At 49.7% G+C, this 57,671-nt stretch carries 52 protein-coding genes (1 of these 52 running past the window's edge); 21 read left to right on the top strand and 31 right to left on the bottom strand.

Going from position 1 to position 57,671, the window contains the following annotated elements:
• The 5 genes from parC to cdd all read right to left on the bottom strand — a co-directional run.
• Positions 1-428 carry the 5' end (the start) of a DNA topoisomerase IV subunit A gene (gene parC / locus J7438_RS06010; protein ID WP_209275822.1) on the bottom strand. It extends 1,828 nt beyond the left edge of the window, so 428 of the gene's 2,256 nt are visible here — the first part of the coding sequence; its start codon is at positions 426-428; its stop codon lies beyond the left edge, outside the window.
• A 114-nt stretch (positions 429-542) separates the two neighbouring features.
• Positions 543-2,003, bottom strand: a complete 1,461-nt coding sequence (locus J7438_RS06005; protein ID WP_209275821.1) for a di-heme oxidoreductase family protein — start codon at positions 2,001-2,003, stop codon at positions 543-545.
• A gap of 287 nt (positions 2,004-2,290) precedes the next feature.
• The gene (locus J7438_RS06000; protein ID WP_209275820.1) at positions 2,291-3,583 is read right to left on the bottom strand and encodes an FAD-dependent monooxygenase; all 1,293 of its coding nucleotides are present in this window, start codon (positions 3,581-3,583) and stop codon (positions 2,291-2,293) included.
• Between the two features lie 191 nt (positions 3,584-3,774).
• Positions 3,775-4,038 (bottom strand): hypothetical protein, encoded by a 264-nt coding sequence (locus J7438_RS05995; protein WP_209275819.1) that lies wholly within the window; start codon positions 4,036-4,038, stop codon positions 3,775-3,777.
• A gap of 35 nt (positions 4,039-4,073) precedes the next feature.
• On the bottom strand, positions 4,074-4,982 hold the full coding sequence (cdd, locus tag J7438_RS05990; protein ID WP_209275818.1) for a cytidine deaminase: 909 nt from the start codon (positions 4,980-4,982) through the stop codon (positions 4,074-4,076).
• A gap of 176 nt (positions 4,983-5,158) precedes the next feature.
• Here cdd and J7438_RS05985 point away from each other — a divergent pair, with 176 nt between their 5' ends.
• Both J7438_RS05985 and murI read left to right on the top strand, forming a co-directional pair.
• Positions 5,159-6,142, top strand: a complete 984-nt coding sequence (locus J7438_RS05985; protein ID WP_209275817.1) for an ankyrin repeat domain-containing protein — start codon at positions 5,159-5,161, stop codon at positions 6,140-6,142.
• Between the two features lie 273 nt (positions 6,143-6,415).
• On the top strand, positions 6,416-7,318 hold the full coding sequence (gene murI, locus J7438_RS05980) for a glutamate racemase (protein ID WP_209275816.1): 903 nt from the start codon (positions 6,416-6,418) through the stop codon (positions 7,316-7,318).
• Here murI and J7438_RS05975 read toward each other — a convergent pair.
• A complete protein-coding gene (locus tag J7438_RS05975) occupies positions 7,294-8,415 on the bottom strand; it encodes a TRAP transporter substrate-binding protein (RefSeq protein WP_209275815.1) in 1,122 nt (373 codons plus the stop codon). The genes murI and J7438_RS05975 overlap by 25 nt on opposite strands.
• Positions 8,416-8,658: 243 nt before the next feature.
• Between J7438_RS05975 and J7438_RS05970 the strand changes: the two genes are divergently transcribed.
• Positions 8,659-9,657, top strand: a complete 999-nt coding sequence (locus J7438_RS05970; RefSeq protein WP_209275814.1) for an ankyrin repeat domain-containing protein — start codon at positions 8,659-8,661, stop codon at positions 9,655-9,657.
• Between the two features lie 72 nt (positions 9,658-9,729).
• Here J7438_RS05970 and J7438_RS05965 read toward each other — a convergent pair whose 3' ends face one another.
• Complete coding sequence (locus J7438_RS05965) at positions 9,730-12,126, bottom strand: WD40 repeat domain-containing protein (protein WP_209275813.1); 2,397 nt, start codon at positions 12,124-12,126, stop codon at positions 9,730-9,732.
• A 223-nt stretch (positions 12,127-12,349) separates the two neighbouring features.
• Positions 12,350-14,527, bottom strand: a complete 2,178-nt coding sequence (gene uvrD, locus J7438_RS05960) for a DNA helicase II (RefSeq protein ID WP_209275812.1) — start codon at positions 14,525-14,527, stop codon at positions 12,350-12,352.
• Between the two features lie 227 nt (positions 14,528-14,754).
• Between uvrD and J7438_RS05955 the strand changes: the two genes are divergently transcribed.
• On the top strand, positions 14,755-14,931 hold the full coding sequence (locus tag J7438_RS05955; protein WP_209200422.1) for a hypothetical protein: 177 nt from the start codon (positions 14,755-14,757) through the stop codon (positions 14,929-14,931).
• Between the two features lie 70 nt (positions 14,932-15,001).
• On the opposite strand, the gene J7438_RS05950 is transcribed toward J7438_RS05955, so the two are convergent.
• Positions 15,002-15,652, bottom strand: a complete 651-nt coding sequence (locus J7438_RS05950; protein ID WP_209275811.1) for a hypothetical protein — start codon at positions 15,650-15,652, stop codon at positions 15,002-15,004.
• 181 nt (positions 15,653-15,833) lie between these two features.
• Here J7438_RS05950 and znuA point away from each other — a divergent pair, with 181 nt between their 5' ends.
• The gene (znuA, locus tag J7438_RS05945) at positions 15,834-16,775 is read left to right on the top strand and encodes a zinc ABC transporter substrate-binding protein ZnuA (protein WP_209275810.1); all 942 of its coding nucleotides are present in this window, start codon (positions 15,834-15,836) and stop codon (positions 16,773-16,775) included.
• Here znuA and J7438_RS05940 read toward each other — a convergent pair.
• Together J7438_RS05940 and purU are read right to left on the bottom strand one after the other, a co-directional pair.
• Positions 16,768-17,052, bottom strand: coding sequence for a Lar family restriction alleviation protein (locus J7438_RS05940; protein WP_163372288.1), 285 nt, complete (start codon positions 17,050-17,052; stop codon positions 16,768-16,770). The genes znuA and J7438_RS05940 overlap by 8 nt on opposite strands.
• A gap of 110 nt (positions 17,053-17,162) precedes the next feature.
• Complete coding sequence (purU, locus tag J7438_RS05935) at positions 17,163-18,017, bottom strand: formyltetrahydrofolate deformylase (RefSeq protein WP_209275809.1); 855 nt, start codon at positions 18,015-18,017, stop codon at positions 17,163-17,165.
• Between the two features lie 160 nt (positions 18,018-18,177).
• On the opposite strand from purU, the gene def reads away from it, so the two are divergent.
• Positions 18,178-18,789, top strand: a complete 612-nt coding sequence (gene def / locus J7438_RS05930) for a peptide deformylase (RefSeq protein WP_209275808.1) — start codon at positions 18,178-18,180, stop codon at positions 18,787-18,789.
• Positions 18,790-18,854: 65 nt separating this feature from the next.
• On the opposite strand, the gene J7438_RS05925 is transcribed toward def, so the two are convergent.
• The 7 genes from J7438_RS05925 to J7438_RS05895 all read right to left on the bottom strand — a co-directional run bounded on the left by J7438_RS05925 (position 18,855) and on the right by J7438_RS05895 (position 23,954).
• Complete coding sequence (locus J7438_RS05925) at positions 18,855-19,199, bottom strand: hypothetical protein (protein WP_209200428.1); 345 nt, start codon at positions 19,197-19,199, stop codon at positions 18,855-18,857.
• Positions 19,200-19,253: 54 nt separating this feature from the next.
• Positions 19,254-19,835 (bottom strand): hypothetical protein, encoded by a 582-nt coding sequence (locus J7438_RS05920; protein WP_209275807.1) that lies wholly within the window; start codon positions 19,833-19,835, stop codon positions 19,254-19,256.
• Positions 19,810-20,424 (bottom strand): NUDIX domain-containing protein, encoded by a 615-nt coding sequence (locus tag J7438_RS05915; protein WP_209275806.1) that lies wholly within the window; start codon positions 20,422-20,424, stop codon positions 19,810-19,812. The genes J7438_RS05920 and J7438_RS05915 overlap by 26 nt, the downstream gene beginning before the upstream one ends.
• Positions 20,421-20,996 carry an adenylyltransferase/cytidyltransferase family protein gene (locus J7438_RS05910; protein WP_209275805.1) on the bottom strand — a complete coding sequence of 192 codons (576 nt, stop codon included), beginning with the start codon at positions 20,994-20,996 and terminating at the stop codon, positions 20,421-20,423. The genes J7438_RS05915 and J7438_RS05910 overlap by 4 nt, the downstream gene beginning before the upstream one ends.
• A gap of 365 nt (positions 20,997-21,361) precedes the next feature.
• Entirely contained in the window at positions 21,362-22,237 is an 876-nt protein-coding gene (locus tag J7438_RS05905) for an endonuclease/exonuclease/phosphatase family protein (protein WP_209275804.1), read from the bottom strand.
• A 151-nt stretch (positions 22,238-22,388) separates the two neighbouring features.
• Positions 22,389-23,174 (bottom strand): thiol:disulfide interchange protein DsbA/DsbL, encoded by a 786-nt coding sequence (locus J7438_RS05900; protein ID WP_209200433.1) that lies wholly within the window; start codon positions 23,172-23,174, stop codon positions 22,389-22,391.
• Positions 23,175-23,348: 174 nt separating this feature from the next.
• Positions 23,349-23,954 carry a c-type cytochrome gene (locus J7438_RS05895; RefSeq protein ID WP_209200434.1) on the bottom strand — a complete coding sequence of 202 codons (606 nt, stop codon included), beginning with the start codon at positions 23,952-23,954 and terminating at the stop codon, positions 23,349-23,351.
• A gap of 349 nt (positions 23,955-24,303) precedes the next feature.
• Between J7438_RS05895 and yihA the strand changes: the two genes are divergently transcribed.
• Positions 24,304-24,963, top strand: coding sequence for a ribosome biogenesis GTP-binding protein YihA/YsxC (gene yihA / locus J7438_RS05890; RefSeq protein WP_209275803.1), 660 nt, complete (start codon positions 24,304-24,306; stop codon positions 24,961-24,963).
• A 22-nt stretch (positions 24,964-24,985) separates the two neighbouring features.
• Here the strand turns inward: yihA and radC are convergent, their stop codons facing one another.
• The gene (radC, locus tag J7438_RS05885; RefSeq protein WP_286196434.1) at positions 24,986-25,633 is read right to left on the bottom strand and encodes a RadC family protein; all 648 of its coding nucleotides are present in this window, start codon (positions 25,631-25,633) and stop codon (positions 24,986-24,988) included.
• 154 nt (positions 25,634-25,787) lie between these two features.
• Here radC and coaBC point away from each other — a divergent pair, with 154 nt between their 5' ends.
• From coaBC to slmA, 4 genes are all read left to right on the top strand, one after another.
• Entirely contained in the window at positions 25,788-27,038 is a 1,251-nt protein-coding gene (gene coaBC, locus J7438_RS05880; protein ID WP_209200436.1) for a bifunctional phosphopantothenoylcysteine decarboxylase/phosphopantothenate--cysteine ligase CoaBC, read from the top strand.
• Between the two features lie 38 nt (positions 27,039-27,076).
• Entirely contained in the window at positions 27,077-27,532 is a 456-nt protein-coding gene (dut, locus tag J7438_RS05875) for a dUTP diphosphatase (protein WP_209200437.1), read from the top strand.
• 96 nt (positions 27,533-27,628) lie between these two features.
• A complete protein-coding gene (gene argB / locus J7438_RS05870; protein ID WP_209200438.1) occupies positions 27,629-28,531 on the top strand; it encodes an acetylglutamate kinase in 903 nt (300 codons plus the stop codon).
• A gap of 8 nt (positions 28,532-28,539) precedes the next feature.
• Entirely contained in the window at positions 28,540-29,130 is a 591-nt protein-coding gene (gene slmA, locus J7438_RS05865; protein WP_209200439.1) for a nucleoid occlusion factor SlmA, read from the top strand.
• A 29-nt stretch (positions 29,131-29,159) separates the two neighbouring features.
• Here the strand turns inward: slmA and J7438_RS05860 are convergent, their stop codons facing one another.
• From J7438_RS05860 to pyrE, 5 genes are all read right to left on the bottom strand, one after another.
• Positions 29,160-29,792, bottom strand: a complete 633-nt coding sequence (locus tag J7438_RS05860; protein ID WP_209200440.1) for a nucleotidyltransferase family protein — start codon at positions 29,790-29,792, stop codon at positions 29,160-29,162.
• Complete coding sequence (locus J7438_RS05855; protein WP_209275802.1) at positions 29,779-30,780, bottom strand: XdhC family protein; 1,002 nt, start codon at positions 30,778-30,780, stop codon at positions 29,779-29,781. The genes J7438_RS05860 and J7438_RS05855 overlap by 14 nt, the downstream gene beginning before the upstream one ends.
• Before the next feature lie 79 nt (positions 30,781-30,859).
• Complete coding sequence (locus J7438_RS05850; RefSeq protein WP_209275801.1) at positions 30,860-33,115, bottom strand: xanthine dehydrogenase family protein molybdopterin-binding subunit; 2,256 nt, start codon at positions 33,113-33,115, stop codon at positions 30,860-30,862.
• Positions 33,112-33,651: a (2Fe-2S)-binding protein gene (locus J7438_RS05845; protein ID WP_163372303.1), complete on the bottom strand. Its 540-nt coding sequence runs from the start codon at positions 33,649-33,651 to the stop codon at positions 33,112-33,114. The genes J7438_RS05850 and J7438_RS05845 overlap by 4 nt, the downstream gene beginning before the upstream one ends.
• Positions 33,652-33,832: 181 nt before the next feature.
• Positions 33,833-34,492, bottom strand: a complete 660-nt coding sequence (gene pyrE / locus J7438_RS05840) for an orotate phosphoribosyltransferase (RefSeq protein ID WP_209275800.1) — start codon at positions 34,490-34,492, stop codon at positions 33,833-33,835.
• A gap of 563 nt (positions 34,493-35,055) precedes the next feature.
• On the opposite strand from pyrE, the gene J7438_RS05835 reads away from it, so the two are divergent.
• A complete protein-coding gene (locus J7438_RS05835; RefSeq protein WP_209200444.1) occupies positions 35,056-35,829 on the top strand; it encodes an exodeoxyribonuclease III in 774 nt (257 codons plus the stop codon).
• Between the two features lie 469 nt (positions 35,830-36,298).
• Positions 36,299-37,525: a hypothetical protein gene (locus J7438_RS05830; protein ID WP_209275799.1), complete on the top strand. Its 1,227-nt coding sequence runs from the start codon at positions 36,299-36,301 to the stop codon at positions 37,523-37,525.
• Between the two features lie 102 nt (positions 37,526-37,627).
• On the opposite strand, the gene J7438_RS05825 is transcribed toward J7438_RS05830, so the two are convergent.
• Together J7438_RS05825 and rph are read right to left on the bottom strand one after the other, a co-directional pair.
• Positions 37,628-38,215, bottom strand: a complete 588-nt coding sequence (locus tag J7438_RS05825; protein ID WP_209200446.1) for an AAA family ATPase — start codon at positions 38,213-38,215, stop codon at positions 37,628-37,630.
• An 86-nt stretch (positions 38,216-38,301) separates the two neighbouring features.
• Positions 38,302-39,018, bottom strand: coding sequence for a ribonuclease PH (rph, locus tag J7438_RS05820; protein WP_209275798.1), 717 nt, complete (start codon positions 39,016-39,018; stop codon positions 38,302-38,304).
• Positions 39,019-39,280: 262 nt separating this feature from the next.
• Between rph and J7438_RS05815 the strand changes: the two genes are divergently transcribed.
• The 3 genes from J7438_RS05815 (at position 39,281) to J7438_RS05805 (ending at position 42,576) form a co-directional block, all read left to right on the top strand.
• Positions 39,281-40,150 (top strand): YicC/YloC family endoribonuclease, encoded by an 870-nt coding sequence (locus J7438_RS05815; protein ID WP_209275899.1) that lies wholly within the window; start codon positions 39,281-39,283, stop codon positions 40,148-40,150.
• Positions 40,151-40,255: 105 nt separating this feature from the next.
• The gene (gmk, locus tag J7438_RS05810; protein ID WP_209200448.1) at positions 40,256-40,870 is read left to right on the top strand and encodes a guanylate kinase; all 615 of its coding nucleotides are present in this window, start codon (positions 40,256-40,258) and stop codon (positions 40,868-40,870) included.
• A 146-nt stretch (positions 40,871-41,016) separates the two neighbouring features.
• Positions 41,017-42,576, top strand: a complete 1,560-nt coding sequence (locus J7438_RS05805; protein ID WP_209275797.1) for a hypothetical protein — start codon at positions 41,017-41,019, stop codon at positions 42,574-42,576.
• 143 nt (positions 42,577-42,719) lie between these two features.
• Here the strand turns inward: J7438_RS05805 and J7438_RS05800 are convergent, their stop codons facing one another.
• Positions 42,720-44,537, bottom strand: coding sequence for an aminopeptidase P family protein (locus J7438_RS05800; protein ID WP_209275796.1), 1,818 nt, complete (start codon positions 44,535-44,537; stop codon positions 42,720-42,722).
• A gap of 222 nt (positions 44,538-44,759) precedes the next feature.
• Between J7438_RS05800 and rpoZ the strand changes: the two genes are divergently transcribed.
• From rpoZ to J7438_RS05785, 3 genes are all read left to right on the top strand, one after another.
• On the top strand, positions 44,760-45,011 hold the full coding sequence (gene rpoZ, locus J7438_RS05795; protein ID WP_209200451.1) for a DNA-directed RNA polymerase subunit omega: 252 nt from the start codon (positions 44,760-44,762) through the stop codon (positions 45,009-45,011).
• 85 nt (positions 45,012-45,096) lie between these two features.
• Positions 45,097-47,229: a bifunctional GTP diphosphokinase/guanosine-3',5'-bis pyrophosphate 3'-pyrophosphohydrolase gene (spoT, locus tag J7438_RS05790; protein ID WP_209275795.1), complete on the top strand. Its 2,133-nt coding sequence runs from the start codon at positions 45,097-45,099 to the stop codon at positions 47,227-47,229.
• 175 nt (positions 47,230-47,404) lie between these two features.
• Positions 47,405-47,791: a RidA family protein gene (locus tag J7438_RS05785; RefSeq protein ID WP_209200453.1), complete on the top strand. Its 387-nt coding sequence runs from the start codon at positions 47,405-47,407 to the stop codon at positions 47,789-47,791.
• 680 nt (positions 47,792-48,471) lie between these two features.
• Here the strand turns inward: J7438_RS05785 and J7438_RS05780 are convergent.
• Positions 48,472-49,329: an SDR family oxidoreductase gene (locus J7438_RS05780; RefSeq protein ID WP_209200454.1), complete on the bottom strand. Its 858-nt coding sequence runs from the start codon at positions 49,327-49,329 to the stop codon at positions 48,472-48,474.
• A 195-nt stretch (positions 49,330-49,524) separates the two neighbouring features.
• Between J7438_RS05780 and J7438_RS05775 the strand changes: the two genes are divergently transcribed.
• Positions 49,525-50,433, top strand: coding sequence for a hydrogen peroxide-inducible genes activator (locus J7438_RS05775; RefSeq protein ID WP_209275794.1), 909 nt, complete (start codon positions 49,525-49,527; stop codon positions 50,431-50,433).
• 17 nt (positions 50,434-50,450) lie between these two features.
• Positions 50,451-52,535 carry an ATP-dependent DNA helicase RecG gene (gene recG / locus J7438_RS05770; protein ID WP_209275793.1) on the top strand — a complete coding sequence of 695 codons (2,085 nt, stop codon included), beginning with the start codon at positions 50,451-50,453 and terminating at the stop codon, positions 52,533-52,535.
• A 42-nt stretch (positions 52,536-52,577) separates the two neighbouring features.
• Here the strand turns inward: recG and J7438_RS05765 are convergent, their stop codons facing one another.
• The 3 genes from J7438_RS05765 to J7438_RS05755 form a co-directional block, all read right to left on the bottom strand.
• On the bottom strand, positions 52,578-54,530 hold the full coding sequence (locus J7438_RS05765) for a hypothetical protein (protein ID WP_209275792.1): 1,953 nt from the start codon (positions 54,528-54,530) through the stop codon (positions 52,578-52,580).
• A 269-nt stretch (positions 54,531-54,799) separates the two neighbouring features.
• Positions 54,800-55,225 (bottom strand): Mpo1 family 2-hydroxy fatty acid dioxygenase, encoded by a 426-nt coding sequence (locus J7438_RS05760; RefSeq protein ID WP_209200458.1) that lies wholly within the window; start codon positions 55,223-55,225, stop codon positions 54,800-54,802.
• Positions 55,226-55,392: 167 nt separating this feature from the next.
• Positions 55,393-56,952, bottom strand: coding sequence for a SulP family inorganic anion transporter (locus J7438_RS05755; RefSeq protein WP_286196432.1), 1,560 nt, complete (start codon positions 56,950-56,952; stop codon positions 55,393-55,395).
• Positions 56,953-57,671 lie beyond the last annotated feature (719 nt).

Raw genomic sequence — 57,671 nt, 5'->3', positions numbered from 1 at the left:
AGCTCCCCCAGTAATGAGTCAGCATATTTAGCGAGACGGGACTCGGTATAACGCATGGCGGCAAAGGATTTGGGGTCATCAGGCGAGCCCCAGTTGCCCTGTCCATCCACCAGTGGGTAGCGATAGGAAAAAGGTTGTGCCATCAACACCATGGCTTCGTAGCAGGCGCTGTCTCCGTGTGGATGAAACTTACCGAGCACATCACCCACGGTACGGGCAGACTTTTTGAACTTGGCGGTATTTTTCAAGCCAAGCTCGCTCATTGCATAGACAATGCGTCTCTGGACAGGTTTGAGGCCATCCCCTATATGAGGCAGGGCACGATCCAGGATGACGTACATGGAGTAATTCAGGTACGCGTTCTCGGTATACGCTCTCAGGGACTGACGCTCAACTCCATCGTCGCCAATAATGATCTGCTCCGCCATGCTTAAACCTGTGTCAGGACTCTGATAATAAATCCATCATGATAACAAGTATCTTTCTTGTTCTAAAAGTTATGGTGTTATCACAATAAGATTTTTTAACCACATTGGCAGAAATCAAAGAGATTCGATAAAAGCCACCAGGGCCTTGCGCTCACGGATATTCATCTTTAACACATTGCCCCGGGATTGTTTTGCTTCACCGCCATGCCAGAGGATAGCTTCCATTAAGCTTCTGGCGCGACCATCATGCAGGAAGCCGGTTCTTCGATCCAAAAGCTGGGTATGGCCAATACCCCAGAGCGCCGGTGTGCGCCATTCTCTCCCGGTGGCCAGAAACTCCGGACGCCCATCAGCAAGCCCCTCCCCCATATCATGCAGAAGAAAATCACTGTAAGGCCAGATCAGCTGATTAGCCTGTTCCTCCTCAATAACGGTCATGGCGGTTTCCGATTGAACATCCATGGAAGCCGTTCGGAAACTGGGTTGATGACAGCCCGCGCAACCCGCTTCATTAAATAATTTCTTGCCCTTTAGCACCTCTGGCTTTTTGGCATTGGTGCGAACAGGAACCCCCACATTACGGCTGTAAAATACCACTTTATCCAGAACAAAGTCAGACACATCTGGTGCCGCACCGCTGGGAGCCGCCAGGCAATCCTTTTGCCACTCAGTACAGGATTCATCCGGGAACAGGCTGGTGGTCAGCCCCATATCCCCGTTGAATGCCGCAGCCGACTGCTGTCGCAGAGTTGGAACCCCTGCTTTCCAACCGAACCGGCCAATGGATGTTCTCTGCTTCTGGATATCCCAGACCCGGTTGGCCCGGCCTGAAATACCGTCACCATCCTGATCTTCAGGGTCTTCATTAGCCAGCAGACTCTTCTCGGAAATGGCTTCCAGCAGACCGATGCCAATCATTGACGGCGTAATCCGCATGGATATCATGGTGTTTTCAGCCATGGGACCATAGCCAAGGTTTTCCATGGTGAATATCGGTTTTCGAAGCTCAACCTGATGACCATCCGCAAAGGCTACCTTGAAATATTCAAAGGTAACCCTGACCCTCCCTTCAGGCTTTACACCCTCAAGGGCATTAACCTGCAGCTGTCCACCGTAGGTAGGCTCAGGAATCACGCCTGATTTTTTCAAGCGTCTCTTCTGCTCATCAGTGATGGCGGGAATGCTGAGCCGAACCAGAACCGATGCATCGGTAACCTCTCCATCTTCTGGTGCATGCCCTCTTCGATCATGAATATGGCAACCGCTGCAGCTGGCGGTATGAAACAGAGGCCCTAACCCATCCGAAGCCAGATCATCCCCGGATTCCGGTTGCCAGTCCTGGCGGAACAGCGCATTGCCTTTATGAAAGTTTAAACGGTTAAATACCGGCATATTGGCTGAAGGCTTGGCAATGGTATTAAACCCGGAAACCCAAACAGAAGCAGCGCCACCAGGCATGTTTTCACCCGTCTGGAACTGTTCATAAGCAGGCCGATTCTTAGAGTCTTCGGAAAAATCACAGCCAGCCAGCAAAAACAGCAGACTTAAGACGATGAAAAAGGGGGTATTAGCCATGATCATCCTTGAAATCAATCCTTCATAACAATTGCTGCCACCGCAGTAGGGCAGTCTATTCTCGGACAGCCTCCCAGGAGGCAGTCGCACAATGAGCGTGCTTTAGATAGAAGCTTTCTTCCTGTGTTATTTTTGTTTTTCAGTCATGCTGGTAATCGGCAAAACCTGATAATGATCAATAAACCAGTCAGGGCAATTTACCGATTGGGACAGGTAAACGAGTCATCTGTTCTGAGGTCAAGGCGCTGAACACACCGCAAACCATAACAACAAGACCAATGTTGGATTTATAGTTTTTTTCCAGTGGCCAGCCTGGGCTGTTTGCCAGAAAGTCCCATGGCGTACTTCATCACCTGGTTGATCGCGGGTGACAGCTTGCCAGCCAGAGTCAGGCCGAGATTTCGCAGAAGCTGCAGCGGTTTACTCTGATTACTGAAGGTATGGTAAAAAGCATCCATGGTATTCATCATCAAGGCATTATCGCTTCGCCTTGCCTGTTCATAACGGGCAAGAACCTCCGTGCTTCCGGGGTTTTCACCGGCCCTCAAGGCATCCACCAGAATTTCAATCAGCCAGGCGGCATCCTGCAAACCCAGGTTTACCCCCTGTCCTGCCAAGGGGTTTATCGTGTGAGCGGCATCGCCGGCAAGCACGACCCCCTGGCGAAAATATTCAGTAACATGGCGGCGGGCAATAGGAAAAGCACCACGCTCATGGAGCTGAATAACATCAGGCAGTTCAGCAGGAAATGTGGTTGCCAGCGCTTCAATGAAGGCCTCTTTGGACAGTGCCAGCAGTTCCCGAACTTTCTCCGGATGGTTATACCAGACAATCGATCCGTAACTTCTGCCGTTAATATCCGGCAGTGGCAAAAAGGCCTCCGGGCCTGTCGGGGTAAAGGCCTGCCAGGTAATGTCCTGACAACCACCGGCAATTTCCACTGTTGCCACCAGGCATCGCTGCTCATAGTCCCGTTGGTTCATGGCCAGCCCGGCAGCCTGGCGAACCCGTGAGTTAGCACCGTCTGCCCCCACTAAAAGATCACCGGAAAAGCGACGACCATCGGACAACTCAATCACCGGGGGCGTCGAAGAGGTATGAATGGTTTGAATACTGACCGGGCAGAAAAAAGAGACGGATGGGTAGGATTTGATGGCTTCTAACAGACCTGACTGAGTCACCCGGTTTTCAACAATAAAACCCAGCTGCGAGTGATTAATCAGCCTGGCGTCAAACATCACCCGGTTGGCTCTTGAATCTATCTCTTTGCCGAAAGGGGAGTGCAGTTTTTCCCAGACCGCCATACGACGATACGGCGTCATACGCATGGACTGCATATGTGGCCATGCGCCCAGTTGGCGAAGAATTTCCTCCGATGCAGTGCTTAGTGCAGATACTCGCAATTCGGGTAGTGCTTCCGCCGGTAATGGCGATGGCTTACATTGGTCAAATACGGCAACCCTTATTCCCTGCTGGCCGAGGCCACAGGCAATCGTGGCACCCACCATACCTCCACCGACAATAAGTACATCGTAGTGTTGCTGGTCATCACTTTGTCCGGAAGCGTCTGTTCTTTTCATAAGCAAGCATTGTATGTAAGCGTCATAAACCCGTGCAGCAGCGCACACCATTTATCTTCCCGATCAGGATCTTTTCACCGGGAATGGAATTAGTCAAATGAAGTGTCCGGGGTCGCCCTTAGAGGGGAAGATGCTATTGGCTGAGAAGGGATTATTGTGAGAGGACGTTAACGGCAGTCTGGTGATGGCCTTCACTCATCGGTCTGGCCATCATTAAACTCTTTGGTATTTCTCTCAGAGATTTTTTTCTTTTTGCGCCGGTTTTTTTTACGGGCTTTACGCATTTCCAGAGATTTATCCCGACCCTTTCTGGAGCCTGAGCGGTCAATGTAAGACTTGTGGTCTGTAGAGGAAGCATTTGCACTGCTTTCATTGTGACCCGTACTGTCGCCATTGCCCTGGCCGTAGTCAAGATGGGGTGAGGATGATGAATCAATTCTGTAACCGGAACTCACAATCTGGCCTCCTTGCTCAATGAGTTCCTATAAGTTTATACAACGAAATAGCGTAATTCTGTTCCTGTGTGACTAATGATTGAATCTGCCATGGCCTTATGAGAGATAGAGGCCTGGTTTTCAACCATAACAGCGTCAATAATCTTACCCGGTGCTTTGGTCAGGCTGGATAGGCGGAGATTAACCAGGGCGGCTTCTACGGCGGTCATTCCCGGATTGAAGGCTACGTTTTCAGCATATCTACCAGAAATGATATCTCCATTATCTATAAGAAGAGCAACACCGGAGTGACAGCCAGAATAAGGCGCATAACTCCGGCGGGCCGCTTCTGTTGCTGCATTGACCAGCTTATCAGCAGGGTCCGGGCTCTCGAAGGAGAGCAGCGATGGGCTCATTAGTCGAGTGCTTTGTTTCAGGTCGCCGGGGCCAAAGGCGTCTGGCAGCAGGGTTGAAATCCTATAGTGCCGCTGTTGATCACTATTGAGCTGACTGACCAGAATATCCACCTGATCGATCCCATTCAGTTCGTTCATAAACTGTCGACAGTGCCCACAGGGGGCTTCATTGACCATCAGACGGCGCAGTCGGGTTTCTCCCTGGTGCCATGCATTGCAGATAGCTGCCTGCTCGGCGTGAATAGCCATTTTCAGAGGCTGCCCGGCTATTTCAAGGTTTGCACCCAGATAGACCGGCCCTTGTCCTTCCGGTCGAAAGCCCTCAACAATCGCCCCTACGGAAAAATTTGAGATCGGGCAGGTGCTCATGGCCGCAGCGAGAGGAAGCAGTGCTTTAAGAAGATGCTCCGATGGCACCTCCATTAAGCCCTGAAGCTCATTCACTTGTTCTGGCTCAAGACAGCCCTGCTGGTGAATCAACTGTTGCAGGATATCCGCAGCATTAGCCGGGAACTGAGCCAGTTGATCCTGAAAAGCTCTGTGATTCATAGCGTTACTCCTGTGACAGGATTCAAGGCTGCTTATGTACTACGGAAAAGAGAGAATTTCCATTGCTCTTTTTCAATGGTTTACAGGGCCAGAAGAGATATGGATTTACCAGTAACAGTAACGGAATCACACTTTAGCTAAAGTTAATCGAGGATTGATTAAAAAAGGATTTGATTATGACCTTCCACACCAATGGACTACATAAACCCGGGAATGTCCCACCAAAAGTCCCTGAACAAGAAGGCGAATTTCCGGAAAAATCCGGCAAAATCGGCAAAGAGGGCAGTTGGAATGGGAGAACAATAAGTGAGACCTCCAGTCAACAGCATGTTCCGAGAGTCGGTGGAGCGGTTCACAGTGATAAAAGTGCCTGGACTATTACCAAAGCAATCTCAGGGATCGCCAGCAGCATCAATAACAGGATGTGCGGTCAGTCCGCCAGAGCGGCAGACATCTCAAAGGTACTGAAGGAAAATAATGTCGAGGATTTTACCAAACATCTTGAGGCGATGAAGGATGAAGTGGTAGAACATAATCAGAGATGTGTGGAAAATAATCGGCAATCAGAACTAAAGTTGTTGCAGGAACCTATACAGCAACTGTCAGTCAACAATAAGCCCCTGCTTTATGCCCTGGCAGAATCCGGCAGTCCTGAGATGGTTGCCGCGCTGTGCACCGCCGATAAAATCGCTCCCAGAAGTTTCTATACGGTCCCGGTATTTCAGGATGCTGCTATGAGCGACTATATCGATGATAATCTCCACAAGGGCGAGTTAAATGAGGCAGGCTGGTGGTGTCATTCAGGCACACCCGTTCATTATGCGTTAAGCTCCGGCAACTATGAGGCGGCAAAAGCCTTTTTGCAACACGGCGGCAGTCTCATTGGTTGCGAAGATATCCTCAGCAAGATACCCCAGGATGTCAGGGATCAATTAGGGGAGGCTATTTTGGCTCAACAGAGCGAGCTTGAGCCAAAACTCTTGAATATGAGACCGGTTATAAACCGTATGGAGGGTGAGCAAAAAGTGGAAAAAATGGGTGATGGTATCCAGAATCCTGAAACGGTCTTCAGTCAAGATAGACTTGACCTCACCACACTCGGAGCAATGGCAGTACAAATTGATAAGGATCTTCAACTGCTAGAGTCTCTGGCTGAATGACAGACGTTAGTTATAGCGTCTTAAGCCCCTTCGGGGGAGGTCTCTCCCCATCCTTCTTGCTTTTCTCCCTCCCTCACCCGCAGAGTTGTCCCGATGCAGGCTGGTTGCAGGGCGGCATGTGACCAAAGATAATGCATTACCTTCAGATTACCGTCTCACAGACTTACTATTAATGGGGAACAACGCTTATTGCGTCATCAATGGCGGTTGGAGAAACTTCATCACTCTGTTGATGGTCAAAAGCTGAATAAACCATTTTTGTGGAAACATCTTGTGAAAACAGCCGTGAATAAAAAGGTAAAGCCGATCGTTATTTTCGATTCCGGTGTCGGCGGCCTCAGTATCTATCAGGAAATAAAGCAGGCTTTACCTTATGCTCCGGTGGTTTACTGTTCCGATACTCAGGGGTTTCCCTACGGCCCAAAGCCCGAGCAGGAAGTGATTGAGCGTACCAGCCTCTGCCTGAATACGTTAGCCGAACAGTTTAATCCCTCGCTCGCCGTTATTGCCTGCAATACCGCCAGTACCATCTCTCTGCCCAGGGTACGCGAAGAGCTGGATTTCCCCGTTGTTGGCGTGGTGCCAGCCATCAAGACGGCCAGTGAGTACTCAAAAAAACGCTGCATCGGGCTTCTGGCGACACCTGGCACGATTGCCCGCAGCTATACCGACCAGCTGATTGATGATTTTGCCGGGGACTGTCAGGTGATTAGAGTGGGTTCCAGCGAATTGGTACAGATGGCTGAACAGCACCTTCGGGGTGAGCTGGTTTCAGAGCACGATCTGCACCGGATTCTTGGCCCTTTTTTTGCCGAAGAACAGGTACCGGATGTGGTAGTTCTTGGCTGTACCCACTTCCCTTTGCTGAGAACAGCGTTGCAGCAGGTATCTGCCGACATTCACTGGATCGACTCAGGCTCTGCTATTGCCCGCAGGGTTGTTAGCCTGCTGGACCCGGCCGGGTTTGATGCAGAGTCAGCACCACACGATCTCTTTATGCATACAGGGCTGGATGATCAGGTCAGTGCTCTGATTCCAGCGTTGGAGAAAATGGGATTTGTTGCCCTGAGAAATTTACCCGTTGGGTCAGAGGCGATGACGCTACCGTCACAGGGTGACGGTGGCGTCCATTGCGGCGAGAACGTTGTCAATTACTCAAAAGAGCGGGCTTCATAAAAAGCGACTTCAGAAATACTGTGGTAAGCCTTGGACTGCTCGCGGAACTCGCTGAACGATTGATAAACCCGTCCAGCTACATCGCTGGTGGCAGCAACTTCCTCAGTAATCTCATCAGCCACCTTTTTCAGTTCAGCAAGTACGTCATCCGGCAGACGTTTCACGGTTACCCCGTGCTCATTCACCAGCTGTTGCAACGCCGCATTATTCCGTGCGGTGTACTCATCAATCATGTCCTGGTTTGCTGCGCGGGCTGCCGTTTTGACAATGGCTTGCAGGTCTTCTGGCAGTTTATTCCATGCATCCAGATTGATGGTGAATTCCATCATGCTGCCTGGCTCATGCCAGCCCGGGTAGTAATAGTAAGAAGCAGCCTTATAGAAACCAAAGGCCAGGTCATTGTATGGGCCGACCCACTCGGTCGCATCAATAGCGCCGGTCTGAAGTGCCGTAAATAGCTCACCACCGGGGATATTTACAGGTACCCCGCCAAGGCGCTGCAGTACTTCACCGCCCATACCCGGGATGCGCATTTTCAGACCTTTCAGGTCATCCAGGCTGTTGATCTCCTTGTTGAACCAGCCCGCCATCTGAACCCCGGTGTTGCCACCGGCCATCGGTTTCACATTAAATGGTTTATACACCTCGTCCCAGAGCGCCTGCCCGCCACCATAGTGAATCCAGCTGCTGATTTCCTGGGCGTTCAAGCCAAAGGGAACGGCAGTAAAAAACTGGGTGGCCGGGTCTTTACCCTTCCAGTAATAAGCACCACTGTGCCCCATATCCGCCGTGCCGCTGGATACGGCATCAAAGACTTCCAGTGGTGGTACCAGTTCACCACCGCCATACACTTTGACAGTCAGTCGGCCATTACTCATTTTATTAACGGACTCGGCAAAGCGCTCAGGTGCGATACCCAGACCCGGGAAATTTTTTGGCCAGGAAGTCACCAGCTTCCACTCAATGGCTTTTTGAGCTTCTGGTGCTACTGATTCGGTATTGGTGGTTTGCTGCGGTTGTTCACCCTGGCCACAGCCTGCCAGTGCTGCCACTGCGGCAGCGACCCCGAAAGAGGACAATAAATTACGACGTTTCATGCAAGGACCCTGTTTGTTCTTAGTCTTATTTATGGGGAACACGACAGAAGCATAGTAATTGGATAGGTGGAAGCTGACAAGCTTCCATTAATAGGGAGGCTTTTAAGCAGGAGCCTCAGGGCCTGTTGAGGTTTTGTTGCGAGCAAGAAAAAAATGGAGGTTTTTCAGGCTCAATTGCTAAGGAACTTGCTTTGCCGTTTATTGTCTTATGACAGTAACTCAGTCACGAATACAGGTACGAACATGTATATTGCCAGGGCTAGTACTAGTGATCATTCGTTTAAATGCAGTATCTGTCATAGGCATGATGGCGGCACCACAAACGAATTTGCTGGCAAGTTGCAAGTCAAAGCATCGTGTCAGTACGGATGCCAGCTTCACCTTGGTTGTATTCCCCAACTGACTGATCAGCAGCTCAAACTGGGCCAACGCAGCTGTTCCGAATGTCAGAAGCTTCCCTTGCTGCCATTGCTTTGCGGATCCGAATCCCTGGAGGAGTACGCCTGTCACTCCGGAAATTGGCAAGCACTGGCACTGATGCTGAAGATTAAAGTCGATCATGGTGTCAGCATACATGTGGATAAACGTCTGTTGTTTATCGCTGTGCAGGAAAGGAAGAGCAAATGCCTGGAGCTTTTGTGCATGACGGGCGCGAATGTCAACGCTGCCTTAATCGATGGATCCACCCCTTTACACATGGCCGCCTTTTATGGTGACACCGACTCCCTTAAGGTGCTGCTCAAGATCCCGGGAGTGAATGTCAGTGCCCTCGAAGAAGATGGTTTCACCCCTTTACACTGGGCTGCCACAAATGGTAACCCCGGTCACACGGATTGCCTGAAATTGCTGATTGCTCACCCCGGGGTGGATATCAATGCCAAGGATGTCTATGGTCTCACTCCTTTACACTGGGCCGCCGCAAAGGGTAACACCGATAGCCTGAAGTTGCTGCTCGACACCCCGCGGATAGATATCCACGTTACCTGTAAACTTGGCCTCACTCCTTTGCACCACGCAGCCAAGTGGGCAAGGGTCGATTGCGTGGAAGCACTGCTCTGTAAAGGAGCGAATGTCAATGCCGCCGCTACTGATCGCCCCGGCACCACACCACTGGACCTCGCCAGGAACAGGAGCAACCCTGCGTGCGCAGAACGCCTGATTGCCAAAGGGGCAAAAACGTCGCTGGAGCTGAAAGCACTGGAGGAAGAGGCAAGAAAGGAGCAGGAATGCCGTCTGATGTGAGGAAGAAAAATCGGACACGGAATAACCAGAAATGTATAACGCCATCTTGCCTTGCAAAGCCTCGCGTGTGAGCTATTCCTGCCCCGGGCTGGCAGGAATCTTCCAGAGTAATGCAGTGCCGCCTTTTAAAAAGCCAGCAAAGGAAAATATACCATCGTTACAGTAGATCAATAAATGATCACCATCAGGGCTAAATTTGGCCAATTTAACGGGATGATCCAGTCTTATCTGCTCTTTTTTTGACCATTTGCCATCATCACCAATACCCCAGAGTTGCACAAGGCCAGGCTGGTGTTTGTCCTTCTTGTTCATTTTGTTGCCATAGGTTAGAAAATGGTTTTCCAATTCATTAAAACTAGCGTCCCTGATGAAGTCGGCATCAGAGTCCGTCACCGCCAGTTTCACCCACTGGCCATTATCGTTGTGCCCCAGGATACAAGCGGTGTCGTCCAGGCTAATGGTATAGGCAAGCCGCCCTGAACGGGAAAACCGAGCATCCATAATACTGTTTCGATGTTGAACCACCAATTGTTCCTGCCATTTGCCCTGGCTGTCGAGAGCCTGAATTTTTACCGTCCGGTCACGACTGCGGGTCAGCACACAGTCCTCCTGAGCGTTGAAGGCAGCATAGTCAATCCCCCCCTGATGATATATCCTCGTTTTCTCAACCAGATCACCTTCCTCGTCATGCCCCCAAATGCAGGCGAAATTTGATTCATTGCCATAGCTCAGAAGAAGATTCTCTGAAGGGCTGAAGATGGCTTTTTGACTGTCACTGTGGATAATGGTCTGACCATTAACCAGCCGATGATCAGTACTGTTGTAGTCCCAGAGTGTAAAGGAGCCAATACCGGAGTTGGCCAATAATTTACGCCCGGAGGCGCTGAATCTGGCCTCTGCACACCTGTGAATTTTAGTTTTTACTACCCAGGGATTGTCGTTAGCGTCACAGTTGGCGTCATAACCTGAAATAATAAATGTATTGTCTGTATCACGGGTCAGCGCAAGGTGCCCAGAGGCGTTGAAGGCAGCTTCGCAAATAGGTTTGGCGCAAGGTTGGTTGTCTTCATTCATGCTCCATTCAGGATGACAGATCTCCCCGATCTGTGACCAATTGCCATCGACATCACAACCCAGAAAGATGGCCTGGCCACCTTCGGTGAAGATCACGGCATGCTGCTCATCATGACTCAGCTGAGCACCGCCAATCTGGCCATTGCACTCAATGACCTTTTGTTCCTCCAGGCAGTGAGTCTCATCACTACAGCCCCAAATGGTCGCTGTTGTACCCTGGTAAGTCAGTAAATAATGGTTCGTGGCCTCGAAAGGCGCTTGATGTGGCATAGTTTGCTGACAGTGACTGATCTCTTTAGCCCGGGTTAGCGGGGTCCACCGACCGTTGCTATCCTCACGCAATACGTTGATTTCGCCGGACTGTGGATCGTAGGACATCATTTTGTCCTGCAAGGGGCTGAAGTCTGCCTTCACCCTCGGATCGTTTTCATTAGTGGTGGTGTGCTCAAGCACCACCGCCTCCTGCCAACGGCCATCGCTGTTCAGGGTACTCATCGTGAGCTTGCCATCATAGCTGATGCTCAGGAGCGTATTTTCCGACTGGTTAAGCTGGTAACGAAAGATTGCATCAGAACTCTTGACCTTCCCTTTTGGCAACCAGTTGCCATCCGCGCCCTGTCGCCAGATGCTCAGACTAAACTCGTTCTCATCATCGCGACCATTGATAATCAGGTTCTTACTCGTTGGGCTGAAGCTGACATCACGAATATAACAACCGACGCCGGTCGCCAGTTGGAGTTCCAGATAATGGGCCTGGCATTGGATAATACGAGCCTTGATTGGGTCAATAGATTTGGTGCCTGAAATGATGTCAGTTGATGATTTGGTGCCTGAGATGATGTCAGTTGATGATTCGGTGCCTGAGATGGTGTCAGTTGATGATTCGGTGTCTGAGGTGTCAGTTGATGATTCGGTATATGAGTCGTCAGTTGATGATTCGGTGTCTGAGTAGTCAGTTGATGATTCGGTATATGAGTCGTCAGTTGATGGCCTTGTCAGGGTATGGCCACTATTTGCTGAAATGGCACCAGCTGGCCCCATAGTATTATCTGTCGGTTCAGGCTCGGTGTAACTATCGTACGGAATATTCTGTTGCTCATCATGTTGTTGCGATGCATCGGCCAAACCAATGCCTGGCGACTGCGGCACCATGGAAACGTTCAGTCCGATAATTTCCAGCTTTCGCTTACCGATAGCGGTGATGAACGTCAATTCGGGTGGTGAATCCAGCCTCAACCGTTCAAGCGATTTGAACTGGTCCGGTCCAGAAATTTCTGAGACCTGTTTGTTATAGGCAGCCACGGATTTATTCAGCGTTTTCAGATCATTAAATAACTGCCGTTCATTGGTTTCTATTCTGCTTGCGGCTGCACTGCCTTGCGCAATTGGTTGCATGATAACTCCGGTCAAATTGACACAGGAATGGAATTTATACTGGCATGGTAGATTAGTATCCCAAGGGTGTTGGAATCATCATCTATTACCTGCCTGATCATTTATTCAGTTCCTGAGCATTAAGATCTGGCAATTTAACAAAAGTTCCTGCTCCAGGGTTTTACGAGGCTGCCTGCGTCGGTGGCGAAAACAGGCAAGAGGCAATGCACCATCAGCAATGCCCTTAGATTGGAGACAGGTTGGCGTAAGCCATCATCAACCATTTAGCGCCTTCAGAATCAAAATTAACCTGCACCCGGGCCTGGTTGCCATCACCTTCGTAATTAATCACGATTCCCTCACCAAACACGTTGTGATGGACGCGTTGGCCCAGTGACAGACCATGGTCAGGTGATGCCGGTGCCATGCGAGTCGCTACCGGTCGGGTAATGGTGCCACCAAGGCGCACTTCCTGAAGCAGTTCACCGGGGATCTCCCGAATAAAACGGGAAGGGCGGTTCATGGTTTCACTGCCGTACAGACGTCGGCTTTCGGCATACGTCAGATACAGGGTTTTCATGGCTCGGGTAATACCCACATAACAAAGCCGACGCTCTTCCTCAAGGTTGCCTTCATCCAACGACATTTTATGGGGGAATAACCCCTCCTCCATACCGGCCAGAAAGACCAGCGGGAACTCCAGCCCCTTGGCAGAGTGGAGCGTCATCATCTGCACACTGTCCTGGAACTGATCGGCCTGACTGGTACCCGCTTCCAGAGCGGCATTGGCCAGGAAGGCATCCAGAGGCGTCATGGTTTCGGTTGCTTCACCCTGCTCGTCATCAAGGAACAGTTCGTCCATATCAAACTGACGACAGGCATTCACCAGTTCTTCCAGGTTTTCCACCCGGGCTTGACCTTTCTCGCCTTTCTCTTTGCTGTGGTGATCAATCAGCCCGCTCATAGTGACCACATGATCGGACAGTTCACCCAGATCCAGTGTTTCTCCCGCATGGCTCAGGGACTCGATCAGTTCCACAAAAGCGGCCATGGATTTACCCGCCTTACCACCAACCGCAGAGGCTGCCACCAGGTTTTTCAGTGCCTGCCAGAGTGAAATACCCTGACTTCGGGCCGCCTCTCTGAGCTTTTCTACGGTTTTCTCACCAATACCCCGGGTGGGAATATTGATCACCCGCTCCAGAGAGGTGTCGTCATCAGGCGAACGGACAAGGCGGAGATAGGCCAGGGCATTTTTGATCTCTGCCCGTTCAAAGAAGCGCTGCCCACCGTAGATTCGATAGGGGATCGCAGCCCTGAGCATCGCCTCTTCAAGAATACGGGACTGCGCATTGGACCGGTAGAGGATGGCAATATCGCTGCGGGCCGTGCCTTTGGTGATGGCATCTTTAATCCGGTCAGTAATAAATCGGGCTTCGTCCATTTCGTTAAAGCCAGCGTACAGGTGCACTGGCTCACCTTTATCACCATCGGTACGAAGCTCTTTTCCCAGACGATCCGGGTTATTGGCAATAACGGCATTGGCGGCCTGCAGAATATTGCCGGTAGAGCGGTAATTCTGTTCCAGTTTGATGGTCTGTGCATTGGGGAAGTCATGGGTGAACTGACGTATATTCTCAATTCTGGCACCGCGCCAGCCGTAAATGGACTGGTCATCATCACCCACCACCATCAGTTTGTCCTGGTCTCCCGCCAGTAATCGCAGCCAGGCATATTGCACGGCGTTGGTATCCTGAAACTCATCCACCAGAATGTATCGGAAACGTTCGCGGTAATGCTGGAGAATATCGGACCGCTTCAGCAGCAGCTCATGTGCCCGCAGCAGCAGCTCCCCAAAGTCCACCACTCCCGCCTGCTCGCAGTACTCATGGTAGCGTCGATAAACATCAACCATGGTGCGTTCGAATGGATCGTAACCGGGATCGATGTAATCGGGGCGAAGCCCTTCATCTTTTTTGCCATTGATATACCACTGGGCCTGACGTGGAGGCCACTTTTGTTCATCCAGCTGCATGGCTTTCATGATCCGCTTGAGCACGCGCAGCTGATCGTCACTGTCCAGAATCTGAAAGTTTTCGGGCAGTCCTGTTTCCTTCCAGTGTGCTCTGAGCAGACGGTGGGAAAGACCATGAAAAGTACCTACCCACATTCCCCTGGGGGCGATGCCCAGCAGTTCCTCAATACGTGAGCGCATCTCTGCCGCGGCCTTGTTGGTGAAGGTTACGGCCATCACAGAATAGGGGGACATGGCTTCAGCCTGCACCAGCCAGGCGATCCGGTGGACAAGCACGCGGGTTTTACCACTGCCGGCACCGGCCAGAACCAGCATAGAGCTGACGGGGGCTGCAACAGCACTGCGCTGTGCATCATTCAGTGAATCAAGTATTGAGGTTACGTCCATAAGAATCTTTCAGTCAGAATTCGATGCCCCCTGATGATGGGGAGAGTATTTTCCAGAACAGTGAGAGTTTAGCGAAACTGCGCCATGAGGTCTTGTAATGGTTGATTTGTGCGATTTATCGCACATTTTTATACGACATGAGTAGTTGTCCTATGATCAGTTATTTAATATTTTGGTAATCGTAATCAGGCATCATTTAATAACAAATACAAGAAGAGGATGCTGTTATGGGAAAAGGAAAAAAAGCCGAGAAAGAGTTCATTCTGGATGAGCACCTGATCCGTCCTGAACTTGAGCAGAAAGGTTCCAAGCGCTCCCTGCAAATCCGCAGAGCCCTTGAAGATCGGGAAGAAGACAAGCGCCTCAGCGCCATCTTTGGTGAAGATTACTGGGAAGGCAATTAACCAATTCAAATAACTACAAGCCTCTGCCTACTCCCGGGTAGAGGTTTGTTTACCCTTCGTTAACGGTCTATTATTTTCCCCGGCCAACGAGATTCCAAAAAGGGCTCTCAAAAAGATATAAAGCCAGCGTCCCGGGAAGCGTATGCTTGGCATCAAGTTTGATGAAACCTTTACTCTCGTCTTCTTCAATAACGAAGAGTTGATAGAGAAGAGTGGCCATTTCTGAACAGATCACATTTTTGGGCGTGAGTTGTGATCTGTTTTGGTACTTCTCCAATCGCCTTCTGGCTGCGTCTCCAAAAGCACACGAGCCAAGCCCTGCGATAGCCGAACGATATCCTTTCCAGTGAGCACTGGAGAATCCAACTCGTTGCTGTGTTGTTCCTTCAAAATCCTTAACACCCGAGTGGCGATGCCCACGAGACCAAAGGTGTGCGATATCGCAGGCCCCTAAAGCAGTGAGAGGGTCACCCTTGAAACGAAAAAACACGGCTTGCCTGTGTTTGTTCAGATTACTTGTGTACACTCCCAGCAACTTGTTCGAGTGAACCAGCAAATTGTTACTGCGACCAACAATCACAGTGTGCTCAAACACGAAGCTGTCATCACCAGAGACAGTTACATAGAATCCGATATCACCTCTTCTAGTAGCCAGGGTGGGGCCATTACAAAGCGAAATCAGGCTCGAATACTTACATGGAAGTTTGGTCCAGTATGGCATGAATATTCCCCGAATCCAGAAAGACTAATTGTATGACAACAGAACTCTTTAAGTTTGAAACTTGCTTATGCCGTTAGCCCTTGGGGCAAAATTAATCGCCTTCAGTGTAGACCACTCATCCTGATACCTATTTAGATTGAAGTGTTATATTATAACGCTTTCCAAAAGAAGCGGTTTTCGTATGCAGTTTGCCCCCATTAAACAGTTGCTGATAACAGTGTTGCTAATGACTGCCAGCTTTTGTGCGAGTGCAGAATCACCAAAAGTTCTGGCCAGCATCAAGCCATTGCAGCTGATTGCCCAGGCGGTGACGGAAGGGGTGACTCATACTGAGGTATTGTTGCCTCCGGGAAGCTCACCTCATAGCCATAGCCTTAAGCCCTCTGATGCCCGCAAGTTAAGAAGTGCGGATGTCATTTTCTGGGTAGGCCCTTCAATGGAGACTTTTCTGCCAAAAATGCTGGCCTCGGCAAAGGGGGTAAAAGCCGTATCCGCGATGGACATGCATGGCATTCGCCTGCGCAGCAGTGAAGAGCATGAGCATCATATTCATGAGCACGGAGAGCACCATGATCATGGTGACTATGACCCTCATATCTGGTTGAGCACCGATAACGCCAGGGTTATTGCCAGAGAGATGGCCCGTGTGTTGATGTCTGTGGACAAGGTTAACCAGTCTCGCTATCAGCATAATCTTGCTCTGTTTCTGAACAGCATGGACCAGACGGACGTGCGCAACGGTCAAAAAGTAGAACAATCAGGCGGGCAGCCATTTTTCGTTTTTCATAATGCCTATGGCTATTTACAAGAGCAGTATGGTTTGGAAGTTGCTGGCTATTTCACCCTGAATCCTGAGCAGCAACCCGGGGCCCGGCACCTGGTAAGCCTGAAAGGACAGTTGAACAAAGCGGGGTCAGCTTGTATTTTCCGGGAACCACAGTTCAAGCCTGCTTATATTGAGCGGCTGACAGAAGGGCTTTCCGTCCGAGTTGGTGTGCTTGACCCATTAGCAGAAAACATTCAATCCGGACCTGAAAGCTATGCGAAGTTTATCAACCAGCTTGTGGATAACATCACCAGTTGCATTCAGGGTACAGCGAAGAAGAGTGATAAACTCAGCTGATCAGGCTGATACCCATCAGGTTGCCAAGCAGCAGACTGATGATGATCGACGCTGGCAGCAGCGCTGCCAGCAATGTTACCCACATTTTCAGATTTGCGTACTCCTGGCGAAGATTCCAGCGTTTTGCCACATATCTTTTATCTTCGTCCATTTCTGTGGATAAACCACAGCCACTGCAGCTGACCTGCCACATTTTTACTCGTTGACTGCCTTTGCCGATGATCAGGTCGGCAAATATGGCTTTACCCCGGCAACAGGGGCAGGACTGTAGTTTCATGACTCTTCCCTGAGCGATATCTGCGTCATGGATTGGTTATACCCGGTGTATTCATAGCTTATGCACAGACTTTCACAGCTTATCCACAGGATGGCGGCAATCGTATAGCACTATCCTAAAATAATGGTCTTGCTGCCATCAACAATAACCCGGTCTTCGATGTGATACCTCAATCCCCGCGCCAGTACACTTTTCTCGACATCCTTTCCTAAACGCACCATATCTTCAGGCAGGTGGTGATGCCCAACCCGGATTACGTCCTGTTCGATGATCGGGCCAGCATCAAGGATTTCCGTCACGTAGTGGCAGGTGGCACCCACCAGCTTAACGCCTCGCTCGTAGGCCTGATGGTAGGGCTTGGCACCCACAAAGGAAGGCAGAAAGCTATGATGGATATTAATGACACGGTCGGCATACTGCTCACACAGTTGCGGTGGCAAAATTTGCATATAACGAGCAAGTACAACTGTATCAACACTGTACTGTTCCAGCAGCGCTGTCATTGTCTCAAAGGCCGATGCTTTATCCCCTTTATCCACAGGTACATGGTGGTAGGGAATACCATGCCACTCTACATAGCTGCGCAAATCTTCATGATTGGAGATGACACAGGGTATTTCCATATTCAGGTCGCCACTTCGCCAGCGGTAAAGCAGGTCAGACAGGCAGTGAGCCTCTTTACTGGCCAGAAGGGCAACACGCTGGGGAATTCCTGAGTCATTGATGCGCCAGTCCAGACTGAGTTTTTCAGCAACAGGGGTGAAATGATGTTTAAATTCATCCAGAGAAAAAGGCAGACTGTCCGCTTTGATTTCGTTGCGCATGTAAAAGCGCCCGGTCACTGGATCAGAGTGATGATTGGCTTCAACAATCCAGCCGCCGTGTCTGGCGATAAAGTCACTGACGGTGGCTACGATGCCTGTAGCGTCCGGGCAGGAAACAAGTAAACGATAAGTTCTGTTCATGGTGCTTAATAAACGTAAATTGAGAAGCAATTATAAGTAGTAGTCGCTATGAAAGCATATTTTGCCGGATGCTGATCAGTGCTTCCGTGGAATTTTCACCGTTCTGCGGGGTCATTAAGTTACACTGATTCATCATAACCAGATGTGGAGTGGTTCTATTATGATGCGTTTGCCTGATAGCCCGGATCTGGTCATCATGGGTGATCCCCTGCTTTTTCAGCAACATCAACAGATTTGTGTTGATGATATATTGACCGATGATTTTCAGCATAATCTCCAGACTCTGCGTAACAGGCAAATTGAGGCAAACGGTATCGGTATTGCTGCGCCTCAGATTGGCTGGGGGGCAAGGGTATTGTGCATAGGAGTGACTGAAGAGACGAAATCACGTTATCCCAGTGTGCCCGATATTCCGCTTTCATTCTGGATCAATCCTCAGATCATAGAAGTCAGTCAGGAAACCTGCTGGACATGGGAGGGGTGTTTGTCCGTTCCGGGTATCAGAGGATGGGTGAACAGACCGGCAAACTTGAAAGTCAGGGGGGTTGATGATCAGGGCAATACCATTGAGGCTGTTCTTAATGGGTTTGCCGCCAGGGTTATGCTGCATGAAATTGATCACCTGAACGGGATCTTGTTTCCGGAACGGGTTGATGAAACGACGCTGATGGTGCCCAACATATCAATGGAAAACCAGAGCCGCTGGCCGGAGAACTGGCCAACCATCAATGCCCGAATGACTCCACCGGGAATGATTTCGGCTGAAAGATAGCCTGCTGACCAGGCATTAAGAATTCATGTGGAAGACATCAGGCCCTGACGACCGCAGATTTTCAATTAAAAGATGCTGTCATCACCGTCTTCCAGAAGCCGCGTAGTATCTGCATTACTTCTGAGGCTTTCACGATATCTGCGGCGATGGAGAAGTTTTGCCTGAACAACATCCGGAAACTCAGTGAACTGGATGATCTGCTTATCAATTAACAGATCAATCACATCCTCAAGTACCCGGATGAAATCGGCATCGGAAGACGCCATGATGCCGGTGCTGATTTCCGGATTATTGTGCAGAAAGAGCATCAGGCTTTCGTCGTCCATCCCGGCCTGTTGCCACTCATTGGACAGTGGTTTCTCTGAAACGGCACACACCTGATTGTTATCATCCCTGAGTACGTAGAGCATGTCCTTTTCTCTCGTTTTTGATTAATTGGTATCAGTTTTCCGGTGCCACTGTACTTATTGAAGCGGCATGGCAGCCACCAGATCAGCAATCAGTTTTCGGCTCACATCGTAGGCCGCTTCACCAGGTCGGCCTTCTCCCAAGCCATCTATGCTCCAAACCAGGTCTCCCGATGATAAATCATTAACTTTCAAGCTAAGAGTTGTGGAAAAGCGATTCTGCTGGTCATATTGCCATTCAAGAATTTCAGCAGATATGGAGTACTTGATGTGTTGACTGATGGCCCACACGCGCGCTTGCTCAACCTGGAAGACCTCGGAAAGGTAATCCGGAACCGAGAAAGTTTTAGGTAAGTGATAAATTGTAGGGTTTTTTATACCTTTCGAGGGCAGTTGGACCAACAACATACGTTCAAGCTGAATAAGATCCTCGGCTGGAACTTTAGCGTGGCTAATAAAAGGTAATACGGTCCAATTATTATCCTTCGTGAGCTTTTCCTGCTTAAGCTCAGGGAACATCTTGCCGTTCGTCTGGCATCCAGCGAGCGTCACCGCGAAAAAGCTGACAATAAAGATAAAGGCATACCGTTGCCGGAGCCAGGTTGGGAAGACGTTATTTTTCATGTTGGCATAACTCATGGTGATGCAGCTTAAGCCATTGCAATGCAATGACCGCTGGAGCATTGGCAATCCTTCCGTCTTCCACCATATCATAAGCTTCCCGGAAGGGAAGAACATGAACCCTGATATCCTCACCTTCATCGGCAACACCAAAAATGCCGCCAGCAGCCGTGGCGTCTACCAGACCACAGAAAAGCCTGAGTTTTTCGTTACTGGCACCGGGGCTGACATAGAAATCCGAGACCGGCATTAATGAGGTAATCTGATAACCGGTTTCTTCCTCTACTTCGCGCAGGGCAACTTCTTCCAGGGTTTCTCCGGGCTCACTGATGCCGGCAACCACTTCCAGCAGCCAGGGGTCATCGTCGCTCAAAAAAGGCCCCATGCGGAATTGCTCCACCAAAACCACCTGGTCATGAACCGGGTCAAATAATACAACGCCCACAGAGGGTGGCCTGACGGTGGCTTCTCGGATCAGGGGACGGCTGATTCCCCCGTTAAAGAGTCGATGCGTAATCGTGTATTTAAAGAGCTTCAGAAAGCCTGAGTAAACCTTTGCCTCTTCCTGAACCTGTACATCGCGGGCATCAAGACCTGAAAGCTTCATGGGTTCCCTGTCTGGTATAAGTTGTTATTGATAATAAAAGCCTGAACAGAAGGTAGCAGCATATTCAACCCCTGCTGAAGATCATCGGCTATTTTTTCGGATTCAAGAATATTGCGGACATCACTGCTGCGGATAGCCACCCGTTCAGTGGCGGTAAAGATCGGCCACGTTTCCTCAATTTCCTGTGCTTTATAAAATCGGTTCCAGGTTTCAGGCCTGGCATTATCCGGCCCCCTGATGAAGGACAGTGTGGCTTTATCCCGGTACTGACTGGTCAAGGCTGCCATCAGGTCATAGGTGTATACCGGCCTGCCGGGATTCTGTGCCAGCAGTTCTGCCTCCAGATCACATATCTCCAGGGGACAGCCAGCCTCTGCTTCATCAATAAAGCATTGCAGCATCTGCAAACGGAGGCCGAATGGCAGAGGGTTTTTGTCAAAAGCATGAAAGGCACTGGGAACCAGCAGGATGCAGTCATGGCAGGTGGCTGCCTGTTGTAACACATCCAGATGCCCAAGTGTTGGTGGGTCAAATGCTGAGCCAAAAACACCCAGCTTGATAGGGCTCATCATTGAGTCTCCGTGTTTGATGGTATCCGCGCTGACAAAAGCGTGGCCTCATTATATCGATTTTACAGGGTCTGCCGAAGGCAGCCAGACCGTGGGTTTATTCCGAAGCGGTTCAAGATTCATTACGTACCCGGTGCGGGCTTATTACTGATAGGCAAATAATGTGTGTCAGGTAAGATGTACTTTCTGGAATGACTCCCTGTCACTGGAACAGTGATGGCTTTTTTTTCGAGGCCCGATATCTCCCTCCTTACTTCCCCCCTTGATATCGGGCCTTTTTTATTTTTTCCTGCCTTGTTGTAGTCAACCAACCTTTCTCATATACCCAGCCAGCAGAGCCAGAGAAGCTTCGGCCATATTTCGATGAATCACACTTTGCTCAATACGGAGTCAGGCACCCGGATTTCCACAGATACCGGCAAATGGTCTGTGATGGGCATATTGATAACGCCAAATCGATTAACAATCAGGGATGGGCTGATCAGAATATGATCCAGAGAACGCGTTGGTTGCCAGCTGGGAAAGGTATTTTGCCCCCAGTGTGCCGCATGAAGGGATGTATTTTTCAGCGGTGAGTCATTGAGTAATTGTTCAGCATGGGTGTTCATATCCCCCATCAGCACCACATGCTGATTGTGCTGCACAACATCACGGATATAGGAGAGCTGGATATTTCGGGTCCTTTTGCTCAGAGCCAGATGCATCATCACCACCGTAAGAGGCTCCTCAGGGTTGCCAAAGCGGGCGACAATGGCACCCCGGCCGGGAATCAGTCCGGGCAGTTTATGGTCTTCCAGCGATAGAGGCTCAAACCGGCTAAGGAAGCCATTGCTGTGTTGTGCCAGCTTGCCAAGGTTGCGGTTGATCTGGTGATACCAGTAAGGGAAGTGTCCTTTCAGAGCCAGATATTCAGTCTGGTTGATAAAGCTGCTGCGAATACTGCCACCGTCAGCTTCCTGCAGGGCAACAAGGTCAAAGTCAGGAAGAACACTGGCAATCCGGTCAAGGGTAGCCTGGCGTTTGGCGTGAGGCAGAATATGCTGCCAGCTGCGGGTCAGATAATGGCGGTATTGCTGAGTATTGATGCCCACCTGAATATTAAAGCTGAGCAGCTTGAGTGTCTTTTTGTTGAGCTGACGGGGGGAGCCGCCCGGTGCCGAGTGATGAATATGCCCGGAACGGTACTGACAACGCTGTCGGTGTAAACGTCGTCGAATGGCACCTGTAAGGGTTCGAATGGGCATAGTGCTTTACCGCCAGAAATGGACAAGGGAAATTGATAGACAAATGTTACAGGCCTTTTATCCGATTTCCTGCAAAGAATGATCGATGATTTACCAAATGAGAGTGGTTAAAAGCCAAAATGTTTGACATTTAACCACTGCTGCAATGTCACTAACCCTTTCGATCTTGTTTAACTTTTCGGATCAGGTAGTCGGCAATCACCGGCATATTAGCCAGTGATCCGGCCAGCCCGGGCTCAACCACATATCGCCCATCGATCACGATGGCGGGTACACCAGAGAGCCTATAGCCTTTCAGTTTGGAGAAGGCTTTTTGCAGCTGATTATTGACACCGAAACCCTTGAACGCTTTATTAAACGCTTCAGGTTCAACACCAAACTCCCGATTCAGGAACTCGGCCATTTGTTCACTGTCCCTGAGCTGATTTCGGCGGTTCTGTATTTCACTGAAGATACCGGCATGAACCTTCTCTTCCAGTCCCATATTGCGCACAGTATAGTAAAGCCGGGCGTGAGTCTGCCAAAGGTTCGGGCCGAAGAAACCGGGCGTTCGAATAAACTCAACATCGGCAGGCAAGGTCTGTTGCCACTGTTCAATCCTGGGTTCAAGTGCGTAACAGTGGGGGCACCCGTACCAGAAAATGGAGACCACCTCCACTTTCTCCGGTTTGGCATCCGTGGTAACCGGATTGGATAAAACCCGATAGTGCTGGCCTGGCTGAAATAGTTGCGGAGTACCGGATTGAGTGATGGCTGACGCTGATGAGGTTTCACTGGCTGCTGAGTGCCTGGTCGTACTGGCCTGAGTTACCGGGGTATTTTGAGTAACGGTCACTTCCTGACTGTGTTGGGCATCATTAATCAGATAACCCGCTGCGACCGTGGCGATTCCCAGGAATACAGCGATACCTAATATACCCTTCGTTTTTTTTATCATACGAAAGTCCTCTGTTTTTCATTGTTATTCAAGGATATGGCGCTTTATAGACGACACATTACGCCAGCGTCTGACGAAAAGGAAGTCTGATCAAGCAGGCAGGTCTGGATGAGAGAAAAATGACAGAAGCCGGTAAAGCTCAGACTTCTGTCAGTTATCAAGGATAAGAAACGATCAACGAAGACCGCTGATGTAGTGAGAAACCGCTTCGATCTCTTTATTGCTCATCTTCTCGGCAATGGTTCTCATGATTTTGGTGTCACCATCGTTGGTTCGATCACCTTCACGAAGGTCACGAAGCTGCTTGGCGGTGTACTCTGCATTCTGGCCCGCCAGTAAGGGGAAGCCCGCCAGGAAGTTACCCTTGCCCGTGGGAGAGTGACAGCTGGAGCAGGCCGGAATGCCTTTTTTGGCATCCCCACCGCGGTAAAGTGCTTGACCCAATGTGACATACTTGGCGTCTGTTGCTCCCTGAGGTGCTGGCTGACTGGCAAAGTAAGCCGCCAGGTCAGCAATATCCTGTGTGGTCAGAGCGCTGACGAAGGGCATCATCTCTGGCACAGAGCGTGCGCCGTCCTTGATTTCAGTGATCTGTTTGATCAGGTAACGCTCCCCCTGACCGGCGAGATTTGGCCAGTTTGGAGCAGGACTGATCCCTGTGGCACCATGGCAGGCAGCGCAGGTCGTCGCTTTGCTCTTGCCTGCTGCTGCATCGCCTTTGGCAAAGGCGAAGCCCGTTATCCCCAAAGAAATTACCAGAGTGAGAATGACTTTTTTCATTACCTGACCCAGTTACGGCGTTTGCCTCAAATGGCTGTTATTATTCATCAGACCTGACAGCTTTTATTATTTAGCGCAACAGACCCACGCAGTGATTCGCATCTGCGTTGTGTCTGCTTCAGCATCAGGTGACATGACGGCATGTACCTTGAACGACGATAGTATAAACTACTCAACCGGCGACCGGTACAGGCAGAGCGATATCGATCCGTTGGAAGTGATACCCGGGAGTCGGACAGGCTCCCGTCGCCCGTTTGCTGATCTCTTTTACGTGATTTATTGAGTGCCGTGCTTATTTATCACCGGCTTATTGGCAATCAGCAAAGATTACTGGAATAGATGAAACCCCATGAGTGATACCAGATCTTCATTAAATTACCGCCAGGCCTCTTTTTACAAGAGTGCGGCCAGGCTGAGCCAGTGTCCGGAGAATGAAGGTCGTGAAGTGGCCTTTGCAGGTCGCTCTAATGCAGGAAAGTCCAGCGCCCTGAATGCGCTGACGGGTTCCAACAAGCTGGCTCGTACCAGTAAGACGCCGGGAAGAACCCAGCTCATCAACTTCTTTGACGTGCAGGATGGTGTCTTTCTGGTGGATCTTCCGGGCTACGGTTATGCAAAAGTGCCTGAAGCCATGAAGCAAGAGTGGCAGCATCACATGACCGATTATCTGGAGCGCCGTGAGGCACTGGTTGGTCTGGTGCTGTTGATGGATATTCGTCATCCGATGAAAGAGTTCGATCAGATGATGCTTAACTGGAGTGTAAGTGCAAACTTACCTATGCACATACTGCTCACCAAGGCGGACAAACTGAAACAGGGTGCCGCCAAACAGGTTCTGAACACCCTCAAAAAGGATCTGTCCCGATTCCCACAGGTGAGCGTGCAGTTATTCTCTTCGCTCAAGAAAACCGGTGTTGATCAGCTCTCTATGAAACTGGATGAGTGGTTTCTCGCGCCTGAGCCCGATGATGTTTATGACGATGACGAGCACCTGGCGTCTGATGATTAGGTTTCATTGCTGGGCATGAAAGCTAAACCAGACCACGTTCCGCCATGGATAGTATCTCTCCCTGACCCACAATCATATGATCCAGCACCCGGATATCCACCAGTTGCAACGCCTCTTTCAAGCGTTGGGTAATGCGAATGTCAGCCTGACTGGGCTCAGGATCGCCCGATGGGTGGTTGTGACAGAGAATCAGTGATGCCGCATTCAACGCCAGCGCCTGCTTCACCACCTCCCTGGGATGAACGGTGGCTGTGTTCAAGGTGCCCTGAAAGAGTGTTTCCAGCGTAATAACACGGTGCCGGGTATCCAGAAAAAGACAGGCAAACTGCTCCCGCTGAAGCCCCTGGAAGTGCAGCTGCAGGTATTCCCGGGTTGACTCCGGGCTGGAGATAACATCGGAGTTGGCTACCTTTTCACGCAGTACCCTTCGACAAAGCTCCAGGGTGGCGCTGAGCTGTGTGGCTTTGGCAGGTCCAAGGCCTTTAATTGACATAAGATTCTGATGGCGGGTGGTCAGCAGTTTTTCCAGGCCACCAAACTGTTCCAGCAGATGGCTGGCCAGTTCCATCACGTTCATACCCTGGCAACCCGTTCTTAACAGCAGTGCCAATAGCTCCGCTTCAGTCAGGGCTGAAGGGCCCATAGCCAGTATCTTTTCTCTTGGCAGCAAATGATAACTCCGGGCTTGTATGGTGGTTATACCGTCAGCTATTCACTGCTATGATGGAGCGGATTTATGGTGAGTAGCCTATGGCGTTTTGTGCGGTTCCTGACTACTCAGACAAAAAATTGCCGGTTTAATTCCCTGAGGAAATTTGCAACCTATGCAACAGCTAAGTAACAAACGCATTGTTCTTGGTGTTACCGGTGGCATTGCTGCTTATAAGAGTGCAGAGCTGATTCGTCTGCTGACCAAACTGGGGGCTGATGTCCGTGTGGTCATGACCAGTGCCGCCTGTGAGTTTATTACCCCGTTAACCCTGCAGGCACTGTCCCACAACCCGGTGCATCTGGATCTGCTCGACACCGGGGCGGAAGCGGCCATGGGGCATATCGAACTGGCCCGCTGGGCGGATGTGGTTCTGATTGCCCCTGCCACGGCTGACTTTATTGCACGACTGGCCGGTGGGCATGCGGATGATCTGTTAACCACCCTGTGCCTGGCCACCAGTGCACCTATCTGTCTGGCACCGGCCATGAACCAGGGGATGTGGCGTGACAGTGTGACCCAGCGAAATTGCGAAGAGCTGCTGGAGCGGAATATCCATTTGTTCGGCCCGGGCGATGGCAGCCAGGCCTGTGGTGATATCGGCCCGGGCAGGATGCTCGACCCTGAGCTGATTGTGGAAAAAACATCGGGGCTGTTCAGCCATGATATTCTCACCGGGGTGAATATCATGATCACCGCTGGCGGTACCCGCGAAGATATTGATCCGGTTCGGTATATTTCCAACCACAGTTCCGGAAAAATGGGCTTTGCCATTGCCGAAGCGGCTGTTGCATCCGGGGCAACGGTTACCCTGATCAGTGGCCCGGTGAATCTGGACACACCGGATCGGGTCAGGCGGGTGGATGTGGTCAGTGCCAGGGATATGCATCAGGCGGTTCATGACCGGATAGCCGGTGTGGATATCTTTATCGGTTGTGCTGCTGTCAGTGACTATCGCCCTGCCGAGGTTGCCAGGGAAAAGATCAAGAAAGACCCTGACAATGGCAGTGAAACCCTGGAGATTAAACTGGTGCGTAACCCCGACATTATTGCTTCGGTCACCGCTTTGGACACACCACCCTTTGTGGTGGGTTTTGCCGCAGAGACGCACAATGTACTGGGCTACGCTGCGGATAAGATGCGCCGCAAGAGGATGAATCTGGTGGTGGCCAATGATGTGGGTGATCGGGAGATTGGCTTCAGCAGTGACAGCAATGAAGTCACTGTCATCGGCGAAGCGCTGGAAGAGCCATTGCCGAGGGCATCGAAAAAAGTGGTGTCCAGCAAGCTGCTGCAAATTGTTGCCCGCCGTTTCAGAAAGTGGAAAAGCCAACAGCCTGTAACTGAGACAGTTGAACAGCCTTGAAAGGCATTTCACGGTAAATACACAGGGAATTAAACGACATGAGAACACTGAAAACCCGTATTCTGGACCCACGGCTGGGCACAGAGTTTCCATTGCCGGAATATGCCACAGAAGGCTCAGCTGGTATTGATCTGCGAGCCTGTCTTGATCAACCGATGACCCTGGAGCCGGGGCAAACCCAGTTGCTGCCTACCGGTATGGCTATCCATATTGAAGACCCGTCCCTGGCGGCGATGATCCTTCCCCGCTCCGGCCTGGGTCATAAGCATGGCATTGTTCTGGGTAACCTTGTTGGACTGATTGACTCTGACTACCAGGGGCAGCTGATGGTCTCCTGCTGGAACCGGGGAAATACCACGTTCACGGTTCAGCCGGGTGAGCGTATTGCCCAGTTAATACTGGTTCCCGTGGTACAGGCCCGACTGGAGATTGTGGAAAACTTTGACGAGAGTGACCGTGGTGCCGGAGGCTTTGGGCACTCCGGAACCCACTGATTACTGCTTTTTAAGAAAGGTATGGCTGAGCCATGCCGCCACCAATAAACCATAACGGACACCATGCTCAATCTGTAAGAGCAATGTGGAGGAGTCATGGATAAGCCTGCTTTATCCTCTCAGGAAATCGCCACGGTTCTGACCGAGGCACTGCCCTATTTGCAACGTTATGCCGGTAAGACCGTTGTCGTTAAATACGGTGGCAATGCCATGGAAAACGACGAACTGAAAAACAGCTTTGCCCAGGGCGTGGTCTTGCTGAAGGCGGTGGGTATTAATCCTGTGGTGGTCCACGGTGGCGGTCCACAGATAGGTGACATGCTGAAACGGCTGAACATCGAAAGCCGGTTTGTCCAGGGCATGCGAGTCACTGACTCCAATACCATGGATGTGGTACAGATGGTATTGGGCGGACTGGTGAACAAGGAGATAGTGACACTTATCAACAACAATGGCGGGCGGGCCGTTGGTGTTACCGGCAAGGATGGTCGGTTTATTCGTGCCAAACGGTTGCTGGTGACCGAGATGACCCCGGAAATAACCGCGCGGGAGATTATTGATATTGGTCAGGTGGGCGAAGTGGAATCCATCGACACCGACATTATCACCATGCTGCAAAACTCCGACTTTATTCCGGTGGTTGCGCCTATCGGGGTGGATGATGCCGGTGCCTCCTACAATATCAACGCCGACCTGGTGGCCGGACGCCTGGCCGAGGAGCTGGTGGCAGAAAAGCTGTTGTTACTGACCAATACTGCAGGCCTGCTGGATAAGGATGGCAACCTGCTGACCGGACTGAACTCAGAGCAGGTCGAAGCATTAATTGCTGACGGAACTATTTATGGCGGTATGCTTCCCAAGATACAATGCGCGCTTAATGCCGTGAAGTGCGGTGTAAAAACAGCGCACATCATTGACGGCCGGGTGCCACATGCCGTTCTGCTTGAGCTGTTAACTGACCGGGGAGTGGGCACCCTGATAACCGGAGATAGTGTTTAGTACTCATAATGGATATGTCTCAGAAAATTTCTCGCAAGCAGCAGATTCTGGAAGCCCTGGCTCATATGCTGGAGACGGCTCCGGGTAACCGGATTACCACCTCGGCCCTGGCCAGAGCGGTGGGTGTTTCCGAAGCGGCCCTGTACCGTCACTTCCCGAGCAAGGCAAAAATGTTTGAAGGGCTGATCGAGTTTATTGAGGAGACGCTGTTTTCCCGAATCTCGTTGATTCTTTCTGACGAGCCTCATGTGAATGCACGATGTGAGAAGATCCTGCTGTTGCTGATTGGCTTCTGTGAGAAAAACCCCGGCTTGACCCGTATCCTGACCGGGGACGCACTGGCTGGCGAGACTGAGCGGTTGCGCCAGCGTGTGACTCAGCTGTTTGACCGTCTGGAGACACAACTGAAGCAGACGTTGCGTGAAGCGGAAATCAAGGAAGGTGTGCGACCCCGCCTGACCGTCAGCGTGACCGCAAATCTGATGCTGGCTGCTGCCGAAGGCCGGATTGCCCAGTATGTTCGCAGTGAATTCAAGCGCAAGCCCACGGAAAACTGGGCGGATCAGTGGCTAATTCTTTCTGCGGCGGCGTTCAGATAAGTTCTGGTTTTCCTGGTGTCTGGCCATGGTCAGGCACCGGATACCTGACCAACTATTTCGTTATGACCGGTATAGTAATCAATATCCTTGATCACGCCTTCGTCAGATGTTTCCAGCAAAATCGGTTGGTGGATCTTAAGAATAGATTTAGCGCCTGCATCACCACTGAGTAATTTCAAATCTGCCTGAAGAGACGCCGGAAATAACACGGGGTGAGCCGGAATGGGATCTTCAGATTGATAGATCGGCCTGATGATTTTATTGAATTCATGTTTTCTAAAACCTGCAATAAGGCGCTGGTAAGTATCAGGTTCGATGTGGGGCATGTCTCCGAGACAGAGAAGGATATTCTGATCGTCAGGAATATGGTCAATGGCGTGCACAATGGATGAACTCATACCTTGTTCAAAATCAGGATTGTCCGTGTAGGAAAGCTGGTATTTATCCAACGCACGTTTAAGGCGGTGATCCTGAGGCCTGACAATAACTAAAACGTGATGAACATGGGGCTGAGCATTCAATGCACTGCGAATGGCCATAGGGATGCCGTTAATATCATGCATCATTTTATGGCCGTTAAATCGCGTACCTTTACCGGCGGCTAAAATAACTGCGGTTATTTTCTCGCCAGTGTTCGATGCTGCAATGCTAACGGATGTCACAGGCGGCCGTCTGACTGATTTGATCTTCTTTCTTTTCCAGTGCCTTACCAGGCTGTATGCCATTTTTAATGGCTGTGATTTCAGCAAGAATAGACAGCGCAATTTCAGCCGGGGATTTACTGCCGATATTTAATCCCACCGGGCCATGGAGTTGGTTAACTTCAGCTTCACTGAAATCAAAGTGTTCCCTGAGGCGGGCGCGACGTTCCTGGTTGTTGAGTTTTGAGCCAAGGGCACCAACATAGAAGGCATCACTTTTTAATGCGGTGAGTAATGCCATGTCGTCTACTTTCGGGTCATGGGCGACGGCGACAATGGCTGTACGAACATCCACGTTTAAATCCTGAATGATATCGTCAGGAAAACCTTGTAGCAGCGGTAAGTCTTTCAAGGGCCAGTTGCTCCGATAATCAGGCCTGGGATCGCTAACCAACACTTCAAACCCAAGGCCCTGGGCAAATTCAGCCAGATATCGGCCAGTTTCACCGGCACCAATCACCATTAATCGCCAGGTTGGGCCAAATACGTTTTGCCAGTGGGTTGGTGACAGCTCGGGTGCCTGTTGCTGCCAGGTAAGATAAGTCACCTGACCCGTTTCAAGGCTTACCTTTCTTAAGCAGGTTTTTCTGGCGGCAATATGATCAATCAGAAATTTAACATCTTTAATGTCATTGAGAGGTTCCGCCATAAGTTCTAAAGCACCGCCGCAAGGTAATCCAAAACGGTGACGCTCTTCGGCCGTTTCTCCGTACATGATTTTTTGTACAAATCTGACCGGATGTTGGGCCAGCTGTTCGATCAAATCTTCTTCAACACAACCGCCACTGACACTGCCAAAAAAACGACCAGAAGAACTTACCGCTAAAAGGGAGCCTACCGGGCGGGGGGAAGTACCCCAGGTTTTAGCCACACTGACGAGTGTAATATTCTCGCCTTGTTCAAGGCAGGATAAACAACCGTTTAATACTTCTAATTGTGAGCCTTGCATATTGTTTTAATTAAACCTTTGCACATAACTGGTCTTCGTCCCTCAGACAGGCTCCCAGGGACGAAGCACCACACTCAAATTAACTCAGTTTAAGAGGCAAGCTTCTTAAACGCTTGCCCGTTGCGGCAAAGATGGCATTGCCCACGGCACCGGCAATGGGTGGTAAACCGGGTTCACCGACACCGGTTGGTGCTTCATCACTTTCTACAATGACTACCTCAATCTCTGGTGATTCATTCATTCGCAGTATCGGGTAATCATGGAAGTTACTTTGCACCACTGCACCGTCTTTAACGGTGATCTCACCGTAAAGGGCAGCGGTTAAGCCAAACAGGATGCCACTTTCCATTTGCTGGATAACGATTTCAGGGTTAACCGCCAAACCGCAATCCAGCACACAGGTCACTTTGTGAACTTTGATTTGACCGTTGTTCACCGATACCTCTGCGATTTGAGTTACGTAAGACAGGAACGAAGCATGAACGGCGACGCCGTGATAGTGTCCTTCAGGTAAAGGTTTTCCCCATCCCGCTTTTTCGGCTGCCAGCTTCAGCGTGTTCGCCAGTCGAGGATTATTTTTTAAGTGTTTCAGGCGATAGGCGACAGGATCCTGTTTTTGCAAAATGGCCACTTCATCCATCATGCTTTCTTTAAAGAAGCCACTGAATGAGTGACCAACACTGCGCCAGAAACCTACCGGTAGTCCCGGATCAACGGTAACGTGGTCAGCGGATTTATGGTTGGCATCATAATCTTCGAATAAGCCTTCTACGGAAGTAGGATCTACCGTCCAGCCGTCAAACAGGCCGTAACCCGCTTTACTGATCCAATCAACCATGCCACCAGGCAGGAATCCCGGCATCATGGCATCGGCCACCTCATCAATGGTATAGGGCAGGATGTTCGGGCCAGAACGCTTAACGTTCCAGCTGTCAATATTACCGTCTTTATCCAGGCCAACCTGAAATTTAGCCATGGACGCAGGACGATAATAATCGCGTTTTGTATCGTCTTCACGGCTCCAGATCAGTTGCACCGGAAGACCGGATGCCTTGGCAATGGAAACGGCTTCTGCAACATAGTCGTTTGATATACGACGTCCGAACCCTCCCCCCAGGAACGTACTATGAACAGTCACATCGTCTTTTGCTACATCACCGTAAAAGGCAGCTAATTTGGCGGCAACACCAGGGTTTTGGCAGCCTGTCCAGATTTCTAATTTATTACCGGTGAATTTCGCCGTGCAATTCATCGGCTCCATTGTGGCGTGGGCCAGGTAGGGAGCCCAATATTCACCGGACACAACCGTATCAGAGGTTTTTAATGCATCACGACCGTTGCCTTCTTCGTGTGCATTATCCGATTCATCGCTATCCAACGCTGCTTTAAATAATTGTTTGCCGTTGCCTGCTTCAGTGGAGTTACTGGAAAAGCCAGACAGAGTCTCCGGTAATTCCCATTGCACGTCCAGCACAGGCAAGGCCGCTTTTGCCTGATAGTAATGATCCGCCACCACGGCCACACCGTTAAAGATGCTGACCACGGCTTTGACGCCGGGCAGGCTTTTCACTTTGCTATCATCAAAGCTTTTCACGGTGCCACCCAATACGGGGCAGCGTTTTAATGCCGCCCGGTGCAGGCCTGCAAACTCCACGTCCAAACCAAATTCCGCTGAGCCTGTGCTTTTCGCTACGGCGTCCAAACGTTTTGAGTGTTTACCAATGTATTTGAAGTCTGCTTTTTTCTTGAGCGGTGTCTCTTCAGGAAGACTCAAATGAGTAGCCACTTTGGTAAAGTCACCGTAAGGCAGTTTTTTACCATTGGCGACAATCATGCCGTTATCCGTTTGAATTTGATCCAGCGGCAGTTGCAGTACTTGTGCGGCCGCCTGTCGAATAACCATACGGACATTTGCCGCCATTTGCCGCAGCGGAATAAAATGCACACGAATGCTGTTGCTACCACCGGTCAGCTGCAGTTTATATTCCGGGTTTGCATATTCTTCGTGAGCACCAACGTTTTTAACATTGATTTTACCCGGATGAACGTCGAGTTCTTCCGCCAGCATGGTGGTCAGGCCCGTGTACACGCCCTGGCCCATTTCGGAACGGGGAAGATAAAAGTAAATGTCATTATTGGCGGTAATTTGCAGCAATGCATTGGGTTGCAAATCACCGTCCATGGCATTGGGGAATTTAACACTGGCGCAGCCCGTCAGTGGAATTCCCACCACTAAACCACCACCGACAATGCCCATTTTTTTGAGAAAGCTGCGGCGGGAGCTGTTTTGTAATGTGTGTTTGTTTTGCGTTAGTGGTTGTTCAGTGACGCTCATGATTGCACCTCCTGTGTCTCCGGTGATGCAGTTGCCGTTGGATCAAATACCTGAACCGCTTGCAAACGGCCTTTGCCATTTCTTAAATCTGCCGCTGCATTTTTGATGGCTTTTTTCACATTGGGATAGGTGCCGCATCGGCAGATATTGCCGCTCATGGCGATGTCGATATCGCTGTCACTGGGGTTGTTGTTCTGGCTCAGCAATGCGGTAGCACTGATGATTTGCCCACTTTGGCAATAGCCACATTGTGGAACGTCGGCTTCAACCCAGGCGTTCTGCAAAGTGGACATCATTTGTGGGTTACCAAGGCCTTCAATGGTGGTGATATGTCGATTGGCCACGGCTTGAACCGGCATGATGCAGGTTCGGGTACTCACACCATCGATTAACATGCTACAGGCACCACATAAGCCCATACCGCAACCGAATTTTGTGCCTTTCATGGTCAAATGTTCACGAACCACCCAGAGCAACGGTGTATCTCCCGGTGCGTCGACATTTACCGTTTGTCCATTTAACTTAAAGCTAATCACGTGTGCCTCCCCCGGCAGTGTCAGTTTCTTATTTGGCGCTAAAAACTCATCAAAATATTTTTTAATCCGAAGACATTTGTCGTCAGTTTTTTTATATTCGTACATACCCTGCGCCGCAGCCTGATTGGCTACGGTCGCAGATAGCATTCCTGTAAAAACAGTAGGAATGCCAATTTAAGTCTTATACCCCATAGGCATCTCTATAGGCTTTAATTTCCGGCGCGTATCGACGGATTTCCGGATGATGTTCACTATACTCAAGCAAGTCAGACAGGGAAACAATACTCAACACCGGAATATTGAAATCACGCTCCACTTCCTGGATGGCAGAAAGCTCTTTTAGCGTAGCGGACTCCCCCTGCCCTTTTTCCTGACGATCCATGGCGACCACAACGGCGGCAGGTGTCGCGTCCGTTTGCTCAATAATGGTCATCACTTCACGAATCGCTGTGCCTGCCGTGATAACATCATCAACAATCACGACCCGCCCTTCCAGGGGCGCACCGACAATATTCCCTCCTTCACCATGATCTTTGGCCTCCTTGCGATTGAAGCACCACGGCACATTCCGGTTATGCTTTTCGAACAATGCGACGGCGGTCGTAGTAGCCAATGGGATGCCTTTGTAGGCAGGCCCAAACAGCAGGTCAAATTCAAGCCCGGCATTGACCATGGCTGAGGCATAAAACTGACCGAGTTTGCTGATGGCTTCACCACTGTGGAATAACCCGGCATTAAAGAAGTAAGGAGATTTTCTTCCGGACTTCAGGGTGAACTCACCAAAACGGAGCACCTGCTGCTCAATGGCGAAATCCAGAAATTCTTTTTGGTACTGATGCATCGGGAGGGTCCTGTTTGCTATATGCCCGTAGTGCCGGACTCAAGAGCTGATCTTATACCAATATATGACCCTAAATCCCCTGTGTGAGGTGTTATTTCAGAGATATTGTGCAATTTATAATATTGGTTGCATCCCGGTCAGCAGGTGTGAAATTACGGAAACCGACAGATGTCACTTCGTCAGAACTGCAGGCTGCTGTAGAAGAGACCGGATTTATGCGGATAAACATACGGGAGGCGACCGGTTATCATTTGTCCGATATAATCCATAAATTTCTGTGTTCAACCGTACCATAAGAATGTTAATCATGCCTTATAATAGGGGTGAGGGCTCTTACCAACTCTGTCGTACAGTTGATGCAGGGTTAATCCCGGTTGAGTAACTGTATCCTTGAAAAGCTTAGACTTTAGCCGTCGTTCATCCTGATCAAAGCAACTGCTGCTCAGGCTGAGATTTGCTCAAATGGTTTTGCAGGTCTTCAGTTTCTGTTTTTCCGGTTACTGTCTTGCCGAGGTAACAAGCTTAATGCCAGAGCGTGTAAACGGCCTGGTAAGGTGTATTCGATGAGAGTTATCAGTTTAAATTGCGAAGGCATTAAAAACGCACGGGAAAAAGGCCTGTTTGACTGGCTTCTGGAGCAGGATGCTGACCTTATCTGTCTGCAGGATACTCGTGAAGACGAGCAGGTGATTGAGGATCAGTATTTTCTTGATGGCTACTTTGGTTATGCTTTCAGTGGTTACAACAGGGTTGAGCGAGGTGGTGTAGCCATCTATACCCGTCATGCTCCCAAGGCTATTATCAGTGGCCTTGGTATTCCTGAGGTTGATGAAACCGGCCGTTACCTTCAGGCAGACTTTGACAAGATCAGTCTTGTCAGCCTGTACGTACCGGAAGGTGACAGTGAAGAAAACCTGAATTTCAAGTACCGTTTCCTGGATGGCTATTCGCACCACTTAAGCAAACAACGTCGTAAGCGTCGCGAGTTCCTTATGTGTGGCACCTGGAACATTGCACACCGCAAGATTGATGTTGCTAACTGGCGTGATGCCCAGGAGGTCTCAGGTTTCAATCAGGCCGAGCGTGGCTGGATGGAAGGTTTGCTGGGTGATATGGGCTTCTTTGATGCCTATCGTGAGGTTGACCGGGAAGCGGGCAAATACAGCTGGTGGCAAGATGAGTATCTGCGCCATGACAATGTTGGCATGCGCATTGATTACCAGATTATCACTCCGGGCATGCGTCACCGCGTGCTGAATGGTGGTATCTACAAGGGGCAGGTCTTCTCATCCCATGCACCGGTCATCATTGATTATGACTGGGAGCTGGGGTTCTGACTATTTCCTGTTCCGGGACCTGATTAATCGTTTTGTTCCCGGATAGGAGCATCACTGAAGAAGGAGAGAGTCAACAACGTTGGCAACCTCCTTTTTTCACTTTTACTGAAAAAGAATAAAGTTTCTGATTTGAGTAATCACTCTACAGTGTGTCGATTTGTCGTCCATTGTATGGAACTTTTTAATAGACGCACGGTCAATGGTACAGTAAAAAAATTGCTGACAGGTTAATTCAGGAGTGCCGGATGCCGTGAATATTCTGACCAAACCCGCTCAATCATTCTGTTCTGTCGTCCAGACTCGGGATATAGCCACACAAACAGAAAAAAGTGCTATCAATCACCTTGGAAAGGAGGTGAAACTTATTGCTCCCCGTTATTTGTATAACAGCTGTTTTCCTTACCAAAGAACGAAAGTATGCCAGGATGAGTTGTCCCGAAAAATCAAAATTATCAGAACAAATGCGTCATTGATTAATTTTCCATTGATTGAGACTGCCTTACTGGCTAAATATGGCTTGTCCAAATGCATTGCCAAAGAGCAAGGCAAAAGATTTATTGCCGAATGTGCCATCGCCACTGCCATTAATGTGCAAATGCCTATCGGTAAAACGGAGGGCAGACTGGAAGGAGGAGATCTTCAATATTTGGGTGAGTGTATTAACAGCCTGGAAACTCTGATGGTAGAGGGGTGGAATTTAGAAGCATCGAAACGTCTGAAGAAAAACCTGGTTTATGAAAAAACGCGAATCACCATTCCGTACGAAAACCTGAACAGTGACCGGAAAGATGCGGTCAAGAACTATATTCTGAAAAACCGGACACTCTTTGTTAACGATGCAGCAACTGAAAAAACAACTCAAGCCCTCAACCTGTTCAGACATCAGTTAGCCTATCAGAATGCTCTGGGTCTATACCCCCGGACACCCCAACTATTCGACCTGAGTTCCCCACAAACAATCATCGATATTGAGGCTAACAGAGTGTTTCCGGGGGATGAATCCGGCGTACAGGAAATCCGGGGTGTCCTGCAGGCAAAAATGACCCGGGTGCTGGCACAAATGACCGACCCTGACTCAGAGCTGGTCAGTATGATGCTGGAGGATAAACGCGCTGCTGGCACTCTGGCAGATGGCGACAAACAAATCCTCAGAGCAGCGTTGACCCGTCACCACGCACAAATGCCCATACCTGGCCCTGAGGCATGTCTGTTTTATTTGCAGTTTGCATTTGAGTTCAGGGCGAGTCTGATGTCTTCAGGCCTGGATCCAGAAGCGCTGTCTTCGGTAATTGTTGGCTGCCTGAATATGCATCAACTTAGACGGAATCAGAAAATCCAACAGGTGGAGATCTCCTGGGAAAGTTTATTGCATGCCTGGTCGCAAAGCAGCAGGATCTTATCAGTTTTATCGTACATAAAAACATCAGACGACATGGAATCATTGGTCAAAGAGTGTGGTAAACAACTGACGTATGTACCGGATACAAACTTTTTCAGGATGATTAATAACCCATGGGTTTGTGAGAAATTAAAGATTACCCCCCAATACGCCCCGGAGTATCACCAGAATAACCAACCTGGCAGCAGTTCAGGCCCGGGCTTTATAGCTAGCTCAGGCAACGGTACGCGAAAACGACCAGCAAATAGCGATGATACTGTTCCGCACTCCAGTAAAATGGCCCGCCCGACAGAGTAAACAGAACATTGGGTACTTTGTCGTAAAATGAGTGTTCGTGAAGTTGATTCAGGCTCTAAAGAACCGCAATTCATCAATTAATAAGAAAAGATTAATGTACTGTTATTTTCTGATGAAGTTTTGGATCATCTGGATACATTCATCGGTTCTTTTTTCAATATCAGTACTTTCCATCATCAGGATCTTTTTTTCAGATATTCCGGGATCGACGGTGTTGCACAGTACCCACTGATCAATATCTTTCTGAAAAATGATATCGTCACTGCGAATGCCATCACTCGCCAGTGCAAATTTTCCTGTTGGCAGATAGCAGTAAGCATCAATTTTCTGGCTAATGGCGTTGGCCAGCTTGAGCATATAAGGGCTGATAGGGGTATCGCATATTTTCAGCCAATATCGATGGTAGGCAAGTAATGAGGGAGGACCTGTATCGATAATGCCATGACCTTGCAGATTCTCTGTCCACTCAAGCATGGCACCCAGTGCCGATCCCGCCATGGCCGTGGAAGTAACCTGACGGATTGCCTGATCTTCAACTATTGCGTCACGGGGCGTCTTATACTTCAGATGTTTTGCGATTTTTCGGTAATAGTCGGTGAATACCGACCACTCACTCCCAAGCTCTTTTACGAGAGCGTTACAGAGTGTTGTTTTACCCGTTCCATGGGAACCAATAAGTGAAATAATCATACTGCTGACCTGTTACAGAGTAAGAACCCGGCATATAGCCGGGTTCTATTAAAAATAGCTCAAGCAAAAGGACAGGTAGTAAAGTGTCATTCTGCTAACGCTTTTTTCTGTAACTCAATAATTTCCTCAATACCGGATCGTGCCAAGGCCATCATGGCCAGCATTTCATTCTGGCTGAAAGGGGCTGCTTCTGCCGTTCCCTGGACCTCGATAAAGCCGCCAGCATCGGTCATCACCACGTTCATGTCCGTTTCGGCACTGGAGTCCTCAGGATAATCAAGGTCAAGAACCGGGCTGCCTTTGTAGATTCCCACGGAAACGGCGGCAATCATGTGCAGGAAAGGATCACTTTTGACCATCTTCTTCTCCTGCATATAGCGCAGTGCATCCACCAGTGCCACAGAGGCTCCGGTAATTGAGGCTGTGCGTGTGCCACCGTCGGCCTGAATCACATCACAGTCAATATTAATGGTGTTTTCCCCGAGCTTTTTCATGTCTACCGCCGCACGCAAGGCACGGCCGATCAGGCGTTGAATCTCCAGCGTCCTGCCACCCTGCTTGCCCCTGGAGGCTTCCCTTCCCATTCGTTCCGTGGTGGACCTGGGTAGCATGCCGTACTCGGCGGTGATCCAGCCCTGGCCGGTTCCTTTGAGAAACCGGGGTACACCGCGTTCTACCGATGCGGTACAGATGACTTTGGTATCGCCAAACTCAACGAGCACAGATCCTTCTGCGTGTTTGGTATAGTTGCGGGTGATGTTTACATCACGTAATTGGTCTGCCGTTCTTCCGCTAGGGCGCATTTGGGTTACCTTGGTATGTCTGAAAAAACGTGAGCACTGCAAAATTTGCGGAATTATAACTGTTCAGTGGGTTTTCGGGAAAATAGAGTTTGAATAATCAGCTCTCTTTGTTGATGCTGCGTTATTAAATCAATGACATACGCCCAAGTGGTCAGTATTTTTAGAACTATAGTTTTTCCAAAATCTTATCTCATCGGTTTATTTTGTGGATAAACTTCTGAAATAATGAGTGTTTATTAGCCCACCGATTAAAGAGTATTTCATGACTTCCAGCATGACTGCATTCGCCCGTGTTCAGATACAGGAGGATTGGGGAAGCCTGGTATGGGAGATTCGATCCGTTAACCACCGTTACCTTGAGCCCCACTTCCGTCTCATGGAACAGGCACGGGAGATCGAGCCAGCGTTGAGAGAATTGATTCGCAAGCAACTGAAGCGAGGTAAGGTTGAATGCAGCCTGAAATTTCAGCTGGTTGAGAAAGAGCAGGTGCTGGACCTGAATCTTGCCCTGCTGGAAAAGCTGCAACTGGCCGTGCGTGAGGTTGAGGCCCATTTTTCCCGTGTTGCACCGGTCAATCCTCTTGAGGTTCTGCTGTGGCCCGGCGTGCAGAGCAATGAAGAGACGGCAATGGCCGTTGTTCATCGGGCTGCCATAAAAGGGTTCAACACAGCGCTTATTCAACTGAATGAGATGAGACAGCGGGAAGGTCAGGAGCTGCAGTCTTTCATTGAGGCCCGTTTGGATAAAATGGGGGATGAGGTGCTGCGGCTTCGTGGGCTGCTGCCGGAAATTCTGCAAAGCCAGCGTGAAAAAATCCTTGATCGACTTGCTGAAGCCAGACAGGAGCTAAATCCGGAGAGGCTGGAGCAGGAAATGGTGATACTGGCTCAGAAGATGGATGTCGATGAAGAGCTGGATCGTCTGGAAACGCATATAGCTGAAGTGCGCCGAACACTGAAAAACCCCGGGCAGGGAGCGGTCGGACGGCGATTGGATTTTCTGATGCAGGAACTCAACCGGGAGGCAAATACCCTGTCGTCCAAGTCCATTCATGCTGGCCTTACCCAGACTGCTGTAAACCTCAAGGTCCTGATCGAGCAAATGCGCGAGCAGGTCCAGAATATTGAATAGGAAACCCTATTTAATCAAGAAGCTATTTTTGCTTTGTGGTAAATAACAGGTCTGGCTTATCCTATAGTACATAGGTTTAAACAGGGAGTTTTCCCTGGAGTGTTCATGAATATTGGCAAACTTTATATTATCGCTGCCCCTTCCGGCGCTGGAAAGACAAGCCTGGTAAAGGCCATGGTTGAATCTACGCCCCATGTGCGTGTATCTGTCTCTCATACCACCCGCGGTATCCGGCCAGGTGAGCAGGATGGCGTAAACTATCACTTTACCTCTGTCGAAGGCTTCCGGGATATGTTGAACAAAGGCATGTTTCTTGAGCATGCTGAAGTCTTTGGTAATTATTATGGAACCTCGGCACACTGGGTTCGTGAACAGCTGAACAAAGGTGAAGATGTTATTCTGGAGATTGACTGGCAGGGGGCGCAGCAGGTTCGCCGTTTGTTGCCTGATGCCGTATCAATCTTTATCCTGCCGCCTTCTCTTGAGGCTCTGAGGGAACGATTGATCGGGCGGGCTACCGATGATCTTTCGATCATTGAAAGACGTATGTCTCAGGCGGTCAGTGAAATGTCCCACTATGGTGAGTTTGACTACCTGGTAATCAATGATGAGTTTGATCTTGCCTTACGGGATCTGCAAACCATTATTCGAAGCCAGCGCCTGTCAATTAATTGGATGCAGCACTACAAAGAAGATCTGATTAAAGGTCTCATAAACTGAGTAATTAAGGGTAAGTAGTTGATCAAAAGAGATCATATTTTCTGTCCAGGTGTCAGTCACTCTGTGGCGTTACAACTTTGGTCATATAACGGCTATGCTCCTTGTGTTTTCCTTGCATAGTGACTGTTCATTTCAGGTAGAAATATATGATTCCATTTGGTCGGCTACTTATCAGCTTTAAGCAACAAGCTATATTTAAATCCAAAGAATTAAAAGGAAGTAATGTTATGAGTGTTAACAGAGTACCTGATAGTACCATTCCAAGTTATTATCAAAAATATAAAAAGCCTGTTAATGGTCAGAATTCCGTACAGGATAAGCAACATAAAGTTGGTAGTGTATCCTGTGATAGTCAAATTAGAAAAACGAATAATGAACATTACCAGGTTAATAACACAGTAATAAAGCCAAAGCAGGTAGATGCTCTAGATCATCTTTCTGATACTTTTATGAACCCAAATGATGATAAGAGTAATCAGTTTGATCGAGACAAACCACCAAAATTCCTTTCCAAAGTCGCTAACAAGGGGATCAAGGCTAAATCTGCAGAAGAGGCAAGAGGTGCTATAAAAAAGTATTTCCAGCTACTGAGGAGATCTTACTCCAGAGACGCACCTCCTTCACCAGAAATAAGAGAGCAGTTATACAATGACGTTGTAAAACTGTCTGCTAAGGTAATGAGCTTTGAATTTACCGCTGGTCGGGATAAGGATAAGGAAAAAACGCTTGGTTTAACTGCAGAGCTTCTTCAACAAATGCTGACTGGCCTGGAAACCTCTTCTGCTGAGTTTGTAAACAGCCAGGTGACAGCCGTTCTTTCCCTTGGAATGATGACCCCAGAGGATAAAGAGTTTCTTTTTGGCTCCTGCCTGAATACTCAGATTGTTTCTGTGGATAAATACACTGCTGACATAAGAAATTTAGACAATAAAATTTCTAGCCTGAAAACGAAGTTAGCTGGTTCAAAGCAAGATGAGGCAGAAGGCCTGCAGCGCAGAATCAAATCTGCGGGTATTGAACGGGCTGATTTAGAGAGAAAGCATCAGCTGCTGGTGTCTAAAGAAGTAGGGGGGATGCATGGCCAAAAAGAGTTTTTCCAAAGCTGCTATGAAATTATGATGAAGCAAGTCAGGACTGAAATCAGGTCTGGTTTAAAGAAACAATTAAAGCAAAAAAATAAAGCAAATTTTGATGAAGGAGTGAAGTTGGTTAACCAAATAATGGAGAAGATGGATTCAACCCTTCGTAGTAAAGCTGAGTCTATTGCTAAAAATGCAGCCAACCAAAAAAAGGGTATTCAAGCGGAAGATGTCTATCAGAAAAAAAGAACAGACCTTTTTTTACTTCTGAATGAAGAGGTTTCAGGGCTTCTTGGAGGTGGTATAAAAGAATCTCCTGACTTAAAATCTACACCTGTGCATAAAAATGATGCAGTGCCAGCCCATAAAGTTGATGATGGAAAAAGTTTTGATAGAAACAGTGAGTCACGAAAGCCTGTGCACAAGAAGAAGGGCTCTGAAGCCAATAAACTGTCGACCTCAGTAACGCAAGTATTAAAAGAAGCTGTTGTTAAGCAGGATCAAAATATAGAAGCTCCCGCAGCTATCCAGCACAAGTCTTCTGATGTTAAGAACCAGGTTGCAGTTAAGGATCTGATCAAGTTATTTGAAGACGTTGCTGAGAAGCACAGAATTGAGGATAAGTAGTAAACCCAATGAAATAATATTGGGTTTCATTTGCCCAACTACAGAATATGGGATTCCTTGGGCGTTAATCGATCTGGCTATAAACCAAGTATGCCCGTTGGCCTTTTGTTATGCCAACGAGCGATACAGTGTTGGTTCCTTATTTATAAAGACTTGGTAGCTTCCCTCAGCCATTCAAAATCTTGCCCCTGGAGTTCAGGTGAAAGCGCCTCTCTGACCATTTCGTGGTACCCATTCAGCCAGTTAATTTCTGGATCAGTCATCAAATCTTTCAACAGGGGGCGAGTGTCAAAGGGCGCAAGGGTCATCGGGACGAGTTTATAGAACTTGCCAAACTCATTCTCGATGTCCTCCGCGATCAGCATAATATTCTCAAGCCTGACACCATGTTTGTTATCACGGTAAATGCCGGGTTCGTTGGTCACCAGCATGCCGGGCTTCAGGGCAACGTCAAACCATCTCGGGCTGATGCTCTGGGGGCCTTCATGCACATTCAGGAAATAGCCCACCCCGTGGCCGGTACCGTGATTAAAGTCAATACCTTCACTCCACAAAGGCTGACGGGTAATGGCGTCCAGCTGTATTCCCCGTGTTCCCTCCTTGAACCTGGCCGTCGCCAGGGCAATATGGCTTTTCATCACCAGGGTATAGTCTCTCTTCTCTTCATCCGTCATCTCCCCGCAGGCAAATGTGCGGGTGATATCCGTTGTTCCATCGGGGTACTGAGCGCCCGAGTCGATTAACAGCAAACCTTTGGTTTGAATGGAATAAGCGGACTCTTCATCCGCCCGATAATGACAGATAGCACCATGGGCAGCATAACCGACAATCGAGGGAAAACTGACACCTCGGAAATACTCTGACTCTGAGCGGAACTGCAGCAGCTGCTCATCAATATTGACTTCATTCAGCTGCCCTGTGGGAATATTGCTTTCCAGCCACCGGATAAAGCGGACCATGGCAGCACCATCACGGCGATGACACTCCTTCATTCGTTCTATCTCAGTGCTGTTTTTGATGGCCTTCAGGTCGGTGGTGGGCAATCTGTCTTCGATCAGGTGAATCGATGCAGGAATCACGGAAGCCAGCTGGTAACCCGAGGTGGCCGGGTTGATCATCAGGTGAGTGTTATCCGCAAGCGTTGATAACCTGTCCAGGATTTCATCATAAGCCGCCAGTTCTACACCAGCTTTTGCCAGGGCTGACAGCGCATCCGCTGCTACTCGCTCTTTGTTGGTAAACAGTGTGATGCTGTCCGCTGAAATCAGTGCATAGGCAAGAAATACCGGGTTACAGTCAATATCAGAGCCCCTCAGATTAAACAGCCAGGCAATATCATCCAGTGTGGTGATAAGAAGCTCTGTTGCTTTTCGCTCCTTGAGAATCTCCCGAACTTCAGCGACTTTCTCTGTGAGGGTTTTACCGGCATAGGCGTCCTGGTGAATAAAGACGGGCTCAGCAGGCAGTGCTGGCCTGTCGGCCCAGATATCATTCAGCAGATCGTGATCGAATTTCAACGTAACGGATTTAGCCGCCAGTTTCTTTTCAAGATTTCTGACGTGGCTCAGGCTCAGAGTGGCACCATCGAAGCCAATGCAACCTTGCTCAGCGACGGCTTCTGTCACCCAGTCAACCATTGATGGGACGCCGGGCTGACCATCTTTCATCAGGGTGATTTCTGAGCCTGCCAGCTGCTCTGAGGCCTGAATAAAGTAGCGGCCATCTGTCCACAGGGCTGCTTTATCCTGTGTTACTACCAGCGTACCAGCAGAGCCAGTAAAGCCAGAGAGCCAGGCTCTCCCTTCCCAGTGGGGGGCTACATACTCACTGTTATGGGCATCGGAAGACGGGATAATCCAGACGTCAATGCCATATTCAGCCATTGCACCACGCAGATCTTGCAGCTTTTTGGTGCTCTTTGGGCTCTTGGTTAAATCAGAGCGGTTCGGGGTATTCACCATGTATCTATTCCAGGCTTTTGGCCATTCGGCGAGTTAGTTTTGGGCAGGGTTTTTTTTCTACTTAGATGATGCTTACGAATACTATAATCCGCACCCTTCATGGAGCAAACACTAACCCTGCTAAAGCTTGTCTGGCTACAGGTCGTAAAGTACACTAAAGGGTCAGGCAAACCGGCATTAAGGTTCTGTTTCTGAACCTGATTCTAATTGATGGAGTAAAACGTGGCTCGAGTAACTGTAGAAGACTGTCTTGATAACGTAGATAACCGCTTTGAACTGGTGATGGTCGCCTCCAAGCGTGCCCGCCAGCTGACCATTGGTGGTAAGGACCCCAAGGTAGACTGGGAAAATGATAAGGCAACCGTGGTTGCTCTGCGTGAAATCGCCGAAGGTCTGGTAACCCCTCTTTCCATTGACGACCGCACGGTTGATGACGACGAAGCAGCAATGTTTCTCGCTGGTGTAGAACAATAAGCGTTTTACCTTCGTACTATCTTTGGATCACAAGCTTTAGAAGATAAGAAGGTGCAATGGATGATCTGCGCTTAAGGAGCGGACTTTGCTGACCATCGATGAGTTTGCCGGCCGCTTGAAGTCCTATCTGAATCCCGAGCAGGTCAACCTGGTTCGTCGGGCCTACTATTATGCGGAGCAGGCCCATGACGGACAAACCCGCCGCAGCGGCGATCCGTACATTATTCATCCCCTGGAAGTAGCCTCCATTCTTGCCGATATGCACATGGACCATCAGAGCCTGATGGCTGCCATGTTGCACGATGTTATTGAAGATACTGGTATCGAAAAGCAGGACATTGCCGGGCAGTTCGGTGATGTGATTGCGGACCTTGTGGATGGGGTCAGTAAGCTGACCCACATGAATTTTGAAAACAAGACGCTGGCCCAGGCAGAAAACTTCCAGAAAATGGCGCTGGCCATGGCCAAGGATATCCGGGTCATTCTGGTTAAGCTGTCGGACCGACTCCATAATATGCGCACGTTGGGTGTGCTGAGGCCTGACAAGCGCCGTCGTATAGCCAAGGAAACGCTGGATATCTATGTGCCGATTGCCAACCGTCTTGGCATGCACACGCTCCGAATAGAGCTGGAGGATCTGGGCTTCTTTGCCATGTACCCCATGCGGGCCCGGCTGATTCGACAGGCGGTGCGCAATGCCCGTGGCAACCGTAAAGACCTGGTCAGCCAGGTTCAGCAGGCGATTGCTGCCCGCCTGGAGGAAGAAGGCCTGAAAGGCCGGGTAGTGGGTCGTGAAAAGCATCTGTACAGCATCTACAGCAAGATGAAGAACCAGAGTAAGTCCTTTGACGACATCATGGACATGTTTGCGTTCCGAATCATTGTGGACAAGGTTGACAGCTGCTATCGGGCACTGGGTATTGTCCATAACTTCTATAAGCCCATTCCCGGGCGGTTCAAGGATTACATTGCCATCCCGAAAGCCAATGGCTACCAGTCGCTTCATACCACCCTGTTTGGTATGCACGGTGTGCCCATAGAAATCCAGATCCGGACCCAGGAAATGGAAGACATGGCCAATAATGGCATTGCTGCCCACTGGCTTTACAAGTCCGGAGAAGAAGCGCTGTCAGGCAGTCATGCCAGAACCCGGCAGTGGCTCAAGGGTGTGCTGGAACTGCAGAAAAATGCCGGAGACTCACTGGAGTTTATTGAGAACGTTAAAATCGATCTCTTCCCGGATGAGGTTTATGTATTTACCCCCAAAGGGCATATTCTTGAGCTGCCCAAAGGTGCGACAGCGGTTGATTATGCTTATGCCGTCCATACCGATGTGGGGAATACCTGTGTAGCCTGTCGTATCAATAAACGTCTGGCGTCACTCAGTCAGCCGTTGCAGAGTGGCCAAACCGTTGAAGTGGTTACCGCGCCCGGCGCAAGACCCAATGCAGCCTGGTTGAATTTTGTTGTCACGGGTAAAGCGCGATCCAATATTCGCCACTTCCTCAAGCATCAGCGCAGAAATGAGTCAATTGCCCTGGGCCGACGCTTGCTGAGCAAAGCACTGGTCAGTTTTGACAGTAGCCTTGAGCAAATCAGTGAACAGGTTATTCGCCAGCAACTGTCCGTGTTTGATCTGGATGACCTTGATGGGCTGCTGGAAGATATTGGTCTCGGTAACCGGATGGCCTATATCGTTGCCAAGATGCTGGTTGAGCCCGGTAGCCTGCCTGAGAACAAGAGTCAGCTGGACCTGTCCAACAGTGAGAAACCGCTGTCTATCCGTGGTTCTGAGGGCATGGTCATCAGCTTTGGCAAATGCTGCTATCCAATACCGGGAGACCCGGTTGTTGGCCATGTCAGCTCGGGCCGTGGCATTGTTATTCATACGGATACCTGCCCGAATGTCTCTGAAATTCGACATAACCCGGAGAAGGTTCTGGAAGTTGAGTGGGATAAGGACGTCTCCGGTGAGTTTACCGTAGAACTCAGCGTAGAGCTGGAGCATCACCGTGGAATGATTGCCTCTCTGGCTACCGCCATTACCGCGGTGGAAGGCAATATCGAGAAGATCAGTATGGTAGAGCAGGACTCCCGTTGCAGCATTGTTCAGCTGCTTCTCAGTGTTCGTGACCGGGTGCATCTGGCCAAAATTATTAAACGACTTCGGGTTATTAAAGGGGTTTACTCGATTATTCGACGACGTCGGGATGCATAAACTTCTGTGAATTAAAGCATTACAAGAAAAAAACCGGATACTGCACCACAAAAACACAGTATCCCGTAAATATCGCTCTAAATCCTTGAAAAATAATGTTTACACCCTAGTATCGGGTGTCTTCTTTTTCTTTTTTCCATGGGCTTCTGAATCCCAAGCTTAAGAGAGTAGATCGATGAGTAACCGACAGACGATTAATACTGATAAGGCTCCCAGGGCTATTGGCACCTATTCTCAGGCGGTAAAAGCAGGAACCACTGTTTATATCTCGGGCCAGATTCCACTGGTTGCAGACACCATGGAATTACTGGAGGGAAGCTTTAAGGAGAAGACCCGCCTCTGCTTTGAAAACCTGAAAGCCATTGCCATGGCGGCTGGCGGAACCCTTGGCGATGCTGCCAAGGTGACAATTTACCTGACCGATATGGCGAACTTTGCTGAAGTCAATGAGGTCATGGCTGAGTTTTTTAAACAGCCTTATCCCGCCCGTGCCGCTATTGGTGTCAAAGAGTTGCCAAAAGGTGTACCGGTCGAGGTGGAGGCTATTCTGGAACTGAAATAAGTTTCTGCAGTGATAGAAGCTCCTGGTCATTTTGAGCCAGGGGCTTTACGAATATTCTGCGGCTAACATCGCTTTTTGGTTTGATTCGTTTGCAGCTTTCTGATGTATCAATAATCACAATTGGTCGAGTTGCATTGTCGATACTGGGTTTAGTCTGGAGTCTCAGGCAGTGTGAGCACTCGGAATAGAACTGGCAGTGGCTCTGCCATTGCATATCGAAAATTTCTGAGTGATGTTTGCCTGATTCATTCTTTATACAGCCTTGCCCTGCGGGTAATGAGTGCATTGCTATATCACCCTGCCCTCCGGAAATTTCATTAACAGATCGTCCTGAGTGGCAATGAGCGGACAAAGTGCTCTTGTTGTTTTCTGCATTGAGGTTCTGCACCCTGTTGTGTATTGGTGCGACAGAAGTTGATGGGGCGGCGCTCACAATCTTGTGCTCTTTCCAGTGGTTAAAAATATCCGGCTAACCATTAGAAAGATTTTTAAAGCGATAGTTCAAAAATAATGAAGCGAATTGTGGTTCGACATTCCCATAAACCTGTCTTGTGGATAACTCTGTGAATTATATCTTGGTAAACCGTTAATAAGCCTGTATTAACGGTCGTTCAGGTTTGTTTCGCCTGTGGATTATTAGGCTCTGCTGGCTGTCAGTCTGCCCACAGAACCTGCCTGGTTTAATCCCTGTTATGGAGAAGGCTGGTATAACCACTTTTATAATCAGGAAAGTAAAACTTATAACCTGTCTCAATAATCCGCTGATTAGAGCACCGTCGATTACCTCTTTGAGGCGATGGATAATTGATATTGTCTAATGCCACATTCAATTGCTCACCAAGCCATTGCAGCACATCAAACGTTGTCGCCGGGGTACTGTCAACGCCGAGATATAAGTTATCTACCGGCAGATGGTCCATATCGCGCCGAATAAGGTGGGCGATGATGCCGGCACAGTCTTTTTGGTGAATTCGGTTACTGTATACGGCAGGCTTTATCGGGCAGCCTTCACCTTTCAACACCCGGCTGATCAGCCGGTTTCGGCCGGGTCCATAAATCCCGCCAAAACGTATGGCTGTACCAGGGAAGGGAGCATGCTGTAAGCGTTTTTCTGCAGCCAGCATGATTTGACCATTGAATTTCACCGGCTGGGTTGCCGACGTTTCGTTCACCCATTCGCCATTACTCTGGTGGAAAGTGCTGGTGCTGGAGGTGAAAAAAATACGTTTTGGTTGGTATTGCTCGTTCACCAGACGGTTAAGAGTATTCTGCAGCCCATCAATGTAAGCCTGTTGATAATGCGCTTCCGTTCTTCCATTAGAGGCGGCGGCATAGACCACGTAGTCAATCTGTTCAGGCCAGTCACCGAGCATTTCGGCATTAAACAGGTCACCCCGGATGGGGTTAACGTCAGCAGGTAACCTGGCAATATTTCGCCGTAACCCCCAGACATTAAAGCATTTCATGGCGGTTAACTGCCGGGCGAGTTCACAACCAACATCGCCACAACCCGCAATCAGTATGTTGAGCTTATTCATAGCTATAGTCTATTGGTTGGTATAATCTTCGGAAAAAACATAATGGCAATTTCGTTTATATGGCTGTATAAATTTACAGTATTATAGATGGCACGAGCATCCTTGCCAGTCTTTCAGGGCTTTTAAGAGCTAAAAGCGTTATATGAACTCAGGGCTGTTCATCGAGCTGTCTTATCAAAACAGTTGAAAATCATTATGACACTGACAGAACTTCGCTACATTGTCACCCTTGCTCAGGAGCAGCACTTTGGCAGAGCTGCCAGTAAGTGCTTTGTCAGCCAGCCAACACTGAGTGTCGGGGTCAAAAAGCTGGAAGATGAGCTGGGGGTTGCCCTGTTTGAGCGAACCCGGAATGCGGTTCGTGTTACCCCAATGGGTGAATTGATCGTCAGTCAGGCTCAGAAAGTTCTGGAAGAGGCATCGGCTATCAAACAACTGGCGAAAACCGGTCAGGATCAGCTCAGTTCTCCCCTGCGAGTAGGTGCGATCTACACCATTGGTCCTTACCTTTTTCCCCATCTGATTCCTCAACTGGCACAGTCCGCCCCCAATATGCCGCTGTATATTGAGGAAAACTTTACCGCTGTTTTGCGCAGAAAACTGCGTCTGGGGGAGCTGGATGCCATTATCGTTGCCCTGCCTTTTAATGAACCGGATGTGTTAACCAGGCCGCTCTATGATGAGCCTTTCAGGGTATTGTTGCCAGGTGGCCATCCCTTGGAAAGTCAGAGAGAAATTGACCCGGCTGACCTGGTCAAAGAAGAGCTGCTGCTTCTGGGCGAAGGCCACTGTTTCCGCGATCAGGTGCTGGAGGCCTGCCCGATGCTGGCCAGTAAAAAAGAGGCTGGTAATGACGGCAGTGGTATTGAAGCAACCTCACTGGAAACCATCCGACATATGGTGGCGTCAGGTATGGGGATCAGTGTGCTGCCACAGTCAGCCGTTGTCGATCATCACTACGCGCCCGATATTCTCAGCACCCGGCCATTTCGTTCGCCAGCACCTGGCAGGACGGTGGCCCTGGCCTGGCGCGCCAGCTTCCCGAGGCCGAAGGCAATTGATGTGCTTTCTGATGCCTTGAGGCAGTGTTCGGTTAATCAATAAGTGGGCCTATGGTGAGTATGAACAGGTCATTACACGATATTCCGGTAACCACGTTAAAAGGCGTTGGTGATGCCCTGGCCGGAAAGTTGGCCAGAATAGGCATTGTCACTATTCAGGACCTGCTTTTTCACCTGCCAATGCGTTATCAGGACAGAACCAGGGTGACACCCATCGGCACACTTCAGCCTCAAACCGATGTGGTGATTCAGGGGAAGGTGCTGGCATCGGATATCGTGATGGGAAAGCGTCGCAGCCTGCTTTGCCGGGTTGGTGACGGGTCCGGATCCATAAGTCTGAGGTTCTTTCACTTTACCGCTGCCCAGAAAAATAACCTCCGGCATGGGGTTGAGATTCGCTGCTTCGGGGAGCCCCGGCGAGGTGCTACCGGGCTTGAGATGTATCACCCTGAGTACCGGGTGATCAAAGCCGATGCCCCGGCGGACGTTGAAGAGACATTAACGCCGGTCTATCCGGCAACAGAAGGTCTGACTCAACAACGAATCCGCAGTTTGTGTGAGCAGGCATTAAAGCTGCTCGCCGATGAAAGCTCTCTGCAGGAACTTCTCCCGGAGCAGATCCGGCAGAAATATCACCTCAGCTCACTGGTGGAAGCCGTTCGACTACTGCATCAGCCGCCACCGGAAGAGTCGATGATACTGCTCAGCGAAGGGCGGCATCCTGCCCAGCAACGTCTGGCTTTTGAGGAGTTACTGGCCCATAACCTCAGCCTCCAGCAGCTCAGAAGGCGGGTACAGGCAATTGGTGGTTTTGCCATGCCACCAAAAAGCCGGTTAACCCAACAGTTATTGGCGCAACTTCCCTTTTCCCTGACCTCTGCCCAGCAGCGAGTGGCCGATGATATCAGTCAGGATATGGCCATGGAAAAGCCCATGCTGCGACTGGTGCAGGGGGATGTTGGTTCGGGCAAAACCGTTGTCGCCGCACTGGCAGCACTGCAGGCGGTAGAAAATGGTTATCAGGCCGCAGTGATGGCTCCAACGGAAATTCTGGCTGAGCAACATCAGCTTAACTTCTCAAACTGGCTTAAGCCGCTGGGTATTTCCATGGCGTTCCTGTCCGGAAAAACCAAAGGTAAAAAACGCCAGGAGATTTTAGCCCGGATCGCTTCTGGCGAAGCCATGGTTGTGGTCGGCACTCACGCCCTGTTTCAGGACGATGTGGTGTTCCATAAGCTGGGCATGGCGGTGATTGATGAGCAACATCGATTTGGCGTTCACCAACGCCTGGCACTGCGGAAAAAAGGGGCAAAAAATGGCGGGCTGCCTGACCAGCTGATTATGACCGCTACCCCGATCCCCAGAACATTGGCCATGAGTGCTTACGCCGATCTCGATGTTTCTGTGATTGACGAGCTGCCGCCGGGACGGACACCCATCAACACTGTCGTTATAGGTGACGACCGCCGTGAAGAGGTCATTAAACGCCTCAAGACCGCCTGCCTTGAAGGACGCCAGGCTTATTGGGTATGCACGCTGATCGAAGAGTCTGAAGCATTGCAGTGTCAGGCCGCAGAAGTGACGGCAGAGCAATTGCAAGAAACACTTCCAGAGTTGTCTATAGGCCTGGTTCATGGCCGGATGAAAGCCAGCGAAAAGGCGGAGGTGATGAACGCTTTCAAGGAAGGTCATCTGCACCTGCTGGTGGCCACCACCGTTATTGAAGTGGGTGTTGATGTACCCAATGCCAGCCTGATGATCATTGAAAACCCGGAAAGGCTGGGGCTGGCCCAGTTGCACCAGCTTCGGGGGCGAGTGGGTCGTGGTAAAATCGCCAGCCACTGTCTGCTGATGTACCACGCGCCGTTATCGCGACAAAGCAGGGAACGCTTGCAGGTGATGAGAGATTCCAATGATGGCTTTGTGATCGCCGAAAAAGATCTGCAGCTAAGAGGCCCGGGTGAGGTTTTAGGTACCCGGCAAACAGGTCTGGCACAATTCCGGGTTGCCGATCTGGAGCGGGATCGTGACTTGCTGGTGGCTGTGCGCACGGCCGCTCAGGAATTAATGCACCAGTCACCAGAAGCAGTAGAGCCGTTGGTGAATCGCTGGCTGAGCAAGGGGGAAGAGTACGCGAATGTTTGACAAATTTGCCAGATTCAGGGGAATCCGCAGCAGGTCAGTTAATTATTGGTCAGCCTCCCGTGAACCTGTATCGGGCATGATCTGCCAGAAGGAAACAACCTTTGGCACTGAAGCTTCACCATTGTCAGGGGGCAAACCGGTGACCTTAAGACTACGGCTGCAAGGGCTGAAGCAAAATTTTGCAATCCTGTTTTCTGTTTGCAAACGGGCCCTTTCCTGCCAGCTCCCGTCTGCCGTCAACCCGAACAAAATCAGGCTGTGAGTATTTGTTTCAGGAACTACTGCCAGCAGGTAACCTTCTTGATTGAAATCTGCTTTTTTGATGGAAAATTCGATGCGTTGCCTGGCCCACTCACCGGCAACAGACTTACGTTGATAGATATCCGTATGGCCCGCAGGATCGTTACAAACAATGGTTTCACCGCTGGGGCTGATGATTGTCAGGGACTCAGCGGGAAATGTTTGTGTCCGGCCCCACATTCCGGACTCCGCCTTGCGCCAGATTGTTACGCACCACCACCTCTTTCTAATGAATTCACAAGGGTCCACAGAAAAATAAATCTTACCACCACCGCAAGGTGGGGGCTCCTGAACAGAAGGCAGCCATTGGTCGTCAGCATTTAATTCCCAGATATCCAGACCATCTTCAGTGGTGATAATTAGACAGCGACCATCGGGGCTGAAATCAGGTTGAATATCGTAATAACGACTTGGGCAATCGCAGGTTTTAATAATTCTCTGTTTTTCACGCCATTGCCCTTCCGGGTCCGGGGCAAAAATGACGACAAAGAAATAATCTCGTCGAATAGAAGCGTTGTAGCAATCATCGCCGGCATCTTCAAACCATGTGGCAAAATGGCGATTATCCGGGCTGAATAGCACTTGGAGATCAAAATCATACTCGCTCACTTTATCGCCACTGGGTGTGAGTTTCAGGTCATCATCAGGATCTTTAACAACAATGTCACCCGTTTGTGACCAGGATTCATCGTCTGCCTTGCCCATCACCGTAATGAATGATCCACTATAAATCACAAGATGTTTGCAGTCGGCACTGAACAGTAAATTATGATTAAGACCTGTATGAATGTTACCTCTATTGACCCACCGGCCATCGGTACCCCGACCGAGAATAGCACCAGCTTGTCCCATGTTAATACAGACCAGTGACCTGGCATCAGGTGACAGGTGCATGGAAGTCATAAACTTTGACCCACATTGAGGAAAAACGTCACCCGTTGTCAGTTGCTGTTGCTCAATCCACGCCCCATTCCTGCATTCATAAACAGACAGCAAGTGCTCTTCACCACTGTAATCGTAGTGAAAAAATCCCGCACTCCCAAAGCTTACCGGAACGGATTGTGCGACAAATAAAATATGGTCGGCATTCTGATGACTAAAACTGGCAATGTGATCGTGTTTGATTTCAGCTTTCCTGACCCAGTGACCATGCTCCAGAGCCAGAATATCACTGTAATTCTTCGCCTTTCTCTCGGTGAGGATGGGAATATGATCATGCAGATGATGGGTAAAGCGTTTAACATTTAAGCTGCCACTGGGTGTAAGGGTCAGTGCAGCCCCGTCAAGAATCTGCTGGCGCAAATGGTTGGCATAAAATGAGTAGAAAGCCGGGCCCAGTTGCACAGGAAAGCGTCGAACAGAAAATATGGACAACGTTCTGAGGTGCTCAAGGAGTTGCTGACTGGACTGAATGATTGCCCGGCACGAAGACTGCCTTTGCCTGGTCAGGGAGAGGAAGTACTGGACCTCTGCCAGGCCGCATGACCGCAGACGATCAGCCGTGGCCGGCGATGCTTGCGCAAAATTATTGATTTCGTTGATTGATAAATAGCTGGCGATTTTGGCGAACACTTCCTGGGATACACGAACCCACCGGTGATCAAAGCAAGCCATATCACGGGCTACTTCAGGCTTGATTTCATTGCTCAATGTATCGACATCGGTACTGGTCTTTAACCTCTTTGCAGGTGGCATAATGTTAAACCCCCAAGGTGACTCAGGCAGTCAAGTATAGTCCTGCTGCAAGGATGATCAGGCACGATCTGCGAGGGAGAATTAACAGAACAAATGTCGTACTTTTCCGCAACCAACTGTTTACACCTGTGAAAGCGACCGATAAAACAGTCGTTACCTGCTTTCGATCAGATCTTATCCAGCCAGGGTGGCTGGAAAGAGGCTGAAGAGGCCATTGCCATGGTAAGGGAGGGATGAGCGACAGTGGTCAACCCTTTAAAAGAAGGGATTCAATAATTAATATTGAGCTTTCTAAACAGGAAGCCCAGGCACCACAATGGCCCAATCAACAGAAACTGCAGATCCTCAAAAAACGACGGCTTTTTCCCTTCAACCTTGTGACCAATAAACTGAAAGATCCAGGCAACGACAAAAATCGCAATACTGGCGTGTAAGACATAAGCTCCAAGGGCTTGAGAGATGGCTGCTGATGCGGCAAAGACAACAATCATGGCCAGCGACAGTTTGAAGGAGAGCTTGAAATAGAACAGCAGGGTAACGGCCATCATCGCCCAGGTGGCAACAGGGCTGAATGCCCATATTATACCGATAATGCTGAAAAGGATGGATGGCACACAGATCCAGTGGATCAATTTATTGGTAGGATTCTGGTGGCTTTCGCCATATTCCGTGAACCACTGCTCGACGGTTTTCATAGCTATGACGCCTCTTTATATTCTTATTATTGACACGAGGAGGTAATTTATCATCTGGTGCCACGGTTCTCAATTGGTGTCTGGTCAGCTATTCACGGGCATAGAAGAGTTGCACCTATTAAAAAGCCCGGAGTTCAGTCCGGGCTCTGAGTCATGCTGGATGATAATCAGGCATTGGTAGCAACAAAGTACTTGGGATCTTCGATGACGTTCACTTCCACCAGGTTACCCGCCTTTTTCAGCAGCTTTCTGCAGTCATTGCTGAGGTGAAGCAGGTGTAGCGTTCTGCCACTGTTCATATAGCGCTCGGCCAGCGTATCGATGGCTTCCAGCCCGGAATGGTCACAGACCCTGGAGTCCCGGAAGTCGATAATAACATCCTTGTTGTCGTCTTTTGGCGAAAACTGCGTCAGAAAGTGTGTGGTGGAACCAAAGAAGAGTGGACCATGCACCTTATAAATGGTTGAACCATCCTGGTCTTCCAGTTTTGTGATTTGGATCTGTTTGGCGTGCTCCCAGGCAAAAATCAGGGCAGAAACAATAACGCCGACAATAACCGCCACCGCCAGGTCGGTCAGAACGGTGACTACCGAAACCAGCACCAGAACAAAGGCATCCCCTTTGGGCACTTTGTTCATGATTCGGAAGCTACTCCACTCAAAGGTTCCGATAACAACGATGAACATGACACCAACCAGGGCAGCCACCGGAATCATTTCAATTAATGAAGAAGCAAAGAGGATAAAGGTCAGCAAGAATAACGCTGCCGAAATACCAGACAGACGGCCCCGTCCACCAGAGTTCACATTGATCATACTCTGGCCAATCATCGCACAGCCACCCATGCCGCCAAAGAAGCCGGTAACCACATTGGCTACACCCTGACCCACACACTCCCGGTTACTGCTGCCGTGTGTTTCGGTGATTTCATCAACCATTCTCAGGGTCAGCAGTGACTCAATGATACCGATAGCGGCCAGAATCAGAGAGTAGGGTAAGATGATCGTCAGGGTTTCAAAAGTAAACGGCACTGAAGGAATGCTGAATGCCGGAAGCCCGCCCGCAATACCGGCAACATCACCAACGGTTCTGGTATCCAGATTCAAACCAAGGGCGAGAGCGGTGACCACAATGATGGCGGCCAGAGAAGAAGGAATGGCTGTGGTCAGCCTGGGCAGAAAATGGATGATTGCCATGGTTAAGGCAACCAGCCCGAGCATCAAATAGAGTTCACTGCCTTTCATCCAGGCAACATCAATAACACTGTTTTCCAGGAAAGAGCCGGTTAACCAGCCGGCTTCACCCTGAACACCAAACTGACTGAGCTGCGCCAGAAAGATCACGATGGCCAGACCATTTACAAAGCCAAGCATCACCGGATGGGGGACCATTCTGATGAACTTGCCGAGTTTGAATATGCCGGCGAGCACTTGAATAATGCCCATCAGAACCACCGCTGCGAACAGATACTGTACCCCGTGACTGGCAACCAGGCTGACCATAACCACGGCCAGGGCACCCGTTGCTCCGGATATCATTCCCGGGCGGCCACCAATGGCTGCAGTAATCAGACCAACAAGAAAGGCAGCATATAAGCCGACCAGAGGCTCGACCCCGGCAACAAAGGCAAAGGCGACAGCTTCTGGAACAAGAGCAAGTGCTACCGTTAAACCGGAAAGAAGATCATTCTTTATGGTGGCAACGTTTCTGGCGTGGGGTTCGAACAAGTGGTGTCTCCAGCAATATATATGAGTCTTGAAAGGTGTTAACGGCATATAGGTGCCGGTATTGATTGTTTACTATTGGAGAATAGTAGAGCTGCTATCTGTCTGACTGACCGGTTGGTTATTGTGAAAAGAACCGGGAGCAAACGAGACACATAGGGTATTGGCAAGCTGGCTGGGAGCATTGCTGCCATATTGGAACGATTGAGTATCCTGAAGCCGCTTGCCACTTTTAAATCAGGCGCAAACTATTGTCTGTTTTGTGAAGGGCATTCTAAAGAAGGGGGGTTGTAAAGGCAATGTCACGGCTCTCCCCCCATATGGAGGCTATCAGCCCGCCCTGCTTCGGACTGTGGCTTAATTATAGGTATTGTCCTCAGGTTGTTACATAAAACATCTGCCGTATAATACACCCCACTTCCACGGACTGACCCAAACGGTCATCCACGGATCAGCAGAATGAATCATCATCGTTGACCGGGAAGTGCGGTTTGAAAATGGGTTGTTTTGAAATGAATGAAAAACAACCGGTTGACAAATCAAGCTGGCGCGGTATGATGCGCCTCCGCTGACAGGGCTTGAGAGCAACGTTAGCGAGTTGGAAAGCTTCTTTCTTCTACGGGAAAAACGAGCGCTTGACAACGAAAGCTGCTTCGGTATGATAGCGGCCTCGCTGATCGGCACCATCGCCGGTTAGAGATTGGGTCTCAATGACTTGGTCA

This window comes from Thalassotalea sp. G20_0 (assembly GCF_017744175.1).
Taxonomy (GTDB): Bacteria; Pseudomonadota; Gammaproteobacteria; order Pseudomonadales; family Endozoicomonadaceae; genus Endozoicomonas.
The sequence above is the reverse complement of the archived record's forward strand: the minus strand, read 5'-3'. Positions and strand labels throughout refer to the sequence as shown.

What these genes read in the sequence shown, in the direction of transcription:
- rph (WP_209275798.1), bottom strand. Translation starts at nt 39,018, where the DNA reads ATGCGCCCTAGCGGAAGAACGGCAGACCAATTACGTGATGTAAACATC.
- J7438_RS05915 (WP_209275806.1), bottom strand. Translation starts at nt 20,424, where the DNA reads ATGAAGCTTTCAGGTCTTGATGCCCGCGATGTACAGGTTCAGGAAGAG.
- J7438_RS05895 (WP_209200434.1), bottom strand. Translation starts at nt 23,954, where the DNA reads ATGAAAAAAGTCATTCTCACTCTGGTAATTTCTTTGGGGATAACGGGC.
- pyrE (WP_209275800.1), bottom strand. Translation starts at nt 34,492, where the DNA reads ATGCATCAGTACCAAAAAGAATTTCTGGATTTCGCCATTGAGCAGCAG.
- J7438_RS05920 (WP_209275807.1), bottom strand. Translation starts at nt 19,835, where the DNA reads ATGAGTTATGCCAACATGAAAAATAACGTCTTCCCAACCTGGCTCCGG.
- J7438_RS06005 (WP_209275821.1), bottom strand. Translation starts at nt 2,003, where the DNA reads ATGGCTAATACCCCCTTTTTCATCGTCTTAAGTCTGCTGTTTTTGCTG.
- J7438_RS05850 (WP_209275801.1), bottom strand. Translation starts at nt 33,115, where the DNA reads ATGAGCGTCACTGAACAACCACTAACGCAAAACAAACACACATTACAA.
- slmA (WP_209200439.1), top strand. Translation starts at nt 28,540, where the DNA reads ATGGATATGTCTCAGAAAATTTCTCGCAAGCAGCAGATTCTGGAAGCC.
- J7438_RS05965 (WP_209275813.1), bottom strand. Translation starts at nt 12,126, where the DNA reads ATGCAACCAATTGCGCAAGGCAGTGCAGCCGCAAGCAGAATAGAAACC.
- J7438_RS05805 (WP_209275797.1), top strand. Translation starts at nt 41,017, where the DNA reads ATGATTCCATTTGGTCGGCTACTTATCAGCTTTAAGCAACAAGCTATA.
- recG (WP_209275793.1), top strand. Translation starts at nt 50,451, where the DNA reads ATGAACAGGTCATTACACGATATTCCGGTAACCACGTTAAAAGGCGTT.
- J7438_RS05780 (WP_209200454.1), bottom strand. Translation starts at nt 49,329, where the DNA reads ATGAATAAGCTCAACATACTGATTGCGGGTTGTGGCGATGTTGGTTGT.
- J7438_RS05955 (WP_209200422.1), top strand. Translation starts at nt 14,755, where the DNA reads ATGGGAAAAGGAAAAAAAGCCGAGAAAGAGTTCATTCTGGATGAGCAC.
- J7438_RS05925 (WP_209200428.1), bottom strand. Translation starts at nt 19,199, where the DNA reads ATGCTCTACGTACTCAGGGATGATAACAATCAGGTGTGTGCCGTTTCA.
- J7438_RS05905 (WP_209275804.1), bottom strand. Translation starts at nt 22,237, where the DNA reads ATGCCCATTCGAACCCTTACAGGTGCCATTCGACGACGTTTACACCGA.
- dut (WP_209200437.1), top strand. Translation starts at nt 27,077, where the DNA reads ATGAGAACACTGAAAACCCGTATTCTGGACCCACGGCTGGGCACAGAG.
- J7438_RS05825 (WP_209200446.1), bottom strand. Translation starts at nt 38,215, where the DNA reads ATGATTATTTCACTTATTGGTTCCCATGGAACGGGTAAAACAACACTC.
- gmk (WP_209200448.1), top strand. Translation starts at nt 40,256, where the DNA reads ATGAATATTGGCAAACTTTATATTATCGCTGCCCCTTCCGGCGCTGGA.
- yihA (WP_209275803.1), top strand. Translation starts at nt 24,304, where the DNA reads ATGAGTGATACCAGATCTTCATTAAATTACCGCCAGGCCTCTTTTTAC.
- J7438_RS05910 (WP_209275805.1), bottom strand. Translation starts at nt 20,996, where the DNA reads ATGATGAGCCCTATCAAGCTGGGTGTTTTTGGCTCAGCATTTGACCCA.
- J7438_RS05765 (WP_209275792.1), bottom strand. Translation starts at nt 54,530, where the DNA reads ATGCCACCTGCAAAGAGGTTAAAGACCAGTACCGATGTCGATACATTG.
- coaBC (WP_209200436.1), top strand. Translation starts at nt 25,788, where the DNA reads ATGCAACAGCTAAGTAACAAACGCATTGTTCTTGGTGTTACCGGTGGC.
- J7438_RS06000 (WP_209275820.1), bottom strand. Translation starts at nt 3,583, where the DNA reads ATGAAAAGAACAGACGCTTCCGGACAAAGTGATGACCAGCAACACTAC.
- def (WP_209275808.1), top strand. Translation starts at nt 18,178, where the DNA reads ATGATGCGTTTGCCTGATAGCCCGGATCTGGTCATCATGGGTGATCCC.
- znuA (WP_209275810.1), top strand. Translation starts at nt 15,834, where the DNA reads ATGCAGTTTGCCCCCATTAAACAGTTGCTGATAACAGTGTTGCTAATG.
- purU (WP_209275809.1), bottom strand. Translation starts at nt 18,017, where the DNA reads ATGAACAGAACTTATCGTTTACTTGTTTCCTGCCCGGACGCTACAGGC.
- J7438_RS05900 (WP_209200433.1), bottom strand. Translation starts at nt 23,174, where the DNA reads ATGATAAAAAAAACGAAGGGTATATTAGGTATCGCTGTATTCCTGGGA.
- J7438_RS05785 (WP_209200453.1), top strand. Translation starts at nt 47,405, where the DNA reads ATGAGTAACCGACAGACGATTAATACTGATAAGGCTCCCAGGGCTATT.
- J7438_RS05985 (WP_209275817.1), top strand. Translation starts at nt 5,159, where the DNA reads ATGACCTTCCACACCAATGGACTACATAAACCCGGGAATGTCCCACCA.
- J7438_RS05970 (WP_209275814.1), top strand. Translation starts at nt 8,659, where the DNA reads ATGTATATTGCCAGGGCTAGTACTAGTGATCATTCGTTTAAATGCAGT.
- J7438_RS05775 (WP_209275794.1), top strand. Translation starts at nt 49,525, where the DNA reads ATGACACTGACAGAACTTCGCTACATTGTCACCCTTGCTCAGGAGCAG.
- cdd (WP_209275818.1), bottom strand. Translation starts at nt 4,982, where the DNA reads ATGAATCACAGAGCTTTTCAGGATCAACTGGCTCAGTTCCCGGCTAAT.
- J7438_RS05800 (WP_209275796.1), bottom strand. Translation starts at nt 44,537, where the DNA reads ATGGTGAATACCCCGAACCGCTCTGATTTAACCAAGAGCCCAAAGAGC.
- argB (WP_209200438.1), top strand. Translation starts at nt 27,629, where the DNA reads ATGGATAAGCCTGCTTTATCCTCTCAGGAAATCGCCACGGTTCTGACC.
- J7438_RS05760 (WP_209200458.1), bottom strand. Translation starts at nt 55,225, where the DNA reads ATGAAAACCGTCGAGCAGTGGTTCACGGAATATGGCGAAAGCCACCAG.
- J7438_RS05975 (WP_209275815.1), bottom strand. Translation starts at nt 8,415, where the DNA reads ATGAAACGTCGTAATTTATTGTCCTCTTTCGGGGTCGCTGCCGCAGTG.
- J7438_RS05855 (WP_209275802.1), bottom strand. Translation starts at nt 30,780, where the DNA reads ATGCAAGGCTCACAATTAGAAGTATTAAACGGTTGTTTATCCTGCCTT.
- J7438_RS05815 (WP_209275899.1), top strand. Translation starts at nt 39,281, where the DNA reads ATGACTTCCAGCATGACTGCATTCGCCCGTGTTCAGATACAGGAGGAT.
- uvrD (WP_209275812.1), bottom strand. Translation starts at nt 14,527, where the DNA reads ATGGACGTAACCTCAATACTTGATTCACTGAATGATGCACAGCGCAGT.
- J7438_RS05940 (WP_163372288.1), bottom strand. Translation starts at nt 17,052, where the DNA reads ATGAAACTACAGTCCTGCCCCTGTTGCCGGGGTAAAGCCATATTTGCC.
- J7438_RS05835 (WP_209200444.1), top strand. Translation starts at nt 35,056, where the DNA reads ATGAGAGTTATCAGTTTAAATTGCGAAGGCATTAAAAACGCACGGGAA.
- J7438_RS05950 (WP_209275811.1), bottom strand. Translation starts at nt 15,652, where the DNA reads ATGCCATACTGGACCAAACTTCCATGTAAGTATTCGAGCCTGATTTCG.